The organism is Undibacterium sp. Di26W (genome assembly GCF_049340265.1).
Lineage (GTDB): Bacteria > Pseudomonadota > Gammaproteobacteria > Burkholderiales > Burkholderiaceae_D > Undibacterium.
In genome coordinates, this window is record NZ_JBMPOR010000018.1 from 1 (window position 1) to 57,671 (window position 57,671).

Genomic DNA, 57,671 nt, shown 5'->3' on the forward strand with positions numbered 1-57,671 from the left:
TGTCACCATACGGACAACTTGCAACTTAAAGCCAATCTCAAATGTTCTTCTTTTTGCTTTCATCTCTTTTCCTCAATAAGTGAATTATCCCACCTATCTCGGTGTCCGTTATTATTAGACCACTACATTATTTGGACAGTAGGGAGCGGCCTGGGATGGCCGCTCAGCTTCAGATTGCAACTACAGCATTACTGTTAACTCTGTTATTTACAACTCAGTTGAGCCAGCGACGTACCGGCACCAGCCACTGCTGGCAGTTTTTGTTTCAGGCAGGCAGGTTCATCTGGGGTATAGCTGTAAGAGATACCAACCGGCAGGTGGGATGTGGTTGCCCAGTCTGTGGCGTCGCGGTTAGGTTTGGAATCGCTGGCTACCCATTTGATGCCGTAGGTGTTGAAGTCGGCAGGGGTATTGATGTTATTGTTGCGCAATTCCCAGTAGCCGATAACATCGCTGTCGCGGGAAGTCACGGGGTTTTGTGAATTCTCGAAATAGTTACTCTCGATTAGCGAATAACCCTGCATGCGCACATTGATGCCCGATGTTTGGATGTCGCTGTACAGGTTGTTATAGATGTGGGTATAGCCGCCGCGTTGCAGGGGCACACGAGAGCCTATATTTTTATAGTAATTGTGATGGAAGGTGATGTAACGGTCGCTTGCATCGCTGTCACTGGAACCGATCAAGCCGACTTTGTGATGATCATGGATGTAGTTGTAAGAGTAGGTCAGGTGATGTGCACCGGCCTTGTTATCCACCAGGCCATCAAACTCCAGATCGCCTGCGCCCGGACATTCTGCCAGTGAACTGAACAGGGTATTGTGATCTACCCAGACATAGCCAGGGAACTTGCCGCTCTGGCCTTCAATGCCGATGGCGTCGATAGAACCGGGTAACAAACCTATGGTCATGTTGCGGATGATGATGTTGGTTGCGCCACCTTTGACGGCGATACCAAAATTGGCAGCCGAACCATTACTGCCTTCAATGGTGACATTGCCTTTGTTCTTGATTTCAACAATCGCACCTTTGGCCTTTTTCCATTGTGTGCAGGCATCAGGAATAGTGCGGAAGTCAAACGTGCCGGTATACCGGATCACCAGGCCACCAGTGCCGCTGTAGGCATCAATTGCCGCCTGCATTTGTGCCGCAGTGCTAACCGTCACTGCTGCCACGGCGCCGCCACCAGTGACCAGACCGGCAAAGCCACCACTGTGTCCGGCTGGTGTGGTGCCCGTGCCTGATCCATCGCCAGTGCTGCCACCGGTGCTGCCACCTGTGCCACTGCCGGTTCCACTATCTGGCGTGCCGGCTGGGCCTATGGCACATTTCTCTTTGATATCCGCAGTCGCTGCCACACCAAAGCTGGCGGCGTTACAACTGACATTGCCAGACAGGGATTTCACCACCCATTTGTTTTTCAAACCAAACGACACTTGCAAAGCTTTATCACCCACTTTGCAGACTTCGCCTTCATCGGCGCATTTGGAAAAGCCGGACGGCCAATCTGCTGCATACACAGAACTCATACTGCCAGACGCTGCGATGGCGGCAAAGGCGATCAATTTCAATTTTTGCTTATTCATTTTCTCTCCGGTCACTTCTTCATCTGTTAGTAGTTAAAAAAATTATTTGCCAGACTTAAATGCTTGATCAAAATGTCTGATCAAAAACCATAGGCAGTCGTTTTCCCTTGAATCAGAAACCGGAGCCGACAATAAATCTGCTTGTACCGATATTTGTACAATGGAAATAAAACTGCAGCGAAGAGTAACAACACAAACAATGTTGTATGGCAATTGTTTCTACTTAATACAATAATTACAAATTCATACAGAGGCGCGCCGAGATTGATCATGGTCCGCTAGAGATTGGCCATATGGTTGGCTATATCGCTTGAATTTTTGCTGTGTTTTGCTGTGCGTTGTTGTGAGCACTGCCCAATTCTTTGTGAGTGGTTCTGTTGCTTAAAGAATTGGTAACATCGCCTTGAAGTGCCGTTTTGCTAATTTTTTCACTAATCCTTCAGCTTTTCTGTAAATATTTCTGCACCCAACTACCCAAGCCCTGGCAAGCCTTATATAATCGCGCTACTTGATCGGGAGAGCGTGACGAAAGTCGCCGCCGAAGGGGCTAATACCCAAAAAACTCTCAGGCAAAAGGACCGATCAACGGGGTAGCTAAAAGTTACCCCAACTCTGGAGAGCGGTAGCGGCATAGCAATTCGCCGGGCTACCCACCGAAGGTGCGCGCGGGGAAGCAAACATACACAGCTCCCGTAATCTCTCAGGTACCAGGACAGAGGGGTATGCGATTTCAACGCATGCGACGTTCATTCGTCGGCGTGCGCTTGTTCGTCCCTTCAATCTGGTAATGAGGCATTCATGACGCAAACAGCGACATCACTCAAGGCAACTCCCCTCAATGCAGCCCATCGTGCGGCTGGTGCAAAGATGGTTGATTTTGGCGGCTGGGACATGCCTGTCAACTATGGTTCCCAAATCGAAGAACATCATGCCGTGCGCACTGACTGCGGCATGTTTGATGTCTCCCACATGTGTGTCGTCGATTTGCAGGGTGAAAATGTGCGCGGCTTCCTGCGTGGCCTGGTCGCCAATAATGTCGATAAATTGCAGGTAGCGGGCAAGGCCCTGTATTCCTGCATGCTGAAGCCTGAAGGCGGCGTCATCGATGACCTGATCATTTACTTCTTTAGCGAAAACTGGTTCCGCCTGGTGGTCAATGCCGGCACGGCAGAAAAAGATGTGGCATGGATGAATGCCCACAATGCACAAACCAATAGTGGCTTGACGATTACCCAGCGCCGGGATGGCGCAAACGCTTTTGCCCTGGTCGCAGTGCAGGGGCCAAATGCCCGTGCCAAAGCCTGGGAAGTCTTGCCAGAGACCAAGGCCGCCAGTGCCGACATCAAACCCTTCAATGCTGTGATTGTCGCTGACACTTCCTATGGCGAAGTGATGGTGGCACGCACCGGTTATACCGGCGAAGACGGTTTTGAAATTGCTGTTTCTGCCGAACGCGTCACTGATTTGTGGAATGCGCTGGCAGCCGCTGGCGTCAAACCTGCTGGCCTGGGGGCACGCGACACCCTGCGTCTGGAAGCGGGTATGAACCTGTATGGCCAGGACATGGATGAAACCGTCAACCCGCTCGATGCTGGTCTGGCCTGGACGATTGACCTGGTCAGCGAACGCGATTTCGTCGGCAAGCAAGCCTTGCAGACTCAGGGCCAGAATGCCCAGTTCCTTGGTTTGATCCTGCGTGAAAAAGGCGGTATCCTGCGCGCCCATCAAAAAGTAGTGTGCGCGCAAGGTGAGGGTGAAATTACCAGCGGTACGTTCAGCCCGACCATGCAACAAGCGATTGCCCTGGCGCGGTTGCCTATGGGTGTGTCTGTGGGTGATACTGTGCAGGTTGTTATCCGTGACAAGCAATTGACAGCGTCTGTGGTCAAACTGCCTTTCGTCCGTAACGGCAAAATCCTGGCAGCCTGATTTGAACCGGCAGTCTTACTGATTATTATTTAATTTACTTATTTGGAGCCCATCATGAACGTACCAGCAGACCTGAAATACACTACATCCCACGAATGGGTACGCACAGAAGCAGACGGCACCATCACTGTCGGCATTACTGAATTTGCCCAGGATGCCTTGGGCGATATCGTTTTTGTTGACCTGCCCAAAGTTGGCACCGTGCTCGACGCTGGCAAGGATTGCGCAGTGGTTGAGTCGGTCAAGGCTGCCGGTGATATTTATGCCCCAGTGACTGGTGAAGTCGTTGCCATCAATGAAGCACTGGCTGATGCACCAGAAGCCATCAATGCAGACGCTTTTGCAGCATGGCTGTTCAAGCTGAAACCAGCAAATATTGCTGACGTGGATGCCTTGATGAATGCTGAAGCTTACGCCAAGAACATTGCTTAATTGACGCACCTAAGGTGGCCTGATGGCCACCATATTGCCAGCTTATTGCTTTGATTTGCCTGAATGCGGTTAGCTCTGCATAGCACCGCCTGATACTCCACGTTACTCTTCTGTGCCTCACATACCATGATCCGTCCTTCACTGACACAACTGGAAGCACACGATGCTTTCATCGCACGCCATATCGGCCCTTCTGACGCAGAACAAGCCGCCATGTTGAAAACCCTGGGCTATGCAGATCGCACCGCCCTGATTGATGCCATCGTCCCGGCCAATATCCGCCGTCACGATGTGCTGCCACTGGCGCAATTTACCGAAGCCAAATCCGAACAGGAAGCATTGGCCACATTGAAGGCGCTGGCGTCGAAAAACCTGGTACTGAAGTCTTTGATCGGTCAGGGTTATTACAACACGCAGACACCTGGCGTCATCCTGCGCAATATCTTTGAAAACCCTGCCTGGTACACCGCTTACACACCGTACCAGCCAGAGATTTCCCAGGGGCGGCTGGAAGCAATCCTGAACTTCCAGCAAGTGATTACGGACCTGACCGGCATGGACATTGCCAATGCATCGATGCTGGATGAAGGCACAGCTGCCGCCGAAGCAATGACGCTGATACAGCGCGTGGGTAAATCCAAATCCAATGTGTTTTATGTCGCCGCTGATGTCTTGCCACAGACCCGCGAGATCATAGAAACCCGCGCCAAACCACTGGGTATAGAAGTGCGTACCTGTGCCGGTAACGAAGCGCTGGAGAATGAATGCTTTGGCGTCTTGCTGCAATACCCTGGCGTCGATGGTTCCATCAGCGACTACCGCGAATACGCGGCGGCCTTGCATGCCAAGGGCGCGATGGTCATCGCCGCTGCTGATTTGCTGGCACTGACACTGATCGCCTCACCAGGTGAATGGGGCGCAGACGTGGTCGTCGGCAACAGCCAGCGCTTTGGTGTGCCGCTGGGCTTTGGTGGCCCGCATGCAGGTTATATGGGTACCCGCGATGCATTCAAGCGCAGCATGCCTGGCCGCCTGGTCGGCGTGACGATTGATGCGCAAGGCAACAAGGCATATCGCCTGGCCCTGCAAACACGTGAACAACATATCCGCCGCGAAAAAGCCACATCGAATATCTGTACCGCACAAGTATTGCTGGCAGTGATTGCTTCCATGTATGCTGTCTACCACGGTCCAGCAGGCCTGCGCCAGATCGCGCTGCGCGTACACCGCCTGACGGGCGTGCTGGCTGGTGGCCTGAAACAGCAAGGCCTGACCATCGCCAATTCCACCTACTTTGATACGCTGACTGTAAATGTCAGCAATGCTGCTGCCTGCCACCAGGCTGCTGAAGCTGCTGGCTATAACCTGCGCCAGATCAGCGCAACCCAGGTTGGTGTCTCGCTGGATGAAACTGTTACCCGTGCTGATGTTGAAGCCCTGTGGGGGATTTTTGCCAAAGCAAGCGGCGTAACAGCTACATTGGATTTTGCGGCGATTGAAGCAGGTGTCAATGATGCCTACCCGGCAGCGCTGACACGCGGCACGACTTACCTGACACATCCAACCTTCAACCGTTATCACGCAGAACATGAAATGCTGCGTTACCTGCGCAGCCTGGCGGACAAGGACCTGGCGCTGGACCGCACCATGATACCGCTGGGTTCATGCACGATGAAGCTGAATGCTACCAGCGAAATGATTCCTGTGACCTGGCCAGAGTTTTCCAACATCCATCCTTTCGCACCCAATGACCAGACCATCGGTTATCGTGAAATGATTGATCAACTGGAAGCTATGCTGTGTGCAGCAACCGGTTATGACGCCGTGTCCCTGCAACCGAATGCCGGTTCGCAAGGTGAATACGCAGGCTTGCTGGTGATTCAGGCATACCACGCTTCGCGTGGCGAAGCCCATCGCAATATCTGCCTGATCCCGTCTTCTGCCCATGGTACCAATCCGGCATCGGCCAGCATGGTGGGCATGGACGTGGTGGTGGTTGCCTGCGATGACAAGGGTAACGTCGATCTGGTCGACCTGAAAGCCAAGGCTGAAAAACACAGTGCCAACCTGGCAGCAGCGATGGTGACTTATCCATCGACACATGGTGTGTTTGAGGAAGGTATACAACAACTGTGCGATATCGTGCATAGCCATGGTGGCCAGGTCTATGTCGATGGTGCCAACATGAATGCACTGGTGGGTGTGGCCGCACCTGGCAAGTTTGGTGGTGATGTCAGCCATTTGAACCTGCACAAGACTTTCTGTATCCCTCACGGTGGTGGCGGCCCTGGCGTAGGCCCGGTGGCTGTTGGCGCGCATCTGGCGAAGTTTTTGCCTAACCAGAAATCGACAGGCTATGTGCGTGGCGAAGAGGGTATTTCTGCTGTCAGCTCGGCGCCATTCGGCTCTGCCAGCATCTTGCCTATCTCATGGATGTATATTGCCATGATGGGTTCTGAAGGTTTGAAGGCAGCGACAGAAACAGCGATTCTGGCCGCCAACTACATCGCCAAACGCCTGGCCCCGCATTACCCTGTGCTGTACAGCGGTCATGACGGCCTGGTCGCGCATGAATGCATACTGGACCTGCGCCCATTGACCGATGCCACCGGCATCAGCAATGAAGATGTGGCCAAACGTCTTATCGACTTTGGTTTCCATGCACCGACCATGAGCTTCCCTGTGCCCGGCACACTGATGATAGAACCGACAGAAAGCGAATCACAGGCTGAACTTGACCGCTTCATCGATGCCATGATCAGCATCCGTGAAGAAATCGCCAAGGTCGCCAGTGGTGAATTCGATGCCAAGGACAATCCGCTGAAACATGCGCCACATACTGCAGAAGTGTTGATCGCCAATGAATGGCCGCATGCTTACAGCCGTGAAGTGGCAGCTTACCCGGTTGCTTCCCTGCGCAAGAATAAATACTTTGCGCCGGTTGGTCGTGCTGATAATGTCTATGGTGACCGCAATCTGTTCTGTTCTTGCGTACCGGTCAATGAATACGAGTAAGCCTGTTGTTGTGTGGCTTTAGCTTATAAAAAACGGACATGTTTGCATGTCCGTTTTTTTACCAAGTTGTAATAGGTGAAATCTAAGGCGTTTTAGCTGTCTGTGTTTGGGTTATATATGACAAAATGCGGCGATTCATTAAAGCGTTTGTCGAAGTCCGATAAATGCCTATGTTCCCATTTTGATCCCTTACTTTCTATTTCATTGGCAGCAGAAAGCATGAAACTTGCGATCTTTCTTAGTTCTTCGACCGAGGCCAGCAGGGTAATTTCTGCTAATTCATCAGGTATTATTTCTTCCGGAGGAAGCTCGGTATTTTTATAGCCATAAATTTTCAATTTGTTACCTGAGAAATTACTTGGATTTTAGTATTTTACTGCATATCTTTTTACGCCAGTAATTTTCACAAAGTTGTGCACTGATTCTGTTTATTTAACTGGGAGAAATAGCAAGGTCTGGCGTTTGGAGCGCTATTCCTTTCCTTAATAACTTCTCGAATTGCTCGGCCCCGACGGGTCTGCTGAAAATATAGCCCTGTCCTTCTTCGCAATGCTGTTCCTTGAGGAAGGATAGTTGTTCTTCCTGTTCCACGCCTTCTGCGATGACTTTTTGTTTCAGGCTATTTCCCATGGCGATAACGGCACTGGCGATGACGCCGTTGCTATCGGTTTTGTTGTTGCCTATGTCTTGTACAAATGACTGGTCAATTTTCAGTACGTCGATGGGGAACTGGTTCAGGTAGCTGAGACTGGAGTAACCAGTACCGAAATCATCAATCGCTAGTTGTATGCCCATATTTTTTAATTGCTCAAGGATGGCAATGCTGCTTTCAGCATTGCGCATCAATACACTTTCGGTAATTTCCAGTTGCAGGCAGGTTGGGGGTAAACCGGTTTCTATCAGTATGGTATTTACACCTTCTACAAAATCCTGGCGGCGAAATTCAACGGCAGAAATATTCACCGAGATGGTGGCAATATCCAGGCCACTATCCTGCCAACGCTTGGTCTGTGCACAGGCTTCACGCAATACCCAGCGACCAACGGGAATGATGACGCCACAGTCTTCGGCAATGCCGATAAAGCGTATCGGCGGCACCATGCCCCATTGCGGATGCTGCCAGCGCAGCAAGGCTTCTGCGCCGGTGATGTCACCTGTCTTCAGGTTGATCTTGGGTTGATAGTGCAAGAAGAATTCATTACGTACCAGTGCCACACGCAGATTGGCTTCGATGACCTGGCGCTCTACGGCGCGCACATTCATTTCGGGTTTAAAAAACTGATAGTTATTGCGTCCCTTGTCCTTGGCCTGGTACATGGCCGTATCGGCATTCTTGATCAGGGTTTCTGCATCGACGCCATCAGACGGGTAGACGCTGATACCGATGCTGGAGGTGACATGTAGCTCATGTTTGTTGATATGGTGCGGTGCTGCCAGCGACTTTAATAATTTCTCGGCAGTCAGGGCAGCATTTTCAGCAGACTTGTCGTCTGTGACCAGAATCACGAATTCATCACCACCCTGGCGACTGACGGTATCAGAATTGCGTACGCATGCGCTTAAACGTTCTGTGACGGATTTCAGCAGCTTATCACCAGTGGCATGTCCCAGTGAATCATTGATATGCTTGAAATTATCCAGGTCCATGAACAGGATGGCCAAAAAGCTGCCACGCCGTTTGGCGAGACCAATTGCCTGTGCTATACGATCATTCAGCAGGGCGCGGTTAGGTAAATTGGTGAGAAAGTCGTGCTGTGCCAGGTGGGCCATTTTTACAGCCATGGCCTTAGCATCCGTAATATCGTGGAACACCATGACTGCACCAGCAATATTGCCGGCCGAATCGTGGATGGGTGCGGTTGAATCTTCAATCGCTACTTCACTGCCATCACGCCTGATAAGTATGGTACCGGGTGTCAGGGTTGTCGCCATATCCTGTTGCAATACCATTGCCACAGGATTGTCTTTTTCCTGCCTGTTCTCGCTATGTATGATGGGCATGACGACGGTAATTGGTTGGCCGCGCGCTTCTTCTCTGGTCCACAAGGTCATATGTTCTGCGGCGACATTCAAATAGTCAACATTGCCTTCCATATCCGTGCCGATGACGGCATCGCTGATGGAGTTGAGGGTGATTTCTGCCCGCACCTTTTCGATGTAGATGGCCTCTTCAACCGCTTTTCGCAGTATGACATTGCGCAAGGATTGCGGTACCAGGTAACTGGCGAAATGCCCCTTGGTCAAATAACCCTGGGCCCCCGACTTGACTGCCTCAATGGCGAGCGTTTCATCATCACCGGACAGGGTAAGAATAGGAATCTGTGGCGCATTGGCGAACAGGCTGTCAAAAGTCGCGATGCCCTCGCTGTCGGGCAGATACAAATCTGCCAGCATGGCATCCACCTTGTGTTTCTGAATCTGCGTGATGGCCTCTGACAGGCTGCCTGCGATCAGGATGTCATAGGGACCATCACTGGTTTCGCGCAGTGCATTCTGAAGTGATACGCGATCAGTCAGGTCGTTGGTGATAATAAGTATTCGCTGCGTCATAAGTGTTTCCCGTTGGCATGTCATGTTTCCGTGAGGTCAAACTACGCGGCATGTTAGCGGGCGTCTGTACGATGTCGCACAAAACTGTCGAAAATCAACTTATGGCAGGATGGATATCTTTTTATTTGCCAGGATCAGGCTTGAAGATGTAAAAAAGATATCGTTATAAAGGTATCGCTAAAAAAACAGCCGATACCTTTGTGCTTGAATTTTGTGTGCAGTGAAGATTACTTACCCTTGTAAATTCCCGCTTCCAGTATCACGTCATTACTGCGGAAAATATAGGTGGTCTTGTTCTCTATCTGCTTGGTGACAGGGTTGTTATAACGATAATCAACCCAGCCTTTGCCTTTGCTCTTCGCCAGTGTCAGGATGTCTTTGCGGTAGTATTTACCGTCGGCATCTGGCAGGTCCAGCATGTTTTTACCTATCAGCTTGGGATTGATGGGGTGGGCGATGACGGCGCCATCCATGCCGCGCATGTACAGGTAGATGGCACCATTAATGAATTCAGGGTTTTTATTATTGATTTCCTGCGCCAGGGCATCCTTGCCATGTTTTTGCATATAGGCGACCCCTTTTTCGACCATAGCGATCGCATCAGCGGGATTGTCTTCAGCATGAGCGAGTTGCAGGTGGCTGAGTAACAATAAAGTGACTAAAGTTGCAAGCAATTTCAAGAATTTCATTTTGTCTCCTCCTGATGTTGTTTCTTGTAGTTTCTTGTACAAACCCGTAGCCAGACGGCAAGCCTGAATTCAGGCTAGCGGAAATCATTCAAAAAGGCAAAATGTTTAAGCGGGTGCTGCATTCGGTGGGTGACATTGTTGTTATTGTTATTGCAGTGCGATAAACAAACCTGATTACCGTCACTGCAAAAGCTTGGTTATATAGAGGGTATTGGCAGGTTTGCTCAACATGCTGATCGAGGAAAGATGTTTTGCAGAAACATGTTGCTATGCGGAAAAAATATGCAGTAAAATACGCTTCGTGTTTCTATGTGGCAATTCCTGGCAATGTTGGGCAATTCCTTACTTTCGAAAAATCCTTTATTTATCATCGACTTCCATGAAAAAAATTATTTTAGCTGTTGCGCTGCTCGCTTCCTTTGTGTCTGTTTCCGCCAACGAAATCGCCCCTTCAGTTGATAAACAAACATGTGAAAAACCGATTTATCCAAAATCTGCGCTGATGAATGAAGAAAGCGGCACCGTAGTATTGTCGGTTCTGGTTGGCCCTGATGGTAGCGTTGTTGAATCCAAAGTCGAAAAATCCAGCGGCTCAAAGGCATTGGACAAAGCAACACAAAAAATTTACACCTCTTGCAAATTCAAACCGGGTGCAAAAGATGGCAAACCGCAGCAGGCATGGACCAAGCTGGAATATGTCTGGAATCTGTCCTGATAACTGATTTTTGCTGATCAGTCTTGATCAGCAAGATCAGCAAGACGAAAAAAGAGATGCCATGGCATCTCTTTTTTTATGACATTGACCTCTTGTGATACTTGTGCGCGCAACTCAACGCGGCAAACGTGGGTTGTCGTGGGGTTTGGCGCGATGGACAGGATTATGTGAATTAACCGGACTCGCCGATCTGGCCGGTTCCATGCGGACCTTGAAAATATTCACCACTTGCGCCAGCGCGTCTGCCTGTTCATTCATGGCCTGGGCAGCAGCAGCGGCCTGTTCAACCAGTGCCGCATTCTGTTGCGTCATATTGTCCATATCCACGATGGCGTGATTGACCTGTTCTATGCCGGAGCTTTGTTCCTGGCTGGCCGAAGCAATTTCTGCGACGATATCGGTGACGCGCCTGACGCTGGCCACTACATCATCCATGGTGGAGCCGGCGATGGCCACCAGCTTGCCGCCTTCTTCCACTTTCTCTGCCGAACTGTCTATCAGGGTTTTAATTTCTTTGGCGGCAGAGGCGGATCGCTGCGCCAGATTGCGCACTTCGCTGGCAACGACGGCAAAGCCGCGTCCCTGTTCACCGGCGCGTGCCGCTTCTACTGCTGCGTTCAATGCCAGGATGTTGGTCTGGAAGGCAATGCCGTCAATGACGCTGATGATATCGACAATTTTCTTCGATGATTCATTGATGGAACCCATGGTGGCCACGACTTTACCCACCACGCTGCCGCCCTGGGTCGCCACTTCAGAAGCAGAAATCGCCAGTTGGTTGGCCTGTCTGGCATTGTCGGCATTTTGTTTGACGGTGGATGTCAGCTCTTCCATGGTGGATGAGGTTTCTTCCAGCGCACCGGCCTGTTGCTCGGTACGGCTGGATAAATCCAGATTGCCCGAGGCGATCTCACCCGAAGCCGTGGCAATCGATTCAGAGCCCGTGCGTACTTCACTGACCACAGCGGCCAGCTTGTCACGCATGCTCTTGATGGCAAACAGCAGGCTGGACTGGTCATTGTGCCTGAGCTTGATGTCGGTGGTCAGGTCGCCCTCGGCGATATGTCCCACCACTTCGGCCGCATAGGCTGGCTCGCCGCCCAACTGACCCAGAATGGCACGCGTGATGCGCCAGGCGATGCCGCCTACCAGGGCCATCATGACGCAGCCCACACCCAGCAGTATGCCGGCCTGTTGCCAGAACGAATCATTGATGTCGTCGATGTAGGTGCCGGTTCCCACCAGCCATTCCCACGGGGTAAATCTTTTTACGGCATAGATTTTATCGACCGCTGCCTCAACGCCAGGGCGAGTACCAGGGGCTTGCACGATCCCCAGGGCGCTGTTTGCCAGTGAAGCCCGATAGCGGTCGCCGGATTCTTTCATATCCTTTTGTGGAACACCGATGCGTGAGGCTTTGGGGTGTACCAGCAGCAAATCGTCGTTGTAGCCGCGCACAAAGAAATACATTTCATCCTTGTGGAAGCTGGAAATCGCCAGTTTGGCCTGTTTTTGGGCATCATCACGCGACAGCTTGCCCGCCTGTTCCAGCGCATGGGCTTTTTCTATGGCGGCATAGGCCATTTCGACCATGTTGGAAATCTGCTCCTTGCGTTCCTTCATCATGCTCTGGCGCAGGGAATACAGCGAAATGATGGAAATGACGGAGATACCGAAGAGGGTGATGGCGCACAGCAGAATGATGCGGGTACTGAGTTTCATGACGTGGTCTCACTGGTTTATGCAGCGCAACAGGTGTGCGTATGACAGCGAGAGAGCTTCCTTAATCATCTCTGGCCTTTAGCCCATGCTGATGGCAGGATCTGCATTATTTGATGAATGGTAGTCACGCAGCCTGCACCCAATGCGCAAGGGAGAGTCAGTGCTGCAGTTTGATTGTATGTGAAGCTAACACTGCATAGTGTGAAGAATAGGCAAACAAACGACAAATTAGTGCAGGGGTGTTGTTCTGATGCGGCAGTCCGGAAGGTGGGCAACAAAAGGGTGGCAAAAGGGCGGCAAAAGGGCCGACAAAGCGATGCCAACAGGATGGCAGAAGGACGCCACAGATGGTCATCCTTTCCCCCTGTGCGCAAGCGATTTATTTGTATAAGGGTAACTGCATGTTGACCGGTCGTATATCCAGACGCAGCTTCAGTACCGTATACGCCTCGGCACCGGAAGATGCTGAAAAATAGCCCTGGCTTTCTGCCACTTTGCTGAAGCTGAATTCAAAACCCAGCTCAGGCTGCTGATCCAAACCAAAGGCCAGCCCGATGCTGCGTTCCTGTTTGCTGCCGATTAAATGAAACATCAGGTCGGTGACTACGGAATTGGCCAGGATATCGGCATAGAAGTGTCGATCAGTATTGGAGGCATGGGCAGGATCAAGCTTGCCCTGCAGTTTGTCAGCGGACGGTGTCAGTGTCTTGCTGCGCAAATTGAAACGGTCACCCCGGTCCAGATAGCTGATACGGGCATTGCTGATATTAAAATTCTTTTGGCTGCTATCGGTGCTTGCTTCTGTCAGGTCAAACAGGATGGCACCCTTATAGCCGATGACTTCGACTTCAGCCTGGTTGCTGACCACCATGGCCGTATTTTCATCCACCCCCAGGCCCAGCTTGTAATGCTTCTTCAGCATGACCGGCAACATGCGGGCAAAGCGACCCCGGATGATCAGGTGCTGGTCTATGAATACATCGGGGCCGATGAAGCCCAGGCCGTTGGCAATTTCCTTGCCATCAGTGACCCCCTGCTTCAATGTGGGCAGCACGGGTTGGGCATCATAAAACATGGTGGTACTCATGATGGCCGCGCCGGCACTGCTGCCAGCAATCACCCCACCGCGTTGATACAAGGCCCAGATTGCTTCCAGCATGGCGGTCTTGCTACCATCCGGTGTGAGCAGTGCCTGCACGATGCGTGCCTGGTCGCCGCCGGTGAAATACACACCGCTGGCTTGCTTCAATTTATCCAGCCAGGCGGCGTCATTGACGATGTCTTGCGGCTTGACGTGTGGATATTTGACCGACAAGGGAATGACAAAGGCCTGGGCACCGTTCTGGTTCAGTGCGGCGACAGTGGCAGCGGCAGCGCGCTCAGGGTTGCCAGCCGCCGCCGGGATGACTGCAATTTTTGCCCCTTTGCCACCGGCCTGCTGGACAATGCGCTGCCAGACCGCCGCATTATCCATGCGCAAGGCACCGCCTATGATGACGAGTGAACCTAGTGGCGAGGATGCTTCTTCAGCGTGTGCATTCATGGGGTGTAGGCAGAATAGGATAGTCAGGCAGCCCAGCAATGTACTGAGCCGTATTCGAGGGTTGTTGAGAAAATTAATCATAATGCTTATCCGGAAGTTCAGCTTTGTTTTGTGCTATTCGCTAAGATCGACAACAGGTTCCAAGCTGTCATGATGCATCGTCAGCCAGTAATTGTTCCAGCCGCCTGGGGTAATTGTTGAGAAAGTCACGGGTCACTGCAAAGTGTTCTGTGTCTTCATAACTGGTTTCAGTGATACCGCTGCCATCAAACTGGTAAATTTTCGCGTGAGGATAGGACAGCAATATCGGTGAATGGGTGGCGATAATGAATTGTGAGCCATCCTGTACCAGTTGATGTATGGCGCTTAAGGCGGCCAGTTGACGGTTGGGGGACAAGGCCGCTTCGGGTTCATCCATCAGGTACAGGCCATTGCCTTCCAGCTTGTTCAGCAACAATGCCATGAAAGATTCCCCATGCGAGCGTGCATGCAGCGAGCCGCCATAGCTATCTGTATAGGCAAGCTCATCCATGTAGGTGGCGACGTTGAAGAAACTCTCTGCCCGCAAGAAGTAGCCATCACGCGGTTTCTTGAAGCTTTTGGATAAGCGCAGATTCTGATGTAGCGAAGATACTGATTCTGTGGTGCGATACGCGACATTCTTCGTCCCGCCTTCCTGGCCATAGCCCAGCGCCATAGCAATGGCTTCCAGTACCGTCGATTTGCCAGCACCGTTTTCACCGACAAAAAAAGTCACGTCAGCATGAAAGTCCAGCACATCAATTTCCCTGACTGCAGGGATGTGGTAGGGGTAGCTGTCAAAATCAATGACAGCGTCATCGCGTAGGCTGATGCGTTGCAGATAGGGTTTGGCGGACAGGCTCATGGCGTAATTTTATGTCTTATTTAAATTTTTATTTAACGCATCAGCCAGCGTCGCATCGCAAAACTCAGGGCATCCACCATGGCGACCAGTATCAGCATGGCGATAATGACCGTGGCGGCAGTCTGCATCTGGAATAATGATAAATGATACTTCAACATCTGTCCCAGTCCACCGGCACCGACTACGCCGAGTATGGCGGCGGCGCGAATATTATTTTCCCAGCGATACAGGGTATAGGACAGCATTTGCGGCAGGCTTTGTGGCAGCGTGGCATACAGGAAGGCATTGATGGCCGAGGCACCGTTCAGGCGCAAGCTCGATTCTGCCTGCGGTGCGGCGTTTTCCAGTGCTTCGGCAAACAGGCGACCAAGTACGCCGGTGGTATGCGCTGCCAGCGCAATGGTGCCGGCAAATGGCCCCAGCCCAGCAGCAATCAGCATGATGGATGCCCACACCAGTTCGGGGATGGCACGGGCTACATTCAAAAATAATCGCGTACTGCTTTTTGCAAGCTTGCCAAACCGGCCGCTGGCTGGCAGCGCCAGAAACAGACCAAGCATGGCGGCAATCAAGGTGCCAAGTGCCGACATGGCCAGGGTTTCAAAAGATGCCAGGACAGTTTTCCTGAGCAGGGCAGGACTGATATCTGGTGGCGCAAAGCCTTGCAGGAATTCCCAGGTTTTGCTGGCTGAGTCGTCGCTGAACAGGGCACGCCATTCCATGTTCAGACTGACAAAGCTGCCTACGACCAGCAACACTATACCTATACTTAATGCCAGCTTGAGTGGGCTGAACAGCGCAGGGGCGGCAGGCATACTGTCGGTATTCTCTATACTCATGCCAGTGCCTTGCGGAATAATTTACTGGCCAGGTCGGCGATACCCACCAGCAGTACGAAAATGATGAGCATGGTCGATACTTCAGCGCCGGATAACATTTTCATGGATTCATCCATGCGTTGCCCCAGGCCGCCCGCGCCGACAAAACCCATGACGACAGAACCGCGTATCGCGCATTCCCAGCGATAGATGGTGTAGGAAACCAGCTCTGGTGCGGCATTCGGCAAAGCACCGTACAGAAATGCAGTCAGGCGACTGCTGCCGTTTCTGAGCAGGCTGTCGGTGGCGTGGGCGTCATTGGCTTCCAGTATTTCTGCATACACCTTACCCAGCATACCGGCGTAGGTAAGGGCGATGGCAAATACACCGGCAGTCGGCCCCAGCCCGACCAGGCGCACAAACAGCAGCGCCCACACCAGCTCGGGCACGCTGCGCAGGAGTACCAGCTTCCAGCGCACGACCTGGCGTAGCAGTCTGGCCATGCCATGCATGCGCCCGCTGCCCAGGCGTGAAATTGATAAATGTTCATTGACGATCAGGGTCATGGGAATCGCACCCAGCAGTGCCAGCGTCAGGCCCGCAGTAGCAATGGCGATGGTTTGCCAGGTGGCTTCCAGCACGATCAGTAAAAATTCTGTGGAATGGGCAGGTGGAAAAAAGCCGGACAGGAAGCGCCAGGTCGCGCCCAGGCTTTGCGCATCGATCAGTTGCCAGGGCTTGAATTCAGTGATGTACAGCATGGGCCAGAGCAAGGCCAGCATGCATAATGCAAGCGTCACCCGCAGGCGCCATGCGGGATCGTGCTGGATATCTGGATGGCTATCCTGGTGCGTCATTGTGCTTAAAAGCAGCGAGGTGCATCAGCAAAGCCAGACAGGTCTGGCCGGTTCGGTGCCGGTATCTCCACCGGCTGCTGCGGGCTGCCGGCATTACGGTACAGGTCGGCGATCATCTGATCGTCCACCTTGTCACTATCGAACAGGACTTTGCCAGCGCGTAAGCCTATGATGCGGGGGAAGTGCCGGCGGGCCAGCTCCACCTGGTGCAGGCTGCAGATGAGCGTCGCATGACGTTGTTTTGCTTCTTGCTGCAGGGTATGCAGGGTTTGCAGGGCCAGTGTGGGGTCAAGTGCTGACAGGGGTTCGTCCACCAACAAGAGGCTGGCATCGGATAGCAGCAGGCGTGCCAGTCCGCAGCGCTGGCGCTCACCGCCAGACAGTTTATCTACCCTGGCATAGAGCTTGTGTTGTAAATCAAAACGCTGCAAGGCTTGCCAGGCGGCCAGCGGGTCGGTGGGCTTGATCAGATTACGCAGCGCCCGTGCCAGTGTCCAGTGAGGCAGGCGGCCGGCCAGCACTGCGGTAATGACGCGCTGGCGTGCTGGCAGTGGCGGTGTTTGTGGTGCCAGAAACAAATGACGACGCAGGGCATGGCGCGCCGTATGCGACAGCATCCACACATCTTTTCCCATAAACTGGAATTGCCCAGTGGCTGGCTGATGCGCGGCAGCCAGGGTATGCAGCAGGGTGGTTTTGCCGGCACCGGACGGCCCTATGATGGCAATCTGTTCGCCCTGGGCTACCGTCAGGTCAAGATTTTCCAGGATGTATTGCTGCTGTGCTTGCCCGGCCACCGATGCAGTGTGTACCGCACCGGGAAAAGCCACACTCAATTGCTGCAAACGCAGCGCTGTTGCCGACATTGCTGCCGACATTACTTCAGCAGGCCGGCATTATGTGCTGCCGCTTCTATGGCCTTGTAGTTGTCAGCCTTGGTAGGGATGAAGCGTGTCGCACGTTGCAGATCCAGGATTTCCTTGTCTTGTGGATTGGCCGGGTCCAGATTCAGGAAGGCGTCTGTGATCTTCTTGCGCAGGTCGGCAGGCATGTCGGCGCGCACAGACCAGTTATAGTCAAAATAGCCTGGCGTGGTGTAAAACACGTGGACTAGTTTGGTATCGACCTTGCCTTGCGCCAGCAGTTTTTCCCAGACTGAAATATTCAGGGCGCCTGCGTCCACCTTGCCGCCGGATACTGCAGCGACAGTTGCATCATGTGCGCCAGAAAAAGCAATGCGCTTCATGTCGGTGTCAGGATTGATCTTGGCTGCCAGCAAATAAGAGCGCGGCATTAAATGGCCGGATGTGGAAGATTCAGAACCAAAGGTAAAGGTCTTGCCTTTCAGGTCTTCGAGTTTGCTGATGTTTTTATCGGTAGTGATGAATACTGATTTGAATTTTTCATCTTCTTCACGCTGTACCAGCGGTATCACCTGGTCTTTGCTGCGTACTTTGGCTTGCACGAAAGTAAAACCACCAAACCAGACCATGTCGAGTTTTTTATTGATCAGGCCTTCTACCGAAGCCGCGTAATCGGTAACGGGAATGAATTCCACTTTCATGCCCAGTTTTTTTTCCAGCATGGCGCCCAGGGGTTTGAACTTGCGCTGTAATTCTGTCGGCGCTTCATCAGGTATGGCGGATACGCGCAATACCTGTTGTGCATTTGCCAGACCACAAAAAGCCAGCAGACCAGCAGCGATCAGGTGATGGATATGGCGACGTGCAGGAGAGAATGCCGAGAATGATTTACGCATGCCGATACCTTGTATGTGTGTGGTTTGACCGGCAAGGGCCACGCCATGAATTAATAACTAAGAAAAACCAGATGAAAATCAGGCAGGTGCGACAGCATCAGCTGAGCAGGCCTTCGTCATGACTGTCGGCAGACTCAGCAATGCTGGCTGACGGCACATGAAAATCTTGCAGTGGCAAATAATGACTCCGGTTGCGGCCTGTTTTTTTTGCTTCATATAAAGCAGCATCAGCACATTTCAGCAACATATGCTGATCCACATCCGGATGCTTGTGGTAATTGCTGAAACCTATGCTGATACTGACCCGGTCCCCGACGCGCGAATTGATGTGCGGTATATTCAGGTCCCATACGGCGGTACGCAGTTTTTCGGCAAATTGCATGGCCAATTCGGGTGCCATATTCGGCAGCATCAAAATGAATTCTTCGCCACCAAAACGTGCCAGTACATCGGTGGCCCGCAGCAATTGTTTGCGCAATGCGGCTGCGACCTGTATCAATGTCTTGTCACCGGCCACATGACCGTAGCTGTCGTTGTATTCCTTGAAGAAGTCAATATCCAGCATGAAAATGGATAGCGGCACATTGTTGCGCACGGCATGACCCATCGCTATTTTGTAATGTTCGTCAAAGAAGCGGCGGTTATAAATGCCGGTCAGGCTATCGGTGGTGGCTTCGCGCTTGAGTGCTTCGGAATGGGTACGCAGTATTTTTTCGCGTTTGATCGATGTGGATGAGTCGCTGACCTGTATCAGGCATAGCCTGCTGCCATCGTCCGCACTGAGCGGCGTAATGGTGATGGATTGGTGGATGCGCTTTTTTTCATCGTCCTGTTCACTGCGGTCAAACAGCGGCAGGGGGGAGCGATGCAGGGCATTCGACAGGACCACCGGCAGGCCGTAATTCAGGGTATTGCTGATGGCGGTGAGGATGGCGCGGCTGGGCAATTCTTCAAAAGCTTCTGAGATCTGGCGGCCCAGCGCCTGTTCTGCGGCAACGCCGCTATGTCTTTCTATCCAGCCGTTCCACAGACAGATACGCTGTTCTGCATCGACCAATATCAGACCCAGGCTGATGGAGTTCAGGATTTGCTCCACAGCGACAGGGCTGGTGGACAACAACTGCGCCATCAGGTTTCCCCCAGAAAACGATCTATCTGAGTGACCAAATCAGTCAATGAGGTTGAACTGAGCAGGAAAATCAGGTGGCCTTCAGAATGTCTTCTTTCTATGGTCAGGTCTATATGCAGCAGCAAGACATAAGGTTGATCAACGTCATTACTGACGCGTCGGAAAATCTCTTCCGTGGTGGCGACCGAATAATCAGGCAGGGAACAACTGAGCGGGATATTCAGCATATCTGCCATCGCTGAAAGGCAGGCATTGAGTATGATGTTACCCAGCTCGCACATGGCTTCCTGCTCGAACTCTGCCAGGTCTTCTATGCTGATTTGCGAACCCATCATGTCGCGCACAATTTCCAGCGCGTGGGCTTCGGTGAACAAGAGGATGGCGTCAGCTTCAAACGTACCACTAAAGGTCTGGTGGACGGCACCAAACTTGTCGCTTTGCATGCCCATGATGGATACGTCAATTTCAGACGATTTGCGAATTTCTACTGAAGGAACCGAAAGACGGACTTCTTCGCCAACGATGTCACTGAGGCTGGCTGCTGCTCTGCCCGCGCCGACATTAAAAACTTCACTTAGTGCATCAAGATGAAGTTCAGTCAGCGTGTTCATTGACCGCTCGCGAAATAATTAAGGACGATGGTGATCGATTTTTCAGTGACAGGCTTGGCCACGAAAACACTGCCTATGGAATTGGCGCGTGTCTGCATGCTATCTTGCACATTGGCAGAGAAGATGGCAATGCGCAGATGAGGATGCTCTTTCAAAATTTTCTCTGCAGCATCCGTTCCCAGCATGCCAGGCATGTTGATGTCCATGGTGCAATAGTCTGGCTTGTTTTCTTGCACAGATTTCATGGCTTCTTCACCAGTACTGGCTTCGAATATTTCCCACTCAGGCTGGGCTGCCTTCACATGGGCACGTATGACCATGCGTGACACTTTGCTATCATCAACAATTAGTAATTTTTTCATAATATTTTTTTATGCAGGACAAATGCACCCATGGAGTGTGAGTTGCAGCTCAAATTCATTTTACCTTACCGTGCCGGAAATTGAGTGGTCAAGATGTTCAATATATGTGCCCCTGGCGCTATTTGCACAGCTTATTTGGTGTCTTGGCTGCCATTCTCAATTTTTCAGTCGCCGCCACAAGGTGGTCCTGCTGATACCCAGGTAATCTGCCACTGCTTCCCGGTTGTTGTCGAATTTTTGCATGATCTGTTCCAGCGATTCTTCGCTGGCTGGCGCTGTCGTTTCTTCCATCTGGACAGCGGTTATCACCAGCTCAGGCAAGGTTTTTGCGACAAAGCCCGGCGTCAGTGCCTGTAAGGGTTCTGCTGCCAAAAACAAGGCCAGGCGTTCCATCAGATTGCGTAGTTCTCTTACATTGCCTGGCCATGCATAATGTTGGAGCAAAGAACCACAAGAGCTTATTTCTGCATGCAGATTGGCATGCGGGCGTGTGCCCATACCAGCCAGGGCATGCTTCAGGAACCATTCTGCAAGAGGAAGCAGATCGTCCGTTCTTTCCCGCAGGGTGGGTAAATGTAGTCGCAATACCGCCAGGCGAAAATACAGGTCAGCGCGAAACTTTCCTTCCTTGATGCGGTCTTCCAGATTGCAATGGGTGGCGCTGATGATGCGTACATCCACCGGAATAGGGCGCATGCTGCCAACGCGTATCACTTCACGTTCTTCCAGCACCCGCAATAGCCGGGTTTGCAAGCCCAGGGGCATTTCACCAATTTCATCCAGAAACACGGTGCCGCGATGGGCGGTTTCAAACAGGCCGGCATGACCACCCCGTTTTGATCCGGTAAATGCACCTTCTTCATAGCCGAATAATTCGGATTCCAGCAGGCTTTCGGCGATGGCACCACAATTGACGGCAACAAAGGGCTGGCGCGCCCTGGTACTTTCACGGTGCAGGGCCTGGGCCGCCAGTTCCTTGCCGGTGCCGGTTTCGCCTTGTAGCAGCACGGTAGCGGGGGATCGGGCGAACAGGGCGATCGATTTACGTGTCGCCTGCATGATGGCCGAATCACCCCGCAAATCATTCAGGTTGTGGCGCGCGCGCAGCGCATCCGCCGCTGGATGCTGGCGACCGCGGGCAGATTCCAGCCGCGTCAGGCGGGCGATTTCCAGTGCATCGTCAAACGCCTGCCGTATCGACCCCGCCGAATACATGAAGATGCCCGTCAGGCCGGCTTCCTCTGCCAGGTCTGTGATCAGGCCGGCGCCGACAATGGCCTTGATGCCACTGGCTTTCAGTTCACTGATCTGGGCGCGCGCATCTTCTTCGGTGACGTAGGTACGTTGTTCCAGCGGGAAGCCGAAGGTGGTTTTAAAATCCGCCAGTTCTGGCATGGTTTCCTGGTAATTGATCAGGCCGATGGCGGGCGACACCTTGCGCGCTCTGGCCAGTGCCTGCATGACATCAAAGCCGCTGGCCTTGGCGATGACGACCGGTACCGGCAGGCGGTTTTTCAGGTAAGCACCGTTTGAGCCGGCGGCAATGACGGCATCACATCTTTCTGTTTGCAGGCGTTCTTTCAGGTATTGCGCCGCTTCTTCAAAACCCATGTGTATGGGTTCGATATCGGCGCGCCCATCATATTCAACCATGATGTCGCGAAACATGTCGAACAGGCGGGAAATGGATACGGTCCAGATCACGGGTTTATCGCTGTTGTCGCGCGGCGGTGTAGGGTGTTTCATTGTGCTTGTGTCTGGCCGGATGTTTGGTGCCTGGCCACGGATCGTCCCGGGGCTTGTTTCATTGGGTGTTTCAAGGCATGTTTCAATTAATGTTTCAGTGTTTGTTTCAATGTTGTTTCAAATTTGTATTTGAAACGTCATTATGCGCCGCATTACCTATTGAACTCAAGTTCTGCTTCACATTTTTTTCCTGGTAAGTAGTTGATTTGCATGTATTTTCGTCGGTGTTTCAGCTTCTTTGCGCTGTCTGTGGCCAGAGGTGGCATGCCGATTGCAATACGCTTGCCAGAATCTGTTCATTAACCTGAAAGCATACACATGAGTACATACTCCGCAGGTGCCGCCTTCCGCAAGGCGATGCAGGAAGAATCCCCTCTGCAAGTGGTGGGGGCTATCAATGCCAATCATGCCTTGCTGGCAAAACGTGCCGGTTTCAAGGCGATTTATTTGTCCGGTGGCGGCGTTGCTGCCGGTTCCCTGGGTTTGCCTGATCTGGGTATTTCCAATCTCGACGATGTATTGACTGACGTACGCCGCATCACCGATGTCTGCGACCTGCCTTTGCTGGTAGATGTGGATACCGGTTTTGGCGCTTCTGCCTTCAATGTGGCACGCACCGTCAAATCCATGATCAAGTTTGGCGCTGCGGCCATGCATATTGAAGACCAGGTGGGGGCCAAGCGCTGCGGTCACCGCCCGGGCAAAGAGATCGTCAGCAAGCAGGAAATGGTAGACAGGGTCAAGGCAGCAGTGGATGCCCGTACCGATGACAACTTCGTCATCATGGCCCGTACCGATGCGCTGGCCGTTGAAGGTCTGGACGCTGCCATCGAGCGTGCCTTGGCATGCGTGGAAGCGGGGGCTGACATGATTTTCCCGGAAGCGATCACCGAACTGTCCATGTACAAGCAGTTTGCGAGCGCTGTCAAAGTGCCTATCCTGGCGAATATCACTGAATTTGGTGCCACCCCATTATTTTCTGTCGAAGAACTGGCTGCCGTGGATGTGGGCCTGGTCCTGTACCCCTTGTCGGCTTTCCGTGCCATGAACAAGGCAGCAGAAAACGTGTATGGCGCAATACGCCGTGACGGTACGCAAAAGAACGTAGTCGACACCATGCAGACCCGCATGGAATTGTATGAGCGCATCAACTACCACGATTTCGAACAAAAGCTGGATGCTCTTTTCGCACAGCAAAAGGCCAAATAATACGTATATAGTCCGTTCCCTTATTGTGCTGCATCAAGTCAGCAAATGGGAATGGCACTTCTAATGAACAATGGAGAAAAAATCATGACTGAAGCAGTTCCTTTCAAACCCAAGAAATCGGTTGCCCTGTCTGGTGTGACGGCTGGTAACACGGCCCTGTGTACCGTGGGCAAAACCGGCAACGACCTGCATTATCGTGGTTACGATATTCTGGATGTGGCCGACGCCTGCGAGTTTGAAGAAATTGCCCATTTGCTGGTGCATGGCAAATTGCCGACTGCGGCTGAATTGCGTGCCTACAAAGCCAAGCTGAAAGCGCTGCGCGGTTTGCCAGCAAATCTGAAAGCGGCACTGGAATGGTTGCCGGCTTCATCGCACCCCATGGATGTAATGCGTACCGGCGTATCCGTACTTGGTTGCGTGCTGCCAGAAAAAGATGACCACAATACTCCGGGTGCGCGTGATATTGCCGACCGTCTGATGGCTTCGCTGGGGTCCATGCTGCTGTACTGGTACCACTATAGCCACAATGGTAAGCGCATAGAGACAGAAACCGATGACGATTCCATAGGCGGCCATTTCCTGCATTTGCTGCATGGTGAAAAACCAGGTGAGTTGTGGGAAAAAGCCATGCATACGTCCCTGATCCTGTATGCGGAGCATGAATTCAATGCCTCCACCTTTGCTGGCCGGGTAGTAGCTGGCACAGGCTCTGATATGTATTCTGCCATTACTGGCGCGATAGGTGCCTTGCGTGGTCCGAAACACGGCGGTGCGAATGAAGTCGCATTTGAAATCCAGAAACGTTACGACAATCCTGACGAAGCAGAAGCCGATATCAAGAAACGTGTGGAAAACAAGGAAGTGGTGATCGGCTTCGGTCACCCTGTGTACACGATTTCTGATCCGCGCAACAAGGTCATCAAGGAAGTGGCACGCAATCTGTCCAAGGATGTCGGTGCGATGAAAATGTTTGATATCGCCGAACGTCTGGAAACAGTGATGTGGGATATCAAAAAGATGTTCCCCAATCTTGACTGGTTCTCTGCCGTGTCCTATCACATGATGGGGGTGCCGACTGCCATGTTCACACCGCTGTTCGTGATTGCCCGTACCTCGGGCTGGGCGGCACACATCATTGAACAACGTATCGATAACAAGATCATTCGTCCTAGTGCCAATTATGTTGGCCCTGAAGATCTGAAGTTTGTTCCTCTGAATAAACGCAAATAAGAAACATACACAAGAAACACAAATAAGACAGACAAATAAGACACACAATTAAGCAGAGTTGCACTATGAAAGTCCAGGCTGACCTATCAACACTAAGTACCAGGCGCGCAGTGAAGCAGGATTTGCCGCGCCTGCTTGAATTGATCGCCGATGATGATCTGGGCAAGAATCGCGAAGGCGTGGGATCGGATGACCCATGCTATAGCGATGCCTTTGACCGCATAGACAAAGATGATAACCAGTTTTTGATGGTCGGTGTCATGGATGGCAAAATCATCGCCATGCTGCAACTGACTTTTATCCCCGGCCTGAGCAGGAAAGGGGCTACCCGCGCCATGATAGAAAGCGTGCGGGTGGATAGCTATCTGCGCGGGCAGGGTATAGGTCACTGGATCATAGAGCAAGCGATACAAGTCGCGCGTGAGCGTGCTTGCACGCTGGTGCAACTGACCAGTGATAAAAAACGCATACAGGCCCACCGGTTTTATGGAAGCATGGGTTTTACAGCTTCACATGAAGGCTTCAAATTGCAGCTCTGAACTTGCCGTGATAGCCGACTGGATCAGTCCGAACTCCGAATACTAATATTGAAACATAGCGAGCCATGAATACTCAATTCCGCAAGCCACTACCCGGCACTACTCTGGATTACTTCGATACGCGTGCAGCCGTCGATGCAATTGTTGCAGGTGCCTATGACAAGCTGCCTTATACCTCGCGCGTACTGGCAGAAAATCTGGTGCGTCGTTGCGACCCGGCAACGCTGACTGATTCCCTGCGGCAGTTCATAGAACGCAAGCGTGACCTGGATTTTCCCTGGTTCCCGGCCCGTGTGGTATGCCATGACATCCTGGGACAGACTGCACTGGTGGACCTGGCGGGTTTGCGCGATGCGATTGCGCTGCAAGGTGGTGACCCGGCACTGGTCAACCCGGTCGTACCTACGCAACTGGTGGTTGATCATTCACTGGCAGTCGAGTGCGGTGGTTTTGATCCGGATGCTTTCGATAAAAATCGTGCGATTGAAGACAGGCGCAATGAAGACAGGTTTGACTTCATCAACTGGACCAAGAAGGCATTCAAGAATGTCGATGTGATCCCGCCAGGCAATGGTATCTTGCACCAGATTAATCTGGAACGCATGTCGCCCGTAGTACAGGTCACAGACGGCGTTGCTTACCCGGATACCCTGGTCGGCACCGACAGCCATACCCCCATGGTGGATGCGCTGGGTGTGATCGCGATTGGTGTTGGCGGCCTGGAAGCCGAAAGCGTCATGCTGGGCCGTGCGTCGTGGATGCGTTTGCCAGACATCATTGGCGTTGAACTGAGCGGCAAGCCACAGGAAGGTATCACAGCGACCGACACGGTACTGGCATTGACAGAATTCTTGCGCAATCAAAAAGTCGTCTCGTCCTACCTGGAATTTTATGGCGAAGGCGCATCCCACCTGACCCTGGGTGACCGCGCAACGATAGCAAATATGGCACCGGAATTCGGTTCTACTGCCGCCATGTTTTACATCGACGAACAAACCATCAAATACCTGAAACTCACAGGCCGTGACGATGAACTGGTCAAGCTGGTAGAAACCTATGCCAAAGAAACCGGCTTGTGGGCTGATACGCTGAAGAATGCGGAATATGAACGTGTACTGAAATTTGATTTGTCTTCCGTCGTGCGTAATATCGCTGGCCCGTCGAATCCGCACAAGCGCGTGCCCACCTCGGAACTGGCAGCGCGCGGCATCAGCGGCACGGTTGAAAACGAACCAGGATTGATGCCGGATGGTGCCGTCATCATCGCTGCCATCACCAGTTGCACCAACACCAATAATCCACGCAATATGGTGGCCGCCGGTTTGCTGGCCCGGAATGCGAACAGGCTGGGCCTGACCCGCAAGCCCTGGGTCAAGAGTTCACTCGCCCCTGGCTCCAAGGCCGTGACCCTGTATCTGGAAGAAGCCAAATTGCTGCCTGAACTGGAACAGCTTGGTTTCGGCGTAGTGGCCTATGCCTGCACATCCTGCAATGGCATGTCGGGTGCGCTTGACCCTGTCATCCAGAAAGAAATCATAGAGCGTGATCTGTATGCAACGGCAGTGCTGTCGGGTAACCGCAATTTTGATGGCCGTATCCATCCTTATGCACAACAAGCCTTCCTCGCTTCGCCGCCGCTGGTGGTGGCGTATGCCATCGCTGGCACTATCCGTTTTGATATCGAGAAAGATGTGCTGGGCCTGGATGCAGCGGGCAAACCAGTGACACTGAAAGACATCTGGCCGACGGACGCAGAAATTGATGCCGTGGTGGCAGCCAGCGTCAAGCCTGAACAATTCCGCAAAGTCTACATCCCCATGTTTGCCAAACAGGCAGATGATGGAGAGAAAGTCAGCCCCCTGTATGACTGGCGTCCACAAACCACCTACATCCGCCGCCCACCATATTGGGAAGGCGCCCTGGCAGGTGCACGCAGCATGAAGGGCATGCGTGCGCTGGCAGTATTGGGCGACAACATCACGACTGACCATCTGTCACCGTCGAATGCCATCATGCTCGATAGTGCCGCCGGTGAATACCTGGCCAAGATGGGTTTGCCGGAAGAAGATTTCAATTCTTACGCCACCCACCGTGGTGATCACCTGACAGCGCAACGTGCGACCTTCGCCAACCCCACACTGAAAAATGAAATGGTCGTGGTGGATGGCAAGGTCAAAGCAGGCTCACTGACCCGCATCGAACCCGAAGGCAAAATCACCCGCATGTGGGAAGCCATAGAAACCTATATGGAACGCAAGCAGCCGCTGATCGTGATAGCCGGTGCTGATTATGGCCAGGGTTCTTCGCGTGACTGGGCCGCCAAGGGTGTACGTCTGGCCGGCGTGGAAGTGATTGTTGCTGAAGGTTTTGAGCGCATACACAGGACTAACCTGGTGGGCATGGGTGTCTTGCCGCTGGAATTCCAGCCCGGTATCAACCGCCTGACGCTGAACATCGATGGAACAGAAACCTTTGATGTCATTGGTGAGCGCACGCCACGTACCACGCTGACCCTGATCATCAACCGTAAAAATGGCGAATCTGTGGCCGTGCCTGTGATCTGCCGTCTGGACACGGCAGAAGAAGTGTCGATTTACGAAGCTGGCGGTGTCTTGCAGCGTTTTGCGCAAGACTTTCTGGAGTCTGCCAAGGCGGCATAAGTTCTGCTGACACGAATGCTTGCAAGCGTTCCTTTTGACGGGGAGCGCGGTACATGAATCAAATTTTAAAGAGTAAATACATGGCCCATCTTCCACAGATAAAAATCCCGGCGACGTATATGCGCGGCGGCACCAGCAAGGGCGTGTTTTTTCGCCTGCAGGATTTGCCTGTGTCAGCACAGCAGCCCGGTGCAGCACGGGATGCCTTGCTGCTGCGCGTGATCGGTAGCCCCGACCCGTATGGCAAACAGATTGATGGTATGGGTGGTGCCACATCCAGCACCAGCAAGACTGTCATCCTGTCCCAAAGCAGCAAGCCAGATCATGATGTTGATTACCTGTTTGGTCAGGTATCGATAGACAAGGCATTCGTCGACTGGAGCGGTAATTGCGGCAACCTGTCTGCTGCAGTTGGTGCCTTCGCCATCAGCGCCGGACTGGTCGGGGCCGACCGTATCCCGCAAAACGGCATGGCCACCATACGCGTCTGGCAAGCGAATATCAGCAAGACCATCATCGCGCATGTGCCTATGACAGATGGGGCAGTGCAGGAAACCGGTGATTTTGAACTGGATGGCGTGACCTTTCCGGCGGCTGAAGTGCAACTGGAATTCATGGACCCGGCGGCGGATGAAGACGGCGCAGGGGGTTCCATGTTCCCGACCGGTAATCTGGTCGATGATCTGGACGTGCCGGGAATGGGAACGCTGAAGGCAACCATGATCAATGCCGGTATCCCTACCATTTTTGTGAATGCAGACGCGATAGGCTATACCGGCACCGAATTGCAGGACGCCATCAATAGCGATGCCAGGGCCCTGACCATGTTTGAAACCATACGTGCCCATGGCGCATTGCGCATGGGCCTGATCAAGGATATCAGCGAAGCAGCGCAACGTCAGCACACGCCCAAGGTGGCGTTTGTTGCCAGGCCTGTCGATTATGTGTCATCCAGCGGCAAGCAGGTAAAGAGCACGGATGTGGATTTGCTGGTGCGTGCACTGTCCATGGGTAAGCTACATCATGCCATGATGGGTACGGCAGCCGTGGCGATAGGCACAGCCGCCGCCGTCCCGGGCACACTCGTGAACCTGGCTGCGGGTGGCGGTGCGCGTACTGCCGTGCGTTTTGGACATCCGTCCGGCACTTTGCGGGTAGGGGCCGAGGCAACGCAGGTCAATGGCGAATGGAGCGTCACCAAGGCCATCATGAGCCGCAGCGCACGTGTTCTCATGGAAGGTTGGGTACGCGTACCAGCAACTGAGACTAACTGAAAAATTTCGGATTTGATTAGCTTTATGCACGTCAAAGTGCAGGCATGGCCTCGCGCCGGCGTTGTTGTTCAAGAATAAAAATAAATGTCCGGCGCTGCGGTGGCAGGTAAAAACAGTTTGTGATACCGAAGGAGACAGCATGACTTACGCAGCGTTTTATCAGGAATCAATACAGGACCCGCAAGGGTTTTGGGCGAAAGAATCCCAGTTGATAGACTGGCACAAGCCTTATGAGCGGGTGCTGGATCACAGCAAGCCACCATTTGCAAAATGGTATGTCGGTGGCGAAACCAATCTCTGCTACAACGCGGTGGACCGCTGGTTAGGCACTCAGGCAGAGCAGCCTGCGCTGATTGCGATTTCTACCGAAACCAATAGCGAAAAAACCTATAGCTTTGCAGAACTGCACGCCGAGGTGCAACGCATGGCTGCCATCATGCTGGGACTGGGTGTGAAGCAGGGTGACAGGGTATTGATCTACATGCCAATGATCGCCGAAGCCGCCTTTGCCATGCTGGCTTGCGCCCGTATCGGTGCCGTGCATTCCGTGGTGTTTGGTGGCTTTGCCTCAAAAAGCCTGGGTACGCGGATTGATGATGCCAAGCCTGTGCTGGTGGTGTCGGCAGATGCCGGTATGCGTGGCGGCAAGGCCGTGCCCTACAAACCCTTACTGGATGAAGCGATCACATTGGCCGAACACAAACCGTCACATGTCTTGCTGGTGAACCGTGGCTTGGATGCCATGCAACTGGTGGCAGGGCGTGATGTTGATTATGCGACGGCCAGGGCGCAACATCTGGCAGCGCAAGTGCCTGTCACCTGGCTGGATTCAAATGCCATGTCCTATGTCTTGTACACGTCCGGCACGACTGGCAAGCCCAAGGGCGTGCAGCGCGATGTCGGCGGTTATGCAGTGGCACTGGCTTCGTCGATGAAACATATTTTCTGCGGCAAGCCGGGGGAAACCTATTTTGCCACTTCAGACATAGGCTGGGTGGTCGGGCATTCCTACATCGTCTATGGCCCACTGATCGCCGGCATGGCCACCATCATGTACGAGGGCACGCCGATACGCCCGGATGCGGGCATCTGGTGGAGCATCGTTGAAAAATACAAGGTCACGCGCATGTTTTCAGCACCGACAGCGGTGCGGGTATTGAAGAAGCATCCGCCTGAGCTGATGCGCAAATACGATTTGTCGTCATTGAAAGCTTTGTATCTGGCTGGCGAACCTCTGGATGAAACCACATCCAGCTGGATCGCCAGTGAGCTGGGCGTACCCATCATCGACAATTACTGGCAGACCGAAACCGGCTGGCCCATCTTGTCGGTCGCTCGCGGCATAGAACAAACTGCGACCCGTCTGGGTAGCCCCGGCATCGCCATGTATGGTTATGACGTGCGCATCATCAATGAAAACACGGGTGCGGAATGTGGTGTCAATGAAAAAGGTGTGGTCGCCATCAAGGGGCCTTTGCCGCCCGGGTGCATGCAGACCGTGTATGGGGATGACCAGCGCTTCGTACAAACTTACTGGGCCAACTTTGCGCACGAGCAGTTGTATTCGACGTTTGACTGGGGCATCCGGGATGCCGATGGCTATTATTTTATCCTGGGCCGTACCGATGATGTCATCAACGTCGCCGGACACCGTCTGGGTACGCGCGAGATAGAAGAAAGCATTTCCAGCCATCCGCAAATTTCAGAGGTGGCAGTAGTGGGTGTGGAAGACAAACTCAAAGGTCAGGTGGCGGTCGCTTTTGCCATACTCAAACATCCTGAACTGGCCGCAACGCCAGAACAAAAGCGCGCCCTGGAAGGAGAAGTGATGGCTGTGGTAGACAAGCAACTGGGTGGTGTTGCGCGACCAGCGCGTGTGCATTTTGTCAGCATGCTGCCGAAGACCCGGTCCGGCAAATTATTACGTCGCTCGATACAGGCGATCTGTGAAGGGCGTGATGCCGGGGATTTGACGACGATAGAAGATCCATCGTCCTTGCAGCAAATTATGGCTGCGCTGAAAGCCTGAGGTGGACTTGACGTGGGCTTGATGTGAGCTTGATGCAGGGCTTGATGTGGGTCTGATGTGCTAACAAATAAAAAAGGGAAGGAGCAATGGCTACCTTCCCTTTTTTTGTGAGGCCTGGTTCAGACCAGCAGGGCGGCGGCCAGGGTTTTGACTTCTTCTTCCGATTCCTCAAGTATGCTGTTGAGCGTGCCGTCACCGACGACGAAATCAATTTCGGATGAACATTGCTCGGATTCTTCGGCGTAAGAATGAATGTCCATCGGTGAATGCGTGGTGGCCAGTTCGTTTGCCAGCAACAGGGTGTCACCCAGGGTTTCTGGCGGCATGGCACGCAAGCCAAACCACAGGGCTTGTACGGCTTCTACCACTGCCTGCGGCAGTTTCAGGCTTTGTATCACGGCAGAGCCGATTTGGGTTTCGGACGATTCACGGTCAATGATGGTATCCGAGAAGGATGGTAAATCATCGGCGCTGGAATCGGGGGCAGGCAGATCGCGTTCTATCAGCGATGGATATTCATCCACCCGTGACAGCAGGTAAAAATTACCCACTTCATGCACAATGCCGGCAAACATGGCGGTGTCAGGATCGAGCTTGGTAATGCGACGGGCAATCACCTGAGACAGGGCGGCGACCTGGGCAGTGTGTTCCCACAGTTTGCTGGTCATGGCCTGCAATTGTTTGTTCTTGCTGGTGCCCGCCAGTTGTCGTACCACCAGTGAGGCCACCACCGCCCGCAAGGTACGAAACCCCAGCCGGTTGATGGCCGCCTTGACATTGGTGACATCGTTGCCGCGGCTATAGGCGGCAGAATTGGCAATGGCCACCATCCTGGCGGCTAGAAAGGGTTCGTTCAGTACCAGTTTGGTGGCCGTATCAATACTGCAATCCGGGTCATCCAGTGTTTGTTGAAGCTTGAGAGAAGCCGCCACATTCGTCGGGAACACCAGTTCTCCGCGTTGCGCTTGTTCGGCTATGCTGTTGAGTGCATCGATTTTATTCATCACAGATGTCTTTTGCACAAATTAAACAAACATGAGAGTAGGCATACCTGCTGCCCATCCAGACAGGGAGATACGGCGTTGCAGCCGCTTTTGAGTTTGTCCCCACGTATCATAACAAGAATGAATTGATCAGGACTTACACAAAATTGTCCCATCCAGGAGCAGCGACGAAGGCAGTACGAACGTACTGTTAGCCTCTGCAACGCAGATGGGGCGGTTTTTGTAAGTCCTGTTTATTTCATTTCATTCTGCTTCAGATAGTGTTGCAGGTCAATCAAGCGATGCAAAATAAGTCAAATCTGCATCAATTTGTCTTTTGGCTGGCTATCCATTTGTCCACCTTGGCTTCCAGTAAGGCCAGCGGCAGCGTGCCGTCACTGAGAACGACGTCATGGAACTGTCGCAAATCGAAGCGTGCACCGAGGGCGGCGCTGGCTCTGTGGCGCAGTTCCACGATTTTCAGTGAACCTATCTTGTAACTCAGCGCCTGACCTGGCCAGGCCATATAACGTTCGGTCGCCTGACGTGAGGCGGCTTCGCTATAACCCAGGGTCGCCTGTTGGTATTCAATGGCTTGTTCACGCGTCCAGCCCTTGGAATGCAGGCCGGTATCCACCACCAGACGGGTGGCGCGCAAGAGTTCATCGGTCAGGTGACCCAGGTAGGCATTCGGGTCATTTTCAAACAAGCCCATCTCCTTGCCCAGGGTTTCGGCATACAGGGCCCAGCCTTCGGTGTAGGCATTATTGCCGCCAAACTTGCGGAACTTGGGGATGTCCAGTTCTTGTGATCTTGCTAAGTGAAAGTGGTGACCAGGCTGACCTTCATGCAGGTACAGGGTGGTCATGCCGGTCGTACTGTAATCGGCCGGATTATTGATGACCGCCCAGAAAACACCCGGACGGGAACCATCAAATGCAGGTTGGGTGTAATGGTCGGACGCAGTCTGGCGGCTGATTTCAGGTTCGGCGCGAATATCCAGTGGTGCCTTGGGCATCTTGTCAAACAGGGCGGGCAATTTGGCTTTGACCAGCTTTTCTATCTGGCGATACCCATCCAGCACCTCTGCCTCGGTCTTGTAGGGACGATACTGGGGTTGGGTGTCGATCCAGGCAGGCAAACCAACCGGGTCGCCCTGGTAGCCGAGCTTTGGTCCCAGGGCAACAAATTCGCTTTGTATGCGCACCACTTCTTTCAGGCCCAGGGCGTGGATTTGTTCCGGCGTCATATCGGTCGTGGTCTGGTCCTTGACCCAGGCGCGATACCAGGCATCGCCATTGGGCAGGGCGCTCCAGCCACTGCTGGCGCGGCTGCCCGCCAGGTAATCAGTGGACAGGAATTGATTGAACTGGCGCAATGCCGGCAATATCTTGCTGCTGAGTGCGACGCGGTATTGCCTGGTCAGGCTTTGTTTGTCTGCCGCTGAAAAGTTAGCAGGGAAATTCTTGATGGGGGCGTAATAGGCATGATCGTCGACTTTGTCTACCGCCAATTGTGCAAATTGCGGCAGGGCAGAGACCACCAGTGCCTTGGGCAATACGATGCCGCGTTGCATGCCTTCACGCATATTGCTGGTGGCCTGTGTCAGCCATAGTGGCAATTGCTGCAGGCGGTGCAGGAAGATCCGGTATTGCGTGACGGTTTTCAGTGGCTGGGCACTTTGGCCAGAGGCAAATTGCGCCAGTGTGACGGGCAGGCTGTCCATTTGATTCAGTGGCAATAACTGATTATCAAACTTGCTGATAGCGAGATTGGCATGGATTTCAAAATCCAGGCAGTCATAGGTGACCGCATCGGTTGCGGTCAGCGCATGGCGATTGATCCTGGCCAACTGGCTGGCAACATCTTGCCACATGGCGACCTGTTTGGCCTTGACGGCAGGCGCAATGGTCATAGGCAGCTCGTCGTCAAAGCGGGTGTCACCATTGTAGGACGCCCCTATGGGCTCAAAGGCCGCCTGCTTGTTGTAATACTGTTCAGCCAGTGCATTAAGTTGCCTGCTGGCTTCGGCACTGACCTTTGCACTGACTTTTGCACCCGTTACAATTAGTTCTGACCTGGCTTGTGGCCCGGGCATCGTGGCTGCGCTTGCCAGCAGGTTGACGGAACTCAGCAAGCTGGCAGAAAGCAGGACGCGGTGGATGCGACGCATGCTGATTGTGGAGCGCAATGTGCTCATGTGAACTTTCCGTAAAAAATAATTAAAAAATAATTTGCAAGCTTAGCAGAACTCATTTCAACAATGTTATTGCAGGCCCCTACCTATGTCATTCGTCCCACTTATTGTTGAAATGAATACTGCACAAATTTCATTGCCGCTGATGCATGGCGCGTTGATAGACTATGCAATCTGCCAGAGGTTCCATCAGGCTTGGGAACAAAGCCGACTTTTCTTTGCATTCTTCTATAAAGCTTTTTGAACTTTGACCGTTAGATGATGTGATCACGCACATTTCGTCTGGATGCTCATCAGTTCAAAATTGGCGTGCTGACAGAACTGGCATCAGGCATGCACGTCATGCGTGGTCGCGTCCCTGCATGGAATAAGGGCTGCGATGGCAGGCTGTTGCGTATTCAAAAGAAACGCGACAGAAATAGTTTGCCGCTGCGAGTTCGCTCTAGTGGTTTTTTAGTGCAAGGCGGGAGCGCATCGTGAAAATTGTTTCCTCTGACATATCCCTGTCATCCAATCATGCTGCCAGCAGTACGTTGGAAACCCAGGAAAAGCTGCGCGCCTGGATAGGTAACACGCGCCCCGATTTTGAAGGGCGCAATACGGCCTTGCCGGCAAATTTGCAGAATGCCTCCAGCAACGTGCAAATTTCTGATGCTGCACGTGCTGTACAGGCTGCGGCGCCAGGTTCGACGGCTCAGGCCGATGCAGTGCAACAGGCCACTGATGAGGCCGACAATGATCCGCGCATACGCCTGATCAGATACATCATCGAACTGATGACCGGCAAAAAAATCAATACCTTAAGCAGCGCTGATGTGCAGCCCAGTGCCACAACAAGCACAACAAGCACGGCTCCACCTGCAACTGCTGCGGCAGCGGCCCCGCCGGCACCCAGCAAGGCAGGCTGGGGTGTTGAAGTGGATACGCACGAATCCTATACCGAAACCGAGCAGACTTCCTTCCAGGCCAGCGGCAAAATCGTCACTGCCGACAACAAGGAAATCAGTTTCGATCTGTCCTTTGAACTCAGTCGTAATTATCACGAAGAGAGTGATACCCATGTCCGTCTTGGCGATGCCAAAAAAGTGGACCCTCTGGTCATCAATTTCGCAGGTAATTCTGCCCAACTGACATCACAGAAATTTGCCTTTGATCTCAATGGTGACGGGACCAAAGAAAATATCTCGTTTGTCCAGGGTGCAGGTTTTCTGGCACTGGATAAAAACAATGACGGCAAGATCAACAATGGGACTGAATTATTTGGCCCCGGTACCGGCAACGGTTTTTCTGAACTGGCCGCCTACGACAGCGATGGTAATCACTGGATCGATGAAAATGATGCGGTCTACCAGAAACTGAAAGTGTGGACCAAGGATGGTGCCGGCCATGACCAGTTGCAGACACTGAAACAGGCAAATGTCGGTGCTCTGTATCTGGGCAATGCCAGTACCCAGTTTTCCCTGAACAATGCGCAAAATCAGTCGGATGGACAAATCCGTTCTTCCGGCGTGTGGCTGAGTGAAGACGGCAAGGCGCATAGCCTGCAACAGGTGGATTTGTCGGTATGAAAGGTTTGAAGGGTATAAAGGGGATAAAGGGTTTGAATCTCCAATTAAAAACAGCTCCGGACAGGGAGCTGTTTTTACATGTGTGTTGCGGGTTTTTTTAAAATTCTTCCCAGTCTGCATTTGCACCCGTGGTCGGTTTTTCTACGGCGGATTGCTTCATTGCCGGCTTGACTGAAGCGGCAGATTTGCCGGGTGTCTTGCCTAACTTCAATGGCGCATGGGCTGGTTTGCTGGCAGTACGTGGCTTGCTGACGGCAGCCGGTACCGGGGTTTTTTGTGCGATATCCAGTTTGAATACACTGACTGCCTGCGCCAGTGCGCCGGCCTGTTCCTGCATGCTTTCGGCTGCGGCAGATGCCTGTTCAACCAGTGCGGCATTTTGCGTCGTCATTTCATCCATGCGGGAAATGGCCAGATTGACCTGTTCTATGCCTGCACTTTGTTCCTGGCTGGCAGCAGTGATTTCACTCATGATATCGGCCACATGCTTGACCGAGGTCACGATTTCATCCATGGTCATACCGGCTTCATCGACCAGTTTGTTACCCAGGTTGACCTTTTCTACCGAATCATCGATCAGGGTCTTGATCTCTTTGGCGGCACTGGCGCTACGCTGTGCCAGGTTCCTGACTTCGGCGGCCACCACGGCAAAACCGCGTCCCTGTTCCCCGGCACGTGCCGCTTCGACAGCGGCATTCAGGGCCAGGATATTGGTCTGGAAGGCAATGCCGTCAATCACGCCGATAATGTCGACGATCTTGCCCGAGCTATCCTTGATCGAGCCCATGGTGTTGACCACCTGGCCAACGATATGTCCACCCTTGGTGGCGACTTCGGACGCCGATATCGCCAGTTGATTGGCCTGGCGGGCGTTGTCGGCATTTTGCTTGACGGTCGATGTCAGCTCTTCCATCGAAGACGCTGTTTCTTCCAGTGAGTTGGCCTGTGATTCGGTGCGGCCCGACAGGTCGGCATTGCCGGAGGCAATTTCGCTGGAGGCGGAGGAAATCATCTCGGTACTGTTGTGGACCTGACTGATGGTCATCACCAGACTATTGTTCATGTCGGCCAGGGCGCTCAGCAATTGCCCGGTTTCATCGCGGGAACGGACTTCTATCTTCCCGGTCAGGTCGCCGTTGGCCACGCGGGTGGCGACTTTGACGGCAGCATCCAGCGGGCGGGTGATCGAGCGTGCAATCCAGGTGGCAACGGCGGCACTCAGGATGAGGGCGATAATCCCCAGGACTATCATCAGGTTGCGCGAGAACATGATGATATTCTTGATTTCTTCGCCATTCGTTGCCATGTCGGATTTTTGAAGCTCGGCCAGGGTATGGATGTCGGCCAGCGATTGTTTCAGGGCAGGGAAGGTGGTCTTGCCCATCATCGTCACCGCTTCATCTTTTTGATCCAGTTCTATCAGGTCCCCGGTTTTGCTGAAGGCCGTGACGAACACCGCATTGGAGGCGATCAGTTTGTCAACGGCATCTTTCTCTTTCGGTGATTGTGCCAGCTTCTTGAGGGTGTCCAGCAAAGCAGTGATTTTCTTTTTGTTGGCATCGATGGCGCCATATTGCACGGTGCGTGCGTTTTGATCCGGTGTGATGAACAGTTCCAGGGTCCGGCTGCTGTTTTCCTGGATGATGGCAGAAATTTCCAGCGCACTGGTGACGCCGACGGCATCGTTTTCCAGTATTTGCTTGTTACGCGTGGCAATTTCATTGAGCCGGACGACGCTGATACTGACCATCAGCAGCATGGTCAGCAAGGTCAGGCCAAAACCAAAACTAAGACGTACCCTGATTTTGAGATTGCTGAAATTCATGATAGGGATTCCTATATAAAACAGTGGGTTAGGAAGCTAGTGGACTGTAACAATTGAAAACAGAGTGCCTTCCGCTTGCGCGACGACCATGGCTGCGTTGCAAATGCTCGCGATAGTTCACTATCGCTCCGCTTTGCGTCTTGCCCTGATCGCCGGGCAAGCGTCTTTCACTTCTGTTTCAACGGTTACAGTCCACTAGGGATCAATTTTCGCCGGTTGCACCCAGTGATTTGTCCGGTTTTGCCGAATTAAATTGCAAAGAAGTTAGCGTATTGAGCATACCAAAATTGGCCTGTAGCGCTAGCTAAATTTGTGATTAGTCGTCCGGCATGTGGGTTTCCTGACAGTTTCCGCTTTTTGATCATGTAAAATCGGGAATATGACGATAAAAACAGAGGATTTATGAAGCTTGCAACACTTAAGGATGGTTCCCGCGATGGCCAGTTGCTGGTGGTATCCCGCGATTTGAAGACGGCCTGCATCGCCGATGGCATGGCACCGACCTTGCAGCGTGCTCTGGATGACTGGAATTTCATGGCACCCCAGCTTGATGAATTGTATGCGCGCCTGAACAGCGGGCGGGCCACCAACAGTTTTGATTTTGATGCCAGCAAGTGCATGGCACCCTTGCCGCGTGCCTTTCAGTGGGCAGATGGTTCTTCCTACGTCAATCATGTTGAGCTGGTACGCAAGGCCAGGAACGCCGACATGCCCGACAGTTTCTGGCATGACCCGCTGATGTATCAGGGCGGCAGCGATGATTTTATCGGGCCGCAGGATGATATCGTGATGGCGTCGGAAGAATGGGGCATCGATTTCGAAAGCGAAATTGCGGTCATCACCGGTGATGTGCCCATGGGCGTCAAGGTGCAAAATACCGCCGAACATATACGCCTGCTGATGCTGGTGAATGATGTGTCGCTGCGCAACCTGATACCGGCAGAACTGGCCAAGGGCTTTGGCTTTTTCCAGTCCAAGCCAGCCTCCAGTTTTTCCCCGGTGGCAGTGACGCCGGATGAACTGGGTGACGCCTGGAAAGACGGCAAGGTGCATCTGCCTTTACGTTCCAGTCTCAATAATATGCTGGTCGGGCAACCAAATGCAGGCGTGGATATGGTGTTTTCTTTCCCGCAACTGATCACCCATTTATGCAAGACCAGGAATGCCCGTGCCGGTACCATCATCGGTTCGGGTACGGTATCCAACAAGGATGCCACCAAGGGGTATAGCTGCATTGCGGAAAAACGCGCACTGGAAATGATTGCCATGGGTGAGCCGGTCACGCCTTACATGAAGTTTGGTGACAGCATCAAGATCGAGATGCTGGACAAGAATGGCAAATCGATTTTCGGTGCGATAGAACAAAGCGTGGTCGAGCAACACCGCTGACCTGCTGTCAGTTGGGTGAATGATCGGTGAATGATGGGTAAATTCGAGATATCACCAGTACCTCTTTTTTAGTGGAGTCGTGTATGTTGCCTGTTTTTTCCTGCACCTTGCGTGCTGCTGTGTTGGCTGCCATGAGTCTGGCCTGCGTGTCCGCCGCAGCCCAGATCAAGGTGGGTGTCAACCTGTCTACCACAGGGCCTGCGGCTGCCATCGGTTCTTCATCCAAAAACGCTATCCTGCTGTGGCCAAAAGAAATCGGCGGTAAAAAGGTCGAGTATATTCTGCTGGACGATGCCACTGACCCTGGTAATGCAGTGAAAAATATCAGGAAGCTGATTGCCGAAGAAAAAGTCGATATCATCATCGGCCCCAATACCACGCCGAATGCGCTGGCCTTGCTGGACGTGGTGGCAGAAAACGAAACGCCGCTGGTCACCCTGGCCGCTTCTGCCAGCATAGTCGAACCCATGGATGCCAGGCGTGCCTGGGTATTCAAGATGCCGCAAAACGATACACATATGACGACCATCCTGACCCAGCATATGGCAGATCATGGTATCAAGACCGTCGCCTTCATCGGGTTTGCCGATGCCTATGGCGAAGGATGGTGGCGCGAGTTTTCCAAACTGGCTGAGCTGCGCCATATCCGGATCGTGGCGAATGAGCGCTTTGCCAGGACCGATACCAGTGTCACCGGCCAGGTACTGAAGATCATGTCTGGCAAGCCCGATGCGGTATTGATCGCTGGCTCTGGCACACCGGCTGTATTGCCGCAAAGAACGCTGGTAGAGCGCGGTTATAAAGCACAGATTTATCAGACCCACGGCATCGCCAGCCTGGAATTTTTGAAGCTGGGTGGCAAGGATGTCGAAGGCACGCTGTTTCCTACCGGTCCGGCCGTGGTGGCCCGTCAACTGCCAGAAAAAAATCCGGTCCGGAAAGTCGCTGTCGATTTCGCCCAAAAATATGAAACTGCGTATGGGCCGGGTAGCGTGACCCAGTTTGCCGGTGACGCCTGGGGTGCTTATATGCTGATGGCAAATGCCATTCCGGTGGCGCTGAAGACTGCACAGCCTGGCACCAGGGCATTCAGGCTGGCTTTGCGCAATGCGCTTGAAAACACCCGGGAGCTGGTAGTGCCCCAGGGTGTCATCACCATGAGCCCGACCGACCATGTGGGGCTGGACCAGCGCTCGCGCGTGATGGGCAAAATCCAGGCCGGCAAGTTTGTGTATGCGTATGGCGGTTAAACCGCCTGCAGCTAGTGGACTGTAACTTTGAAACAGAAGTGAAAGACGCTTGCCCGGCGATCAGGGCAAGGCGCAAAGCGGAGCGATAGTGAACTATCGCGAGCATTTGCAACGCAGCCATGGTCGTTGCGCAAGCGGAAGGCACTCTGTTTTCAAAGTTACAGTCCACTATTGTCTATTGCTTACGTCTATTGCCTTCCCAACTGGAAGAACACATTCCTGGTGCCAGCCGGAGCCACCGCAAAGCCCAGATAAATCGGGCCGATGAAGCTGTTGAAACCGGCAAACAGGCTGGCACTCTTGCGCAGTGAGGCTGTGGAAATTTCACTACGTTTGTTCCAGACATTGCCGGCTTCCAGCGAAGTACCAAGGAACAGGCTTTGCCCTGCCAGATCAAATTTCACCGCACGCAGCAAATACGTCAGGCTGCCGTACAGCATGTAGTTGCCGGTGAACTGATCTGGCTGATAGGCCGACAATTGCTGGAAGCCGCCTAGTGTCGAACCGATGCCGCGTATTTCGGTATCGGTCTGGAATAGCCCCGCACCATTCAGTTTCAGGTTGATGCTGTGATTGTTCCAGCTATTCGCCCAGGTCGTATTGATGCTCAGTTCCTGGTAGTTATTGTGGGATCGGTCCGTCCCCAAAAAGACGTTGCTGTCGAACTTGTATCCATACCGTGGGAAGCTGGCATCGCTGAGCTGGTCAATGACCAGTGCCGCTTTCACCCCCAGTTGATGCAGGTCAGCACTGGGCAGAGGGTCGGTGCCCAGGCTGCCATCCGGGTTCAAGTACAGGAAACTGCCTATTTTCGGGCGCACGCGATAGCTGTTGAAGTTCAAGCCCAGCTTGGCTTCACCCAGTATGCCCTGTTCACCCAGCCGCATGCCCAGATCCAGTCCTATCTTGTCGCTACGGAAGTTGTACTCGGCGACGCGCGTATTGCCGCTATATAAATTCCTGGTGTTCTGGCCGATTTCTGCAAATGGCGATACATACATGCCTTCGCGTTCAAACAGGGGTTGGCGCAGTTCGGTATGCAGTTTGAGGCTGTTGCCAAATTCCAGATCGTTACGCCATTCAAGGCCACCCTCAGTCAGCCAGGGGCGGCGATGGCCAACCTGTAACTTGAAGCCACCAGTACCTTCAAAACCGCTGGACAGGGCCAGGCCAAAACGCAGGAAATGCGGGCCCCAGTTGCGCCCGTTGGCGTTCACACGTATGCCATATTCACCATCACGCTCTATCAATTCATGATTGATACTATCAAAGTCGCGTGCACTGTTGAGTATCGACAGCTTGCGGTTGACATCCTCGGCCTTGTATTCCGTACCCAGGCGTATGTTCAACTGGCGTCGTATATCGCTTTCAGGCACGGCACCATTGGTGGCAACATCGACAAACTGGATTTCGATTTTCGGCAATTGCGGGTTCAGGCGGATCTGGTGGCGGATGGCATACACTTGTGGCGACAGACTATAGGCTTGCAGTCTTGACGCCAGTTCACGGGTAGCTTTTTCACCGACTACCACGGCGTCTCTGGAACGACCAAAATCCATGAAGCTGATATTGCCCAGATTGGGTTCTATCAAAATATCATTCGCGTTCAGCAGGGCTTTTTGGGCTTCCACATTCTGTTCGGTCAGGATGTTGACCATTTGCTGGCTGACATTGAACAGGGTCAGCAATTGATCACGGGGCAGTAAGGGCGTGCCGATGTTGACGGCAATCACGATATCGGCTCCCATCTTGCGGGCAATATCCACCGGCAGGTTCCTGACCAGGCCGCCGTCTGATAATAAGCGGCCATCAATTTCTATGGGCGCGAAAACACCGGGGGCTGCCATGCTGGCGCGTATCGCCTTGTGCAGCGGCCCTTTGCTGAAAACCACCATCTTGCCAGTTTCCATATCCGTGGCGACCGTACGGAAAGGGATAGGAAGACGGTCAAATTCTATATCCGGCTGCAGATGGGCAGTCCAGTTCTGTAATAACTCCTGGAACTGGGATGCCTGCACCACACCGGCTGGCAGGCGCACGCCATTGGCGCTCAGGCCCAGGGTTGCGCCCAGTGGATATTGTTCATCTTCCTCGCGCACGGATTGCGGCAGGTAGCGTCTTTCCACGCGGTCCAGGGCAATGTCATTGAGTTTTAATGCATCCAGGCGGCTTTCGATTTCAGTGGCTGACAGGCCGGCAGCATACAGGCCACCAACTACCGCACCCATACTGGTGCCGGCGATACAGTCGATGGGAATGCGCAATTCTTCCAGTACCTTCAGCACGCCGACATGGGCAAAGCCACGGGCGCCGCCGCCTGACAGGGCCAGGCATATCCGGGGATTTCTTGCTTTTGGTGCTTGTACGGTCAGGCTTTCTGCATACACAGGATTTGATGTCAGTAAGCAACTTGTGAAGCTCAAAACTAGAAGGAAAAGTGATTTATGCATGTCAGACGGGTTGGAAACATGGAATTCTGGGCTCAGGGTCTATATACTAACGGATGCATATTAAATCATGTTAACCTATGTTTAATTGCATAAGAACCTATTTACGATCTTACTGCGCGAGCGCAATCGGAGTCCACGCGGGGCTCATGCGCTGCTCAAAATGCTCATGGTCTAGAGTACATTCCGCTTTTTGCGCTGCGCTTTTGTTACCCTTACCCCGCTGATGCAGGCACGCAGGCTCGCAACAGATCGTAAACAGGTTCTAAGAGATTTTTATCGCCCTTACCAAAAGACCTATGAACCTACATCAATTGCGTTTTGTACGTGAAGCCGTGAGACAGAATTTTAATCTGACCGAGGCAGCCAAGGCCCTGTTTACCTCGCAACCAGGTGTTTCCAAGGCAATTATTGAGCTGGAAGAGGAATTGGGGGTCGATATCTTTACCCGTCACGGCAAGCGTATACGCGGCTTGACGGAGCCGGGCCGGGCAGTGCTGAAGTCGGTAGAATTGGTGATGCAGGAAATTGATGGCCTGAAACGCATAGGCAAGGAATTTGCCGCGCAAGACAGTGGCAGCTTTACCATCGCCACCACCCATACCCAGGCCCGGTATGCCTTGCCCAAGGTGGTACAGGCGTTCATGCAGAAATATCCGAAGGTACGTTTGTCGCTGTTGCAGGGTAATCCCAAGCAGATTGCCGAAATGGTCATGCGTGACCAGGCCGACCTGGCCATCGCCACCGAAGCCATTGCCGGTTTTGATGGCCTGATTTCCCTGCCTTGCTATCAGTGGGAACACGTGGTGGTCGTGCCGGTCGAGCATCCCTTGCTGAAACTGAAAAATGTCACGCTGGAAGAAATTGCCAATTATTCGCTGATCACCTATGATTCCGCCTTTGCCGGGCGGACCAAGATAGACCATGCCTTTCATATCCGTAACCTGAAGCCCGATATTTTGCTGGAAGCGATTGATGCCGACGTCATCAAGACCTACGTCGAGCTGGGTATGGGTGTGGGGATTATTGCTGGCATGGCATTTGATACAGAACGTGACCGCAATTTGCGCGCCATTCCTGTCGGTCACCTGTTTGGCATGAATATTTCGCGTGTCGCCATCAAACAGGGTGCCTATTTACGTAGCTATATCTACACCTTTATTGAATTACTGAACCCTACCCTGAACCGTAAAATGATAGACAATGTCATGCAGGGTAACAAGGATACCTACGATTTATGAACATGCAGGCCCTGCATACCTGGCCAGCGGCAGAGCGCAGCCAGGTGCGAGGCATCCTGACCGATATCGATGACACCCTGAGCACACATGGCAAGCTGACCGTCGCCAGCCTGGATGCGCTGGACCGGGCCAGGGCAGCAGGCTTAAGGCGCATTGCAGTCACCGGCAGGCCGACTTACTGGACGCTGCCATTATTGAAGCTGTGTGATTTTGATGCCGTCATTGCCGAGAATGGTGCCAGCGCCTTCTGGCTCGACGATCAGGGCCAGCAGCAGGCACTGTATTATGCCGACGCTGCAACACGTCAGCAGCATCGCCAGCAACTGGAGGCCTTTGCGCTTATCATGCGCCGTCATTTTCCCGCTATCTTGCCAGCGGCAGATGCGCCGCAACGCATCGGTGACCTGGCTTTTGATATCGCCGAAAACATTCCGGCCATACCCGTGACGCAATTGAATGAAGTCGTGGCCCTGATACGTGAACATGGCCTGTATGCCACTACCAGCAGCATTCATGCGCATGCCTCTGTGCTGCCGTTTTCCAAGCAGAGCATGAGCCAGCGCTTATTGCATGAAGTGTATGGCGTGGATGATGCAGAGGCCCGTCGTACCCATGTGTTTATTGGCGATTCTGCCAATGATGCCAGCATGTTTGCCCATTACCCCCTGTCGGTTGGGGTAGCGAATGTGCGACAATTTCTGGACCGGTTTGAAGCTCACCCGCGCTATGTCTGCAATGCAGAGTATGGTGCCGGTTTTGTCGAGCTGATTGATTTTCTGTTGAAAGATAAAAATGAGTGAAAATACCATGCGCGATTATTATGCGCAAAGAGCGCAGACGCTGGAAAAGGTTTACCAAAGACCTGAACGCCAGCAAGACTTGCGCGAAATCGAAACCCGTGTGCAGGACGTGCTGCAAAACCAGCGTGTGCTGGAACTGGCCTGCGGGACCGGTTACTGGACTGAACGTTATGCCGCCCAGGCAAGCTCCGTCGCGGCAAGCGATTACAACCAAAGCATGCTCGACCTGGCGCAGGCCAAATCGTATCCTGATGGCAAGGCGACATTTGCGCTGGCCGATCTGTATGAATTGCCAGCCGCCACAGCAGACCAGTATTCAGCCTGCTTCGCCGGATTTTTCTGGTCGCATGTCAAACGGGAAGCGCAGACCGGCTTGCTGGCCCATTTGAGCAAGGTAGCAGGCAAGGGAACAACATTAGTGCTGATAGACAATAATTATGTTGAAGGCAGCAGTACCGTCATTGCCCGTACCGATCTGGAAGGGAATACCTTCCAACTGCGCAAACAGGAAGATGGTAGCCGTGTGGAAATTCTCAAAAATTTCCCCACAGACAGTGCCCTGCGCAAAAAATTTGGCCCTGCCGTGCGTGATATTCGTATCTTCAGGAATACCTATTACTGGATGCTAACCTGTGTGCTGAAATGACTCCTACAGGACTTACGCAAAATTGTCCCAGCAAGGCTATCGCTTCTAGGAAACCCCCCTTGCAGGGGAGGTTTGTTTCGTTGGCAGACAACATGTTGTCTGAAACCCCAACTACACCGTAGCGACGAAGACAGTACGAATAGTACAAGGTCTTAGTAAATGCAGGAGCTGCAACGCAGCTGGGGCGGTTTTGCGTAAGTCCTATTCTAGTATTGTTCCTCCAAGATTAGCTGTGCTACATTGCAAGTCGTTTAAATTTTTCAGGAGTAATTCATGGACTTGCAAGCATGCACAGAAGCGATACGCGCTAAAGTTGGTGACGACAGTGGTTTGAATGCCACGCTGAAATTTGATTGCGGTAGCGATGGTGTGGTTTTTGTTGATGCCCTGGTGACACCGAATACCGTCAGCAATGACAACCAGGAAGCCGCCTGCACGATCAGTATTTCCCTGGAAAACCTGGCAGCCTTGCTGACCGGACAACTGAACCCGATGAACGGTTTCATGATGGGCAAACTGAAAGTCTCCGGCGACATGAGCATTGCCATGCGTTTGCAAACTGTGGTGTAAGATTTATTGATGCGGACTGTGTAAGAGCAGCAGTTTTAGCGATCTGTACTTTTAAAGCGGCATTTCACTATTGCGCGAGCAATGGGAAATGCCGTTTTCAATTTTCAACCGATTATATTTCCTGCTATCTTCACACCAGAGACATGGCCCCCAATGCCAGCGCCGAAGTACCATCCGGATACAAAGCATCGTAGCAGCGGGTGCAACTGGTGCAGAGTAAATGCGAGCGCTTAACAAATTTATAACGTAATATCAGTTGCAGTTGTACCCCGCTACAATGGGGGCAATGTTCGCGCATACTGCCTGCCGAAGGCGCATCTTCTGATTGATAGCCTTCCTGTATCATGACTCCTTCTATGACATCTCTGGGATCCAATTGCACCAGGGTAAAATCGGGTGCACGTAAATTACGCCTTTCTGAATAAATATCTTGTTGAACTGGTTTACGAATAGCACTGGCTGTCGTCATGGTTTGCTCCTGATATGACTGGTGTGCCTACCTCTTGGTACATGACCTCGCATCATGCAAGCTCGGGCAGACTTTCAATCTAGTAAAATTCAGTCTCAAAAACAAGGTGGAAAACGACAAATATGAGCTTGACCAAGAATGCATGGACGCTGAGCTTGCAACCGCATGCCTGGACATGCGAAACCGATGAACAGACCAGCCTGCTGGAGGCGGCACTGGCGGTCGGCGTGCGCCTGCCGAACTCCTGCCGCAACGGTACTTGTCGCACCTGTCTATGCAAAATGCTGTCCGGCCAGATCGCCTATCGTGTGGAATGGCCAGGCCTGAGCCTGGAAGAAAAGCAGGAAGGCTGGATTTTGCCCTGCGTCGCCCAGGCCCGCAGTGATGTCAGCCTGGACGTGCCAGCAGCAGTCAATATGTTTGATTAGTCGACAACTAGGCAAAGAATTGAATTTTTCTATTTCAAGACTAGCAGTACTACATAAAGAACTATTGTGCTAACTCAATACTGACGACTGTCCTGCGCATAACGCAAATAATTGGGTGATAATGCGTAAGCGTCGCCATACCGGGCCTGCAATTCGCCCGCTCTTGTGGCAAATTGTGCTGGCCCTATGTGATTGATGAATTGCACAGCGCCCCCGGTCCAGGCAGGGAAGCCGATGCCAAAGATGGAACCTATATTCGCATCCCGGCTGGATTCCAGCACGCCCTCATCCATGCAGCGCAGGGTTTCCAGGGTTTGGCGGTACAGGAAACGGTCTTGTAAATCAGCATAAGGCAAACTGACACCGGGTTTGCCAAACAACCGGTCCAGTTCTGGCCACAGATATTTTTTGCTGCCATCGGCAGGATACTCATAGAAACCGGCACCGCCAGCCTTGCCGCTACGCTGATGCTGATCCAGCATGATGTCGATGATGGTGGACGACGCCGGCGCTTGCCAGGTGATGCCTTCCGCTGCCAGATCGGTCCTGGTTTGCTGTGCGACATGGCGCGACAGGCTCATTGAGACTTCGTCCTGTACCGCCAGCGGCCCCACCGGCATGCCGACCGACAGGGCGGCATTTTCTATCAGCGCTGCAGGCAAGCCTTCTGCCAGCATGCTCAGCCCTTCGTTGACAAAACTGGCAAATACGCGGCTGGTGAAAAAACCACGGGCATCATTCACAACGATGGGTGTCTTGCCGATTTGCAGGACGTAATCATAGGCCAGCGCCAACGTGGCCGCACTGGTTTGCCTGCCCTTGATGATTTCCACCAACGGCATTTTTTCTACCGGTGAAAAGAAGTGCAGGCCGATAAAACGTTCAGGACGGCTGACCGCTTTGGCCAGGCCAGAAATAGGCAGGGTAGAGGTATTGCTCGCCATTACGCCGGTGTCAGCTAGCCAGGTTTCTGCTTCACTGCTGACACTGGCTTTCAGTTCGCGGTTTTCAAATACGGCCTCGATGATCAGCTCACAGCCGGCGAATTCGCTCGCTAGCGCGGCGGGCTGAATCCTGCTCAGTTGCGCCTGCATCTGGCCTGCTGATAATGAACCCTGACTGACTTTTTTGTGGAGTTTGTCAGCGATGGCGATTTTGCCTTGCCGCGCCTGGTCCGGGGTCTGGTCTCTCAGCACCACCTGTATGCCACGTGCCGCACTGACAGACGCAATGCCAGCACCCATCATGCCGGCACCGATGATGCCCAGTTTGTTGATTTTTGTTTTGGGGATATGCGGTGGGCGGCTTTTGCCGCTGGCGATGTCCTGCATCTGAAAGAACAGGGTGCCTATCATATTCCTGGAAACCTGACCGGTTGCCAGATGGGTAAAGTAACGTGCCTCTATTTTCAGTGCATTGTCAAAATCGACTTGTGCACCTTCTACCATGGCGGCAAGTATGGCTTCCGGCGCAGGATAATTGCCACGGGTTTTTTCGCGCAGCATGGCGGGGGCCACCATGATCACGGGTAGCAATGTGGCGGAGTGGGGTGCCCCGCCGGGCATCTTGTAAGCGCGATCATCCCAGGTTTGTTGTGGCTGCGGGTTGGCCGCTATCCATGCATGTGCCTGTTGCAGCATGTCGTCATGGCTGCTGGCGAGGGCGTGCACAAAACCCGCCTGCACTGCAGCTGCCGGGGAAATCTGTTTACCTTCCAGCAGATAAGGCGTCGCTGCCTGCAAGCCCAGCATGCGCACACTGCGTACCACGCCACCCGCACCGGGCAGCAAGCCCAGTCTCACTTCAGGAAAGCCGAATTTTGCCCTGGGGTTGTCCAGCGCAATTCTATAGTGGCAGGCCAGTGCCAGTTCCAGGCCACCACCGAGAGCGCTGCCATTGATGGCTGCCACCACTGGCTTGCCCAGTTTTTCAAGCCGGCGTATCACCGCATGGTTTTCCATCAGCATGGCAAAACAGGATGCTGCATCTTGTAAGCGGATGAGTTCACGCAAGTCACCACCAGCAAAAAAACTGTCCTTGCCCGAACTGATGATGACGCCACTGATTTGTTCTTTTTCTTCTTCCAGTCGCGTGATGGCAAACGCCAGTGTGGCCCGGAAAGCGGCATTCATGGTGTTGACGGACAGATCAGCCATATCGATCCAGAGCGTGACAATTTGATTCGCATCTTTGCTGTAATTGATCATGATATGCTCTCCTCTGGATATCTCAGGTACGCTCTATGATGGTGGCAATGCCCATGCCGCCACCGACGCACAGCGTGATAAGGCCGCGCTTTAGCTGGCGCGCTTCCAGTTCATCAATCAGGTTACCCAACAACATGCAGCCGGTTGCACCCAGAGGGTGGCCGAGGGCAATCGAGCCGCCATTCACGTTGACTTTTTCCTCTGGCACATGGAGGTCTTTCATGAACTTCATGACGACGGCGGCAAAGGCTTCATTGACTTCAAACAAATCGATATCCTCTATGCGCAGTCCGGCTTTGCCCAGGGCTTTCAGGGTGGCAGGGCCGGGGCCGGTCAGCATGATGGTGGGGTCGGTGCCGGTGACTGCCGTGGCGACGATGCGTGCACGTGGCTGCAAGCCCAGGCGCGTGCCCATGGCTTCGCTACCTATCAGCGCCAATGCGGCACCATCGACAATGCCTGATGAGTTGCCCGCCGTATGCACATGCTGTATGCGTTCGACGTGTGGATATTTGCGTATGGCGACGCTGTCAAAACCCATCTTGCCTGGCATCTCGAAAGAAGGCTTCAGCGCGGCCAGTGCGGCCATGCTGGATTGTGGCTTGATGAATTCATCTTCAGCCAGGATCACCAGGCCATTCAGGTCACGCACTGGCCGCAGTGAGGTGAAACGTCCTGCGGCCCTGGCGGCTGTGGCTTTTTGTTGTGAGCGCAAGGCAAAGGCATCCACATCTTCCCGGCTGAAACCCTCCAGCGTGGCGATCAGGTCAGCACCTATGCCTTGTGGCAAAAAATCAGTCTGCATGCTGGTCTGCGGGTCTGCCGCCCAGGCGCCGCCATCCGATCCCATGGGTACGCGTGACATCGATTCGACACCACCTGCCACTACCAGGTCTTCCCAGCCTGAACGTACTTTTTGCGCCGCCAGGTTAACTGCTTCCAGACCCGAGGCGCAAAAACGGTTTAGCTGCACGCCGGCCACCCGCCAGTCCCAGCCGGCAGCGAGGGCTGCAGTCTTGGCGATATCGGCACCCTGATCGCCTATCGGCGTCACGCAACCCAGCACCACATCATCGATCAGTGTCGTATCCAGTGCCAGGCGTTGCTGCATGTCCTGCATCAGCCCGGATAGCAGGGACACCGGTTTGACACTATGCAGTGAACCATCCTTTTTTCCTTTGCCGCGTGGCGTGCGAGGCGCATCAAAAAGATAGGCTTCAGTCATTTCATCCTCCGGTGTGGGTGGGCCATATGGGCCACATGGGGCTTGTCTGGTCTTGAACTATAAGATGATGCAATTATTAAATCAATTGCTTGATTGAAACAATTTCAAGGTCGGACGTGTAGTGGATTGATGCTGTGATACTGCAATTTTGATCCGGCAACAAGGTGGATGCAATGCCTTAGTTTGCCTTGTGCAACGAAACAACACAGGACTAGGTCAACACGCCCTGATACGCATGACGCAAAACATTCTGGCTAACCCCGAATTTCAACACATGTTGAAAATTGTCATAGAAGAAAAAATCCCCTTTTGTCATTTGCTGGGCAAGCGTGTCGCCAATGTATTGATGGATTTACGCAACGAAAAAGGCGAGCGCATCGCCACGGGCGTCGCTGCTTTCATGTTACATGGCCGTGCCTGATTGCCTTTCTATGACATTCTTACTACGATGATAGGAGAACATAAAACCAGAGGAGATTGACATGAGCATACGTCTGGAAATAGCCAATGGATTGGCAACCATGATATTTGATAATCCCGATAGCATGAATGTGATGGGCATGAGCGAGATACGCAGCCTGAACCGGCTGACAGAAGAACTGGCTGATGACCGCAGCATACGTGTCGTCATCGTGCGTGCCGAAGGCAAGGTGTTTGGGGCGGGGGGCGATATTTCCAGCTTTCGCCCGGGTGACCCGGCCTCGCCAGAAACCATACGTGAAATCGGTGCCGAACTGAACCAGGCCGTTTTGCGCCTGCACAATTTACCGGCCATCGTGATTGCTTCAGTCCATGGTGCGGTGGCTGGCGGCAGCATGGGAACCATGAATGCGGCGGATCTGGTGGTGGCCGCCAAGGGCACGCGTTTCAATATGGCTTATGCAAAAATCGGTGCCAGCCCGGATGTGGGCAATACCTGGTTTTTGCCGCGGCTGGTGGGTAACCGCAAGGCACTTGAATGGTTATTGTTTTCAGAAAATTTTGATGCCGATGAAGCGCTGGCTTTTGGGCTCGTCAATCTGGTGGTGCCGCCAGAACAATTGAAAGACGTGACAGAAAAACTGGCGCTGCGCTTATTGCGTGGGCCGCATGAAACCTATGCCCGGATGAAACGCCTGATTTACCAGTCGGAATCGACTTCGCTGGAACAGCAGGTCACAGATGAAATCGAAGCATTTGCCTCGGTCACCATGACGCCAGACTTTGCGGAAGGCGTATCGGCATTTTTGGGTAAGCGCCCGGCGCATTTTGGTGCCAAGCTAAATTAAGCAGCCGGTGGCTGTGTTGGCCGTGAAAACCACGGTCCAGGCAGTAAGCTGCGCTTAAAACCACTGATTTTCTGTGGCGCAACATGAAAAATTGAAGTTTCCGTGATGACTATGTGTTTTATTTTACTTTTTCATGAAATTCTGCGTATAATCATTCGGTCGTTGAGATTCAAAGTGGTAGTGCAGTATCAGTCTGTCATTTCTTACTTGGTTGAAACGATCTATCGGGCATATGTCCACATTAACTGAAATAGGAAATTGTAATGGCAACAGGTATTGTTAAATGGTTCAATGATTCAAAAGGTTTCGGCTTCATCACTCCAGATGAAGGCGGTGAAGATCTGTTTGCTCATTTCTCCGCTATCCAATCTAACGGCTTCAAATCTTTGAAAGAAAACCAACGCGTTACTTTCGAAGTAACTACAGGCCCTAAAGGCAAGCAAGCTTCCAACATCGAAGCAATCTAATTGCTGAAATGTTAGTCTAGTTTTGCGCTAAAAGATCCCCGATTCGTCGGGGATTTTTTTTGCGCCGATTTTTGTATGAACTTGTATCCATGAGCACAAATTTTATGCGCAGTTTGTAAAGTTATTTATACTCCGATGGCAATTCATGCATTAAAGTTGTCCCTTATCAATATTCGAAATAAGAATCTTTGTATTCTTGTACCAAACTGACTCGGAAGAAAAAAGGGAGAAGTCGTAATGTTCAATCTGACAATCAGATTAAGACTGATAGGTGCCATGTCTTTTATGGCAGTGATGCTGGTCATCGGTGGTTTGATGGGTGTGTATGGTGTCAGGGGCAGTAATGCCGTCATCAAGGATCTATTCACCAATCAATTGCCCTCAGTCGAAGCTTTAGGCCAATCCCGGGTTCTGATCCTGCGCGCGCGCACTTCGCTTGACCGTGCGATTGCCCATCCAGAATTTCCGGATACGGCAGAGACTATCAAGAAGTCCGAGGCATTTCTGAGCCAGTCAGACGTTTACTGGAAAAAATACCTGTCCTTGCCGCAAGACCCGGAAGAAAAGAAAATTTCCGATGAAGTCGCTGCCTTAAGGGATAAATACATCAAGGACGGTCATACGCCCATGCTCAATGCCATCAAGGCTGGCAATAAGGAGGAGGCAGACAACCTGAACATGAAAGTTGTGCCGCCTGCCTATAGTGCCTATTCGGACAAGATGGAGAAATTGAGTGAATACCAGTTCATTGGCGCAGCCGAATCCTTGAAAGAAAGCGAACAGGCATTCACTACTTTTGTGTGGGTCGATGCCTTTGGTGTGATTGGTGGCCTGGTAGCGGTATTTGTGTCGGCTTATTTCTTGTTGACGGCTATTTCCCGTCCGTTGAAGCAGGCGATTACCCAGTTTGAAGCGATCGGTAATGGTGACCTGACGCAGCAACTGAAACCGTCTTCTCGGGATGAGATGGGGCAGCTTGTGTCTGCACTGGAAAACATGCGCCAAAGCTTGATGCAGACCGTGATGATGGTACGTCAATCGAGTGGTTCCATCGCCGTGTCTTCAGAAGAAATCGCTACCGGCAATATGGACTTGTCCAGCCGTACCGAGCAACAGGCTGCCAGCCTGGAGGAAACCGCTTCTTCGATGGAAGAACTGACTTCCACCGTCCAGCAAAATGCCGACAATGCGCGCCAGGCCAATACCCTGGCATCGAACGCATCAGAAGTGGCCAGCAAGGGTGGGCAAGTGGTGGGGAATGTGGTCCACACCATGTCATCCATCAAGGAAAGCTCGAAGAAAATCGTCGACATCATCGGCGTGATTGATGGTATCGCCTTCCAGACCAATATCCTGGCGCTGAATGCCGCCGTCGAAGCCGCCCGTGCCGGCGAGCAGGGCCGTGGCTTTGCCGTGGTGGCGACCGAGGTGCGCAATCTGGCGCAACGCTCGGCCAATGCGGCGAAGGAAATCAAGGAACTGATCAGCAACTCTGTCGACAAGGTGGAAATAGGTTCCCGCCTGGTAGATGACGCAGGTAAAACCATGGACGAGATTGTGGTGTCCATTAAAAGCGTTGCCGACATCATGGCGGAAATTACCTCTGCCAGTGCCGAGCAAAGAGATGGTATCAACCAGGTGAGCCAGGCCATTAGCAAGATGGATGAAGCCACCCAGCAAAATGCGGCGCTGGTGGAACAGGCTGCCGCAGCCGCCAGCAGCATGCGCGACCAGGCCAGCAACCTCAATCATGCCGTCAGTATTTTCAAACTGGATGTGAAAGACAATGCCGCAGCCAAACCGGCAACGATAGCCCCGGCCAAAGCCGTGGCAAAAGAAAATCCGCTGGCCAAACGCCCGGCAGTCAAATCACTGCCTGCCAGCAAACCAGAAAAAACCATCAAGAAAGCGCCATCGGCGGCACAGGATGACTGGGAAGAGTTTTAATTGAGCCTGTAATTCTTGCAGACTTTTTGCATGATCTGGTGAGCACTAATGTGCTCGCCAGATTCAATGTATTTGACCAAGGGTTTTTCTCAGTTTTAGTGTCAGGTTTAGCGTCTTGCTTATATTTCTCATGCCATCTAAGGCACTTTTTGCTTCATCATAATTCGGTGTAATTTGTATTGCATTTTCAAAGCAGGTGATTGCCTGCTCATATCGTTCTAATGCGCGATAGACGAGGCCCAAGTTGAAGTATGCCTCGTCTTTTTCTTCATGGTTATTGTTGATAGTAGTCTCAAAACAAATAATTGCGGCGGCAAATTCTCCTAATGCAACCAGGTTTGAACCGCAGATTATCCATGGCCAGCCAAATTCGTTTCCAAGATGTTTTATGCCAATTTCAAACCATTTTTTCGCCTCAGCCGGCGACTGAAAGTCTCTTGCGAGCACAGCAATCTGCATGGCAATATGGCCTTTATAAGTATCGGATGCGAGCTCATAAGCTCTGCTCAAGGCAATCAAACTATCTTTATTTCTGCCAAGTTCCCGTAACGCTTCGCCATAAAGTGCCCAGGCCCTCGCGTGTTCTGGCCTGGATATTAAATAGCTTTGCAATAATTCCACTACGTGAATTTCATGTCCGCAAATTTTTGATTCATCTTCAGCGCGGGAGAAAATTTCATCAAGAAGTTCTAAAGCGATTTCATTCATACGCAGACTCACAATTAAGGGAGAAATAGTGGACGGTGTTTTGAGAGATGCTCATTGCTGATGTAGCTCCCAAAAACAGGGTTGAGCAGACGAGTATAGCTACAAGAACTGACCGGGTTCGTGTTGTGAGCGATTTTTTTATTACCTTAATTTTCCCGCATCACTATTTCTTCCAGCAATTTGGTTGGCTGTACGCATGCCGAGTAAATCTTCAGTGGCAATGCCAAAATCCTGTTGGATGTGTGCCGCCACCCAGCCCATGTATTCAAGATTCATGGCTAGCAGCACATCTTTGTGCTGGGCAATGTCTGCCCGGATGAAAGTAATTGTTGTCAAAACACCGACTCCCTGGTGAGTAAGCGCATGTATTGCAGGGACAGGTATCTACAGATACAGGGCAGTTTTGCACTACAATGCGCATTAGTGGGGTGACATCCCGCACGCACTCATCCTTATTTATGAAATGAGTTTTAGTGTAACGCTCTATACAAAATTTCTTTATTTCCCTTCTCCAATTTACTATGACTTTTGAATCCCTAGGCCTGATCCCGGAACTTTTGCAAGCTGTTGCTGCACGTCAGTATGAGACACCGACTGCGGTGCAGACTGCGGCTATTCCGGCAATCTTGGCTGGCGAGGATGTCATGGCACTGGCACAGACTGGCTCGGGCAAGACGGCTGCCTTTGCTCTGCCGTTATTGCAGCGTATGCAGCAACGCATACAGCAAGAAGCGGAAGAGAGCAGCAAAGATAGCAATAACGAGAGCAATAAGGCACGTAAAGTCAACATCCTGGTGCTGGTACCTACCCGTGAATTATCCGGGCAGGTAGGCCAAACAATCGAGGCTTTGGCAGCGCACTTGCCAAAGAAGTTGAAAGTAGCCGTGATTTATGGCGGCGCCTCTATCAACCCGCAGATGATGCATTTGCGTGGCGGGGCTGATATCGTCATCAGCACGCCGGGGCGCTTGCTGGATTTGCTGGATAACAATGCCCTGTCTTTAAAAGACGTGGCGACACTGGTGCTGGATGAGGCAGATCGCCTGCTGGACCTGGGCTTTGCCGATGAAATCAAACGCATCCTCGAGCAGTTACCTGCCAAACGGCAGAACCTGTTTTTTTCAGCCACCTTCTCACCGGCAGTCAAAAAACTGGCGCTGGCATTACTGCATGAACCCAGGCGCGTTGCGATTGCCGATCTGGCTGAAAACCTGCCTGATATTGCGCAAAGGACGATAGCAGTTGATGGCGACAAGCGCACCCGCCTGCTGGTTCATCTGATCAAAGATCAGCAATGGGAACGCGTGCTGGTCTTTGTCGCCACCAAATATGCGAGTGACACAGTCAGCAATAAATTGAAAAAAGCGGGTATCAAGGCAGAGGCATTTAATGGCGATGCCAGCCAGGGTGCACGCCAGCATATGCTGACCGACTTCAAGGCAAACCGCATACAGGTACTGGTTGCTACTGACCTGGCAGCCCGTGGTATCGACGTTGCCGGTTTGCCTGCGGTCGTTAATTATGATTTGCCACGCTCGGCGGATGATTACCTCCACCGCATAGGCCGCACGGGACGCGCTGGTGCGAGCGGCACGGCGATCAGTTTTATCGTGGCCGAGCATGAAATGCATTTCCGTCTGATAGAAAAACGCCAGGACAAACGTGTGCCCCGCGAAACCATCGCCGGTTTTGAACCTACTGCAATTGTAGCAGACAAGGCAGAGTCTGAAGCTAACGCTGATGCGCCAACAGGCGGCATCAAGGGGGCACGCAAAAGCAAGAAAGACAAACTGCGTGAGCAGGCGGCCAAAAATGGGCAACCTGGCTAAAGTCTGGATTTTTACTGTCCTGCTCCAAGTCACGCCTTTACTAACAGTCTTTACTGACAGTCTCTGGACTTGTTTCTCAAATTATTAGAACACGTCAGGATTTCTTCCAGTAATTCGGCTGGCTGTAGGCATGCCGCAGGAAGTCGATGAAGGCGCGTATGCGCAGGGGCAGGTGGCGGCGCTGGGCGAATATCGCATAGATATCATTGCCTGGCGCATTGAATTCATCCAGCACCGTGATCAGTTTGCCGCTTTCAATTTCTGCCCCCACTTCCCACATCGAACGCCAGGCCAGACCCTTGCCTGACAGTGACCAGTCATGCAAGACCTCGCCATCATTGCAGACCATATTGCCTTCTACTTTCAGCGTGACATTCTTGCCGTTCTGGCGAAAGGTCCAGCCGCGCTGGCTGCCATCGGCGCTGAAAGCCAGGCAATTGTGCTTGCTGAGTTCATCCAGTGTCTGCGGTGTGCCATGGCGCTTGATGTAGGCGGGTGAGGCCACCACCACGCGCTTGTTGTCAGCCAGCTTGACGCCGATCAGGTTGGAATCGGTCAGTGCGGCGATGCGTATCGCCACGTCTATACCTTCACCGATCAAATCCACCACGCGGTCATTCAGGCTCAGCGTCAGTTTGATGTCGCGGTGTTCACTCAGGAAAGAGGGCATCAATGGTGCCACATGCCGGCGGCCAAAACCGGCCGGGGCTGAAATCGTCAGGGTACCGCTGGCGCGGACGCTGCGTTCAGATACGGCACCTTCTGCTGCTTCCAGGTCCGCCAGGATGCGCTGGCAATCTTCCAGAAAGGCTTCACCTTCATTGGTTAGCGCCAGCTTGCGGGTAGTGCGCTGCAAGAGTTTGACACCCAGGCGTTCTTCCAGCGCATCCAGGCGGCGGCCTATCATGGCCGGG

General features: G+C 52.7%; 48 protein-coding genes and 2 riboswitches (1 of these 50 running past the window's edge). Of the genes, 23 read left to right on the plus strand and 25 right to left on the minus strand.

From position 1 onward, the window contains the following. Positions 1 to 203: 203 nt before the first annotated feature. On the minus strand, positions 204 to 1,586 hold the full coding sequence (locus ACO0LM_RS19210) for a pectate lyase family protein (protein WP_423038980.1): 1,383 nt from the start codon (positions 1,584 to 1,586) through the stop codon (positions 204 to 206). Between the two features lie 503 nt (positions 1,587 to 2,089). Beyond that, positions 2,090 to 2,177, plus strand: a riboswitch (glycine riboswitch). Positions 2,178 to 2,188: 11 nt separating this feature from the next. Then, positions 2,189 to 2,312, plus strand: a riboswitch (glycine riboswitch). 72 nt (positions 2,313 to 2,384) lie between these two features. Here ACO0LM_RS19210 and gcvT point away from each other — a divergent pair. The 3 genes from gcvT (at position 2,385) to gcvP (ending at position 6,962) form a co-directional block, all read left to right on the plus strand. Continuing rightward, entirely contained in the window at positions 2,385 to 3,515 is a 1,131-nt protein-coding gene (gcvT, locus tag ACO0LM_RS19215; protein ID WP_423038982.1) for a glycine cleavage system aminomethyltransferase GcvT, read from the plus strand. Between the two features lie 54 nt (positions 3,516 to 3,569). Next, a complete protein-coding gene (gene gcvH / locus ACO0LM_RS19220) occupies positions 3,570 to 3,947 on the plus strand; it encodes a glycine cleavage system protein GcvH (RefSeq protein ID WP_422988160.1) in 378 nt (125 codons plus the stop codon). Between the two features lie 126 nt (positions 3,948 to 4,073). After that, a complete protein-coding gene (gene gcvP / locus ACO0LM_RS19225; RefSeq protein WP_423038984.1) occupies positions 4,074 to 6,962 on the plus strand; it encodes an aminomethyl-transferring glycine dehydrogenase in 2,889 nt (962 codons plus the stop codon). Positions 6,963 to 7,054: 92 nt separating this feature from the next. Here gcvP and ACO0LM_RS19230 read toward each other — a convergent pair whose 3' ends face one another. From ACO0LM_RS19230 to ACO0LM_RS19240, 3 genes are all read right to left on the minus strand, one after another. Further along, positions 7,055 to 7,300 carry a hypothetical protein gene (locus ACO0LM_RS19230; protein WP_423038986.1) on the minus strand — a complete coding sequence of 82 codons (246 nt, stop codon included), beginning with the start codon at positions 7,298 to 7,300 and terminating at the stop codon, positions 7,055 to 7,057. A 94-nt stretch (positions 7,301 to 7,394) separates the two neighbouring features. After that, positions 7,395 to 9,512, minus strand: coding sequence for a GGDEF/EAL domain-containing response regulator (locus ACO0LM_RS19235; RefSeq protein WP_423038988.1), 2,118 nt, complete (start codon positions 9,510 to 9,512; stop codon positions 7,395 to 7,397). Positions 9,513 to 9,739: 227 nt separating this feature from the next. Further along, a complete protein-coding gene (locus tag ACO0LM_RS19240; protein ID WP_423038990.1) occupies positions 9,740 to 10,201 on the minus strand; it encodes a cache domain-containing protein in 462 nt (153 codons plus the stop codon). Between the two features lie 379 nt (positions 10,202 to 10,580). Between ACO0LM_RS19240 and ACO0LM_RS19245 the strand changes: the two genes are divergently transcribed. Beyond that, a complete protein-coding gene (locus ACO0LM_RS19245; protein ID WP_423038992.1) occupies positions 10,581 to 10,916 on the plus strand; it encodes an energy transducer TonB in 336 nt (111 codons plus the stop codon). Between the two features lie 114 nt (positions 10,917 to 11,030). On the opposite strand, the gene ACO0LM_RS19250 is transcribed toward ACO0LM_RS19245, so the two are convergent. From ACO0LM_RS19250 to prpR, 11 genes are all read right to left on the minus strand, one after another. Further along, the gene (locus tag ACO0LM_RS19250; protein WP_423038994.1) at positions 11,031 to 12,638 is read right to left on the minus strand and encodes a methyl-accepting chemotaxis protein; all 1,608 of its coding nucleotides are present in this window, start codon (positions 12,636 to 12,638) and stop codon (positions 11,031 to 11,033) included. A gap of 379 nt (positions 12,639 to 13,017) precedes the next feature. After that, the gene (locus ACO0LM_RS19255; protein ID WP_423038996.1) at positions 13,018 to 14,181 is read right to left on the minus strand and encodes a cyanophycinase; all 1,164 of its coding nucleotides are present in this window, start codon (positions 14,179 to 14,181) and stop codon (positions 13,018 to 13,020) included. A 148-nt stretch (positions 14,182 to 14,329) separates the two neighbouring features. Continuing rightward, positions 14,330 to 15,067, minus strand: coding sequence for an AAA family ATPase (locus ACO0LM_RS19260; protein WP_423038998.1), 738 nt, complete (start codon positions 15,065 to 15,067; stop codon positions 14,330 to 14,332). 32 nt (positions 15,068 to 15,099) lie between these two features. Continuing rightward, positions 15,100 to 15,906, minus strand: coding sequence for a phosphonate ABC transporter, permease protein PhnE (gene phnE / locus ACO0LM_RS19265; protein WP_423039000.1), 807 nt, complete (start codon positions 15,904 to 15,906; stop codon positions 15,100 to 15,102). Continuing rightward, positions 15,903 to 16,667, minus strand: a complete 765-nt coding sequence (locus ACO0LM_RS19270) for a PhnE/PtxC family ABC transporter permease (protein ID WP_423039002.1) — start codon at positions 16,665 to 16,667, stop codon at positions 15,903 to 15,905. Before ACO0LM_RS19270 ends, phnE begins: the two co-directional genes overlap by 4 nt. An 80-nt stretch (positions 16,668 to 16,747) precedes the next feature. Further along, positions 16,748 to 17,620, minus strand: a complete 873-nt coding sequence (locus tag ACO0LM_RS19275) for a phosphonate ABC transporter ATP-binding protein (protein ID WP_423039004.1) — start codon at positions 17,618 to 17,620, stop codon at positions 16,748 to 16,750. Beyond that, positions 17,620 to 18,501 carry a putative selenate ABC transporter substrate-binding protein gene (locus ACO0LM_RS19280; protein ID WP_423039006.1) on the minus strand — a complete coding sequence of 294 codons (882 nt, stop codon included), beginning with the start codon at positions 18,499 to 18,501 and terminating at the stop codon, positions 17,620 to 17,622. The genes ACO0LM_RS19275 and ACO0LM_RS19280 overlap by 1 nt, the downstream gene beginning before the upstream one ends. A 97-nt stretch (positions 18,502 to 18,598) precedes the next feature. After that, positions 18,599 to 19,630: a diguanylate cyclase gene (locus ACO0LM_RS19285; RefSeq protein ID WP_423039008.1), complete on the minus strand. Its 1,032-nt coding sequence runs from the start codon at positions 19,628 to 19,630 to the stop codon at positions 18,599 to 18,601. After that, positions 19,630 to 20,241, minus strand: a complete 612-nt coding sequence (locus tag ACO0LM_RS19290) for a chemotaxis protein CheC (RefSeq protein WP_423039010.1) — start codon at positions 20,239 to 20,241, stop codon at positions 19,630 to 19,632. Before ACO0LM_RS19290 ends, ACO0LM_RS19285 begins: the two co-directional genes overlap by 1 nt. Continuing rightward, entirely contained in the window at positions 20,238 to 20,603 is a 366-nt protein-coding gene (locus tag ACO0LM_RS19295; protein ID WP_423039012.1) for a response regulator transcription factor, read from the minus strand. Before ACO0LM_RS19295 ends, ACO0LM_RS19290 begins: the two co-directional genes overlap by 4 nt. Before the next feature lie 156 nt (positions 20,604 to 20,759). Beyond that, positions 20,760 to 22,349 (minus strand): propionate catabolism operon regulatory protein PrpR, encoded by a 1,590-nt coding sequence (gene prpR / locus ACO0LM_RS19300; protein ID WP_423039014.1) that lies wholly within the window; start codon positions 22,347 to 22,349, stop codon positions 20,760 to 20,762. A gap of 318 nt (positions 22,350 to 22,667) precedes the next feature. Between prpR and prpB the strand changes: the two genes are divergently transcribed. The 6 genes from prpB (at position 22,668) to ACO0LM_RS19330 (ending at position 31,293) form a co-directional block, all read left to right on the plus strand. Further along, positions 22,668 to 23,558, plus strand: coding sequence for a methylisocitrate lyase (prpB, locus tag ACO0LM_RS19305; RefSeq protein WP_422988128.1), 891 nt, complete (start codon positions 22,668 to 22,670; stop codon positions 23,556 to 23,558). An 84-nt stretch (positions 23,559 to 23,642) separates the two neighbouring features. Further along, positions 23,643 to 24,791 carry a bifunctional 2-methylcitrate synthase/citrate synthase gene (gene prpC / locus ACO0LM_RS19310; protein WP_422988126.1) on the plus strand — a complete coding sequence of 383 codons (1,149 nt, stop codon included), beginning with the start codon at positions 23,643 to 23,645 and terminating at the stop codon, positions 24,789 to 24,791. A gap of 65 nt (positions 24,792 to 24,856) precedes the next feature. Further along, entirely contained in the window at positions 24,857 to 25,330 is a 474-nt protein-coding gene (locus ACO0LM_RS19315; protein ID WP_423039016.1) for a GNAT family N-acetyltransferase, read from the plus strand. Positions 25,331 to 25,395: 65 nt separating this feature from the next. After that, positions 25,396 to 27,990, plus strand: coding sequence for a Fe/S-dependent 2-methylisocitrate dehydratase AcnD (gene acnD / locus ACO0LM_RS19320; protein ID WP_423039018.1), 2,595 nt, complete (start codon positions 25,396 to 25,398; stop codon positions 27,988 to 27,990). 80 nt (positions 27,991 to 28,070) lie between these two features. Next, on the plus strand, positions 28,071 to 29,264 hold the full coding sequence (gene prpF, locus ACO0LM_RS19325; protein ID WP_423039168.1) for a 2-methylaconitate cis-trans isomerase PrpF: 1,194 nt from the start codon (positions 28,071 to 28,073) through the stop codon (positions 29,262 to 29,264). A 94-nt stretch (positions 29,265 to 29,358) separates the two neighbouring features. Next, entirely contained in the window at positions 29,359 to 31,293 is a 1,935-nt protein-coding gene (locus tag ACO0LM_RS19330; RefSeq protein WP_423039170.1) for a propionate--CoA ligase, read from the plus strand. A gap of 119 nt (positions 31,294 to 31,412) precedes the next feature. Here the strand turns inward: ACO0LM_RS19330 and ACO0LM_RS19335 are convergent, their stop codons facing one another. Continuing rightward, entirely contained in the window at positions 31,413 to 32,297 is an 885-nt protein-coding gene (locus ACO0LM_RS19335) for an HDOD domain-containing protein (RefSeq protein WP_423039020.1), read from the minus strand. A 304-nt stretch (positions 32,298 to 32,601) separates the two neighbouring features. Next, positions 32,602 to 34,476 carry a DUF885 domain-containing protein gene (locus tag ACO0LM_RS19340; protein ID WP_423039022.1) on the minus strand — a complete coding sequence of 625 codons (1,875 nt, stop codon included), beginning with the start codon at positions 34,474 to 34,476 and terminating at the stop codon, positions 32,602 to 32,604. A 473-nt stretch (positions 34,477 to 34,949) separates the two neighbouring features. On the opposite strand from ACO0LM_RS19340, the gene ACO0LM_RS19345 reads away from it, so the two are divergent. After that, complete coding sequence (locus ACO0LM_RS19345) at positions 34,950 to 36,041, plus strand: hypothetical protein (protein WP_423039024.1); 1,092 nt, start codon at positions 34,950 to 34,952, stop codon at positions 36,039 to 36,041. A 97-nt stretch (positions 36,042 to 36,138) separates the two neighbouring features. Here ACO0LM_RS19345 and ACO0LM_RS19350 read toward each other — a convergent pair whose 3' ends face one another. Further along, positions 36,139 to 37,866: a methyl-accepting chemotaxis protein gene (locus ACO0LM_RS19350; RefSeq protein ID WP_423039026.1), complete on the minus strand. Its 1,728-nt coding sequence runs from the start codon at positions 37,864 to 37,866 to the stop codon at positions 36,139 to 36,141. Between the two features lie 402 nt (positions 37,867 to 38,268). On the opposite strand from ACO0LM_RS19350, the gene ACO0LM_RS19355 reads away from it, so the two are divergent. Then, positions 38,269 to 39,255 carry a fumarylacetoacetate hydrolase family protein gene (locus ACO0LM_RS19355; protein WP_423039028.1) on the plus strand — a complete coding sequence of 329 codons (987 nt, stop codon included), beginning with the start codon at positions 38,269 to 38,271 and terminating at the stop codon, positions 39,253 to 39,255. An 83-nt stretch (positions 39,256 to 39,338) separates the two neighbouring features. Then, positions 39,339 to 40,505, plus strand: coding sequence for an ABC transporter substrate-binding protein (locus ACO0LM_RS19360; protein WP_423039030.1), 1,167 nt, complete (start codon positions 39,339 to 39,341; stop codon positions 40,503 to 40,505). A 188-nt stretch (positions 40,506 to 40,693) separates the two neighbouring features. Here ACO0LM_RS19360 and ACO0LM_RS19365 read toward each other — a convergent pair whose 3' ends face one another. Beyond that, positions 40,694 to 42,892, minus strand: coding sequence for a patatin-like phospholipase family protein (locus ACO0LM_RS19365; RefSeq protein WP_423039032.1), 2,199 nt, complete (start codon positions 42,890 to 42,892; stop codon positions 40,694 to 40,696). A gap of 359 nt (positions 42,893 to 43,251) precedes the next feature. Between ACO0LM_RS19365 and ACO0LM_RS19370 the strand changes: the two genes are divergently transcribed. From ACO0LM_RS19370 to ACO0LM_RS19385, 4 genes are all read left to right on the plus strand, one after another. After that, positions 43,252 to 44,193: a CysB family HTH-type transcriptional regulator gene (locus tag ACO0LM_RS19370; protein WP_422988103.1), complete on the plus strand. Its 942-nt coding sequence runs from the start codon at positions 43,252 to 43,254 to the stop codon at positions 44,191 to 44,193. Continuing rightward, entirely contained in the window at positions 44,190 to 44,993 is an 804-nt protein-coding gene (locus ACO0LM_RS19375) for an HAD family hydrolase (protein WP_423039034.1), read from the plus strand. The genes ACO0LM_RS19370 and ACO0LM_RS19375 overlap by 4 nt, the downstream gene beginning before the upstream one ends. Then, positions 44,986 to 45,639, plus strand: coding sequence for a class I SAM-dependent methyltransferase (locus ACO0LM_RS19380; protein WP_423039036.1), 654 nt, complete (start codon positions 44,986 to 44,988; stop codon positions 45,637 to 45,639). Before ACO0LM_RS19375 ends, ACO0LM_RS19380 begins: the two co-directional genes overlap by 8 nt. 273 nt (positions 45,640 to 45,912) lie before the next feature. Continuing rightward, entirely contained in the window at positions 45,913 to 46,209 is a 297-nt protein-coding gene (locus tag ACO0LM_RS19385; RefSeq protein ID WP_423039038.1) for an SCP2 sterol-binding domain-containing protein, read from the plus strand. Between the two features lie 130 nt (positions 46,210 to 46,339). Here the strand turns inward: ACO0LM_RS19385 and ACO0LM_RS19390 are convergent, their stop codons facing one another. After that, complete coding sequence (locus tag ACO0LM_RS19390; RefSeq protein WP_423039040.1) at positions 46,340 to 46,678, minus strand: hypothetical protein; 339 nt, start codon at positions 46,676 to 46,678, stop codon at positions 46,340 to 46,342. Positions 46,679 to 46,800: 122 nt separating this feature from the next. Between ACO0LM_RS19390 and ACO0LM_RS19395 the strand changes: the two genes are divergently transcribed. Continuing rightward, positions 46,801 to 47,106, plus strand: coding sequence for a 2Fe-2S iron-sulfur cluster-binding protein (locus ACO0LM_RS19395; protein WP_423039042.1), 306 nt, complete (start codon positions 46,801 to 46,803; stop codon positions 47,104 to 47,106). A 74-nt stretch (positions 47,107 to 47,180) separates the two neighbouring features. Here ACO0LM_RS19395 and ACO0LM_RS19400 read toward each other — a convergent pair whose 3' ends face one another. Further along, positions 47,181 to 49,313, minus strand: coding sequence for a 3-hydroxyacyl-CoA dehydrogenase NAD-binding domain-containing protein (locus tag ACO0LM_RS19400; protein WP_423039044.1), 2,133 nt, complete (start codon positions 49,311 to 49,313; stop codon positions 47,181 to 47,183). Positions 49,314 to 49,335: 22 nt separating this feature from the next. Beyond that, positions 49,336 to 50,538 carry an acetyl-CoA C-acetyltransferase gene (locus ACO0LM_RS19405; protein ID WP_423039046.1) on the minus strand — a complete coding sequence of 401 codons (1,203 nt, stop codon included), beginning with the start codon at positions 50,536 to 50,538 and terminating at the stop codon, positions 49,336 to 49,338. Positions 50,539 to 50,773: 235 nt separating this feature from the next. Here ACO0LM_RS19405 and ACO0LM_RS19410 point away from each other — a divergent pair, with 235 nt between their 5' ends. The 4 genes from ACO0LM_RS19410 (at position 50,774) to ACO0LM_RS19425 (ending at position 54,220) form a co-directional block, all read left to right on the plus strand. After that, positions 50,774 to 50,959, plus strand: a complete 186-nt coding sequence (locus tag ACO0LM_RS19410; protein WP_423039048.1) for a hypothetical protein — start codon at positions 50,774 to 50,776, stop codon at positions 50,957 to 50,959. Between the two features lie 61 nt (positions 50,960 to 51,020). Further along, a complete protein-coding gene (locus ACO0LM_RS19415; RefSeq protein ID WP_422988085.1) occupies positions 51,021 to 51,806 on the plus strand; it encodes an enoyl-CoA hydratase/isomerase family protein in 786 nt (261 codons plus the stop codon). 263 nt (positions 51,807 to 52,069) lie between these two features. Then, complete coding sequence (locus ACO0LM_RS19420; RefSeq protein WP_422988083.1) at positions 52,070 to 52,273, plus strand: cold-shock protein; 204 nt, start codon at positions 52,070 to 52,072, stop codon at positions 52,271 to 52,273. 237 nt (positions 52,274 to 52,510) lie between these two features. Beyond that, positions 52,511 to 54,220, plus strand: a complete 1,710-nt coding sequence (locus tag ACO0LM_RS19425) for a methyl-accepting chemotaxis protein (protein WP_423039050.1) — start codon at positions 52,511 to 52,513, stop codon at positions 54,218 to 54,220. 63 nt (positions 54,221 to 54,283) lie between these two features. Here the strand turns inward: ACO0LM_RS19425 and ACO0LM_RS19430 are convergent, their stop codons facing one another. Both ACO0LM_RS19430 and ACO0LM_RS19435 read right to left on the minus strand, forming a co-directional pair. After that, the gene (locus tag ACO0LM_RS19430) at positions 54,284 to 54,928 is read right to left on the minus strand and encodes a tetratricopeptide repeat protein (protein ID WP_423039052.1); all 645 of its coding nucleotides are present in this window, start codon (positions 54,926 to 54,928) and stop codon (positions 54,284 to 54,286) included. A 141-nt stretch (positions 54,929 to 55,069) separates the two neighbouring features. After that, positions 55,070 to 55,264, minus strand: a complete 195-nt coding sequence (locus ACO0LM_RS19435; RefSeq protein WP_423039054.1) for a hypothetical protein — start codon at positions 55,262 to 55,264, stop codon at positions 55,070 to 55,072. A 185-nt stretch (positions 55,265 to 55,449) separates the two neighbouring features. Between ACO0LM_RS19435 and ACO0LM_RS19440 the strand changes: the two genes are divergently transcribed. Next, positions 55,450 to 56,757: a DEAD/DEAH box helicase gene (locus tag ACO0LM_RS19440; protein WP_423039056.1), complete on the plus strand. Its 1,308-nt coding sequence runs from the start codon at positions 55,450 to 55,452 to the stop codon at positions 56,755 to 56,757. 94 nt (positions 56,758 to 56,851) lie between these two features. Here ACO0LM_RS19440 and ACO0LM_RS19445 read toward each other — a convergent pair whose 3' ends face one another. After that, a protein-coding gene (locus ACO0LM_RS19445) for a LysR family transcriptional regulator (protein WP_423039058.1) crosses the window boundary here: on the minus strand, positions 56,852 to 57,671 show its 3' portion. The gene runs 86 nt beyond the window's last position; the window shows 820 of its 906 coding nt (coding positions 87-906); its start codon lies beyond the right edge, outside the window; its stop codon occupies positions 56,852 to 56,854.

Excerpts from the sequence above, each read along its gene's own strand:
- gcvT (WP_423038982.1), top strand. The coding sequence starts at position 2,385 with ATGACGCAAACAGCGACATCACTCAAGGCAACTCCCCTCAATGCAGCC.
- ACO0LM_RS19410 (WP_423039048.1), top strand. The coding sequence starts at position 50,774 with ATGACGCAAAACATTCTGGCTAACCCCGAATTTCAACACATGTTGAAA.
- ACO0LM_RS19370 (WP_422988103.1), top strand. The coding sequence starts at position 43,252 with ATGAACCTACATCAATTGCGTTTTGTACGTGAAGCCGTGAGACAGAAT.
- prpF (WP_423039168.1), top strand. The coding sequence starts at position 28,071 with ATGGCCCATCTTCCACAGATAAAAATCCCGGCGACGTATATGCGCGGC.
- gcvH (WP_422988160.1), top strand. The coding sequence starts at position 3,570 with ATGAACGTACCAGCAGACCTGAAATACACTACATCCCACGAATGGGTA.
- ACO0LM_RS19280 (WP_423039006.1), bottom strand. The coding sequence starts at position 18,501 with ATGCGTAAATCATTCTCGGCATTCTCTCCTGCACGTCGCCATATCCAT.
- ACO0LM_RS19440 (WP_423039056.1), top strand. The coding sequence starts at position 55,450 with ATGACTTTTGAATCCCTAGGCCTGATCCCGGAACTTTTGCAAGCTGTT.
- ACO0LM_RS19315 (WP_423039016.1), top strand. The coding sequence starts at position 24,857 with ATGAAAGTCCAGGCTGACCTATCAACACTAAGTACCAGGCGCGCAGTG.
- ACO0LM_RS19395 (WP_423039042.1), top strand. The coding sequence starts at position 46,801 with ATGAGCTTGACCAAGAATGCATGGACGCTGAGCTTGCAACCGCATGCC.
- ACO0LM_RS19295 (WP_423039012.1), bottom strand. The coding sequence starts at position 20,603 with ATGAAAAAATTACTAATTGTTGATGATAGCAAAGTGTCACGCATGGTC.
- ACO0LM_RS19260 (WP_423038998.1), bottom strand. The coding sequence starts at position 15,067 with ATGAGCCTGTCCGCCAAACCCTATCTGCAACGCATCAGCCTACGCGAT.
- prpR (WP_423039014.1), bottom strand. The coding sequence starts at position 22,349 with ATGAAACACCCTACACCGCCGCGCGACAACAGCGATAAACCCGTGATC.
- ACO0LM_RS19375 (WP_423039034.1), top strand. The coding sequence starts at position 44,190 with ATGAACATGCAGGCCCTGCATACCTGGCCAGCGGCAGAGCGCAGCCAG.
- ACO0LM_RS19290 (WP_423039010.1), bottom strand. The coding sequence starts at position 20,241 with ATGAACACGCTGACTGAACTTCATCTTGATGCACTAAGTGAAGTTTTT.
- ACO0LM_RS19250 (WP_423038994.1), bottom strand. The coding sequence starts at position 12,638 with ATGAAACTCAGTACCCGCATCATTCTGCTGTGCGCCATCACCCTCTTC.
- ACO0LM_RS19245 (WP_423038992.1), top strand. The coding sequence starts at position 10,581 with ATGAAAAAAATTATTTTAGCTGTTGCGCTGCTCGCTTCCTTTGTGTCT.
- gcvP (WP_423038984.1), top strand. The coding sequence starts at position 4,074 with ATGATCCGTCCTTCACTGACACAACTGGAAGCACACGATGCTTTCATC.
- ACO0LM_RS19380 (WP_423039036.1), top strand. The coding sequence starts at position 44,986 with ATGAGTGAAAATACCATGCGCGATTATTATGCGCAAAGAGCGCAGACG.
- ACO0LM_RS19385 (WP_423039038.1), top strand. The coding sequence starts at position 45,913 with ATGGACTTGCAAGCATGCACAGAAGCGATACGCGCTAAAGTTGGTGAC.
- ACO0LM_RS19425 (WP_423039050.1), top strand. The coding sequence starts at position 52,511 with ATGTTCAATCTGACAATCAGATTAAGACTGATAGGTGCCATGTCTTTT.
- ACO0LM_RS19390 (WP_423039040.1), bottom strand. The coding sequence starts at position 46,678 with ATGACGACAGCCAGTGCTATTCGTAAACCAGTTCAACAAGATATTTAT.
- ACO0LM_RS19275 (WP_423039004.1), bottom strand. The coding sequence starts at position 17,620 with ATGTCGGCAGCAATGTCGGCAACAGCGCTGCGTTTGCAGCAATTGAGT.
- ACO0LM_RS19210 (WP_423038980.1), bottom strand. The coding sequence starts at position 1,586 with ATGAATAAGCAAAAATTGAAATTGATCGCCTTTGCCGCCATCGCAGCG.
- ACO0LM_RS19420 (WP_422988083.1), top strand. The coding sequence starts at position 52,070 with ATGGCAACAGGTATTGTTAAATGGTTCAATGATTCAAAAGGTTTCGGC.
- ACO0LM_RS19415 (WP_422988085.1), top strand. The coding sequence starts at position 51,021 with ATGAGCATACGTCTGGAAATAGCCAATGGATTGGCAACCATGATATTT.
- acnD (WP_423039018.1), top strand. The coding sequence starts at position 25,396 with ATGAATACTCAATTCCGCAAGCCACTACCCGGCACTACTCTGGATTAC.
- ACO0LM_RS19285 (WP_423039008.1), bottom strand. The coding sequence starts at position 19,630 with ATGGCGCAGTTGTTGTCCACCAGCCCTGTCGCTGTGGAGCAAATCCTG.
- ACO0LM_RS19335 (WP_423039020.1), bottom strand. The coding sequence starts at position 32,297 with ATGAATAAAATCGATGCACTCAACAGCATAGCCGAACAAGCGCAACGC.
- prpC (WP_422988126.1), top strand. The coding sequence starts at position 23,643 with ATGACTGAAGCAGTTCCTTTCAAACCCAAGAAATCGGTTGCCCTGTCT.
- ACO0LM_RS19270 (WP_423039002.1), bottom strand. The coding sequence starts at position 16,667 with ATGCTGGCCTTGCTCTGGCCCATGCTGTACATCACTGAATTCAAGCCC.
- ACO0LM_RS19355 (WP_423039028.1), top strand. The coding sequence starts at position 38,269 with ATGAAGCTTGCAACACTTAAGGATGGTTCCCGCGATGGCCAGTTGCTG.
- ACO0LM_RS19255 (WP_423038996.1), bottom strand. The coding sequence starts at position 14,181 with ATGAATGCACACGCTGAAGAAGCATCCTCGCCACTAGGTTCACTCGTC.
- ACO0LM_RS19350 (WP_423039026.1), bottom strand. The coding sequence starts at position 37,866 with ATGAATTTCAGCAATCTCAAAATCAGGGTACGTCTTAGTTTTGGTTTT.
- ACO0LM_RS19240 (WP_423038990.1), bottom strand. The coding sequence starts at position 10,201 with ATGAAATTCTTGAAATTGCTTGCAACTTTAGTCACTTTATTGTTACTC.
- ACO0LM_RS19400 (WP_423039044.1), bottom strand. The coding sequence starts at position 49,313 with ATGATCAATTACAGCAAAGATGCGAATCAAATTGTCACGCTCTGGATC.
- ACO0LM_RS19235 (WP_423038988.1), bottom strand. The coding sequence starts at position 9,512 with ATGACGCAGCGAATACTTATTATCACCAACGACCTGACTGATCGCGTA.
- ACO0LM_RS19360 (WP_423039030.1), top strand. The coding sequence starts at position 39,339 with ATGTTGCCTGTTTTTTCCTGCACCTTGCGTGCTGCTGTGTTGGCTGCC.
- phnE (WP_423039000.1), bottom strand. The coding sequence starts at position 15,906 with ATGAGTATAGAGAATACCGACAGTATGCCTGCCGCCCCTGCGCTGTTC.
- prpB (WP_422988128.1), top strand. The coding sequence starts at position 22,668 with ATGAGTACATACTCCGCAGGTGCCGCCTTCCGCAAGGCGATGCAGGAA.
- ACO0LM_RS19405 (WP_423039046.1), bottom strand. The coding sequence starts at position 50,538 with ATGACTGAAGCCTATCTTTTTGATGCGCCTCGCACGCCACGCGGCAAA.
- ACO0LM_RS19340 (WP_423039022.1), bottom strand. The coding sequence starts at position 34,476 with ATGAGCACATTGCGCTCCACAATCAGCATGCGTCGCATCCACCGCGTC.
- ACO0LM_RS19430 (WP_423039052.1), bottom strand. The coding sequence starts at position 54,928 with ATGAATGAAATCGCTTTAGAACTTCTTGATGAAATTTTCTCCCGCGCT.